This window comes from Streptococcus oralis, from assembly GCF_021497885.1.
Taxonomy (GTDB): domain Bacteria; phylum Bacillota; class Bacilli; order Lactobacillales; family Streptococcaceae; genus Streptococcus; species Streptococcus oralis_BQ.
The window spans coordinates 513,529-569,354 of sequence record NZ_CP046523.1 but is presented as its reverse complement, the minus strand read 5'-3'; the positions used below and the strand labels follow the sequence as shown (position 1 = coordinate 569,354).

The following is a 55,826-nucleotide window of genomic DNA, read 5'->3' as shown; positions in this document are numbered from 1 at the left end:
CCTCTTTCAAATAATTGACTTCGTGTTTGAACTTCATCTGGGCTTAAAGCACGATCATAAACAGTTAGGTTTCGTACTTGTAGGTTTGATGACCAAACTGTTTTATTGCCCCGTTTGGTTGCTCCAAGTTGAGCTTGATTAACATCTGGCATATCTTTGATGAAGTTCCCAGATTTTAGACTTGTTCGAGATAAGACACCGTTCACATAGAGACGAACTCGACCATGAGGTAACTCTGCTGTCGGTTGTTCGACAGTAAAAGTCACGGAATTCCATTGTCCTGGGCGAACTTTCAAAGGAGCATCTGTATACTTATCATAGAACTGTTCCCCGTTAGCGCCACGCCCTTCAATAAGAGCTGTATTATCAAGGACGGACATAGTAAAGTACTCATTTTCCTTGGTGTCACTGGATACAGAGAAGAGATTGTAAAAGCGTGGAGCTGATGCATCTGGTTTGAACTCCATGTGAACTGTAGCATTTTGAAGTTTCTTTAGTTTATCTAGTTCACTTGATAAATCAACTCTCTGACCATTTGCTGCATTGGTTTCAAAATCTTCTTTTTCAAGGACAGGATTAGCATTTTTTAAATCTCTTGAGTAATAGTCACGAGGAATAGCCCCCTGATCCTCTGATTCCTCTTCCTTATTTGCTTCTTCTGCAGGGGTTTCCGTAGAGGATGGGGTTTCTGACTCTGCACTCTCATTTTTTTTCAAATGATCTTGGTCCACCTCAACGCCGTTGTCTTGAGCTGCTGCCAATTTACCAGCCAAATCCTTATCCAAATGAGCAAGATCTCCCGAGGACACTTTTTTTGGCAATTCTGATAAACCTTGACCAGGTTCGACAGTTTCTGTATTGGCCCCTGCTGAATTGGCTTGTTCTTGAGCTAATACTGGATTTGCTCCAAATACTACTGTACCAATCACTACAGATGCCGCCCCAACCGCAAATTTCCGAATTCCGTATCGCTGTTTCCGATCTAAAGATTTGTAATTCATGTTTGTCCTTTCGTTTTTTATAAAATAAAGCGCTTTCTTTTTTTTCTTAAAATTTTTAATTCCTCCAACTAAACAAGTAAAAAGAAAGTAACCGACTGAATGAGACCTCCCATTCTTCAAACGTCCACTGCTCTTACTCTTTGACCAAACAGCGGAAAGTTCCCTCCTTTCGCATAATGTCTTTCCCTTATTATACAATAAACTCTGAACTTTATAGCTAAATGATATAGAATAGATTCCACTTTTAAAACTATTTTAATGTTTCAAGTTTCCTGAAAGTACTTTTCGATTTTGGAAAACAAAAAGGGAGCTCAAGGCTCTCTTAAACTTATTTTTTTACATAGGAGAAAGGAATCTCACTACCACAGAGCCAGTTGTATACTTGGTCATTGACAAAGACATTCATGGCTTCGTGGGCATACTCAGGCATGATTCGATAGGTCTTGTCGCAGGTCAGACGGTTGTATATCGCAAACTGGGTAATGGGATAGCAAACATCGTCGTCCAAGCCCGTAATCATCTTGACCTCACCTTTAATACGATGGGCAAGATTTTTCACATCGATATAGGCAAGAGTCGCCATGATTTCCTCCTCTGTTTCATGGAAGGGATCGTGAAACTTGAAATATCGGAAAAGTTCATCATAGGCTTCACTGGTATTGCCAATCTCAAGCACTCGCCTAAAGTCAGACAAGAAGGGATAGATGGCAACTGTTTGCTGAATCCGAGGATTGAGCGCTGCTGCAACCAGAGCTAAGGCCCCTCCTTGTGAGGCACCATAGCTAGAAAGTCTTTCCTCATCTACCTGAGGCAGACTGGCAACAATTTCAACCAACTGGTAAATATCCAGATAAACATCCTTATAAAAGAGATGCTCACGACCTTCCACAGCACCACGGATGATATGTCCCTTCACCGTATTTCCTAGTGGAGAACGCAAACCGTCTTGCGAATAGCCCGACTGGCCTCGAACGTCCATGGAAACAACACCGTAACCAGCCACAGTATAGGCCAGCATGTCGGCCCAGTCCCAACCACGTCCCATATAGCCGTGAAAATGGAAAATTAGGGGAACTTTCTCATCACTCTTTGGAAGGACGATGCGTGCATAGACCTTGCCTTCATTAGTTCCCTCAAAAGTGAGCTCATAGCACTTGACTTGGGGAATATGGAAATCTCTTTCCTCCAACTGGTAGGCTGGAATAGGGGAAACTTTTTTTATTTCCTCATCCCAGAAAGCATCAAAGTCTTCTGGAACCTCATCCCGTCCTTTATAAGTCTTAATTTCTTCTAACAAAGCTGGATTTTTCATAGCATGCTCCTTTAGTTTTGTAATCGCTATCACAACTGTAGCATATCTAGGAAAGCAATGCAAGAAAGAATGCTAAATAGAAAGTGATTTTAGATTCTCTTTCCTCAAACCTATCGTCTGAAAGTAGTTTTAAAAATAAAGAGAGCGTTTCCGCTCTCTGTGTATCAATAGGTGCTAGCTCCTTTCTCTAGTTTGACGGTTTGGAATTTCTTTTGGTAGGTTACTTTAATAGTCATGTGAGAGTCCTCGTTTCTTTTTGATGACTCTAGTATAAACCCCAAACCTAAAAGCTAGCTTAAGTTTTTCTTAGAGAAAGCTTATACTCAATGAAAATCAAAGAGCAAACTAGGAAACTAGCCGCAGGCTGTACTTGAGTACGGCAAGGCGACGTTGACGTGGTTTGAATTTGATTTTCGAAGAGTATTAATCCAGATGTTCTCTCTTCTCTAGGTGTAGAGCAATCATGCGCCATTCTGGATCCTCTTGCCAACCTTCTATCGAACTAATGTAGCTGGCAACCTTTCTGGCCTCTTCTAAAATCGGAAAATCTTCGATAATATCAGCCACTTGAAACTCTGGAAGTCCTGACTGTCTGGTTCCAAAAATCTCTCCAGAACCACGCATTTTCAAATCTTCCTCCGCAAGGATAAAACCATTAGTCGTTTCTGTCATGATGCGCATGCGGTCTTTCCCAGAATCCGTCTTGGGATTGGCAACGAGAACAGCATAGGACTGCTTGTCACCCCGACCAACACGACCTCTGAGCTGGTGAAGCTGGCTGAGACCGAAGCGATCAGCATCCATGATAATCATGACGGTCGCATTGGGGACATTAACCCCAACCTCGATAACAGTTGTAGATACTAGAATATCTGTTTTTCTCTCTTTGAAATCCTGCATGATCTGGTCTTTTTCGTCACTCTTCATCTTACCATGTAGAAGAGCCACCTCTGCCTTGCCTGCAAAATGAGCCGTCAATTCCTCAGATAAGGCAATGGCATTTTTCAGATCCAGAGCTTCTGATTCTTCAATCAAGGGAGAGATGACGTAGGCTTGCGAACCTTTTTGAATTTCTCCCTCTAACCAAGTCAAGACCTGAGGCAGCTGCTCATGCTTAATCCAACGAGTCACAATAGGCTTCCGCCCTGCTGGCATCTGGTCGATAATGGAAACATCCATATCCCCAAAGGCCGTGATAGCCAGCGTCCGGGGAATGGGTGTCGCCGTCATCATGAGAACGTCAGGATTGTCGCCTTTTTCTCTCAGAATACGCCTTTGCCCCACACCAAAACGGTGCTGCTCATCAATGATAATCAAGCCAAGACGAGCATAATCCACTCCATCCTGAATCAGAGCATGAGTCCCGATAATAAAGTCAGCCTCACCCTTGGCAATGGTCTCCAAGACTTCTCTTTTTTCTGTAGCTTTCAAGGAACCCGTCAAAAGAGCGAGTTTCAAGTCCGGAAAAAGACTCTTCAAACTCTCAAAATGCTGCTCTGCTAGAATCTCTGTTGGCACCATGAGGGCCGCCTGGTAGCCAGCCGTCACCGCCGCAAACATGGCCAAACCCGCAACCACCGTCTTTCCACTCCCCACATCCCCTTGTAAGAGACGATTCATGTGGTGGTCGGACTTCATGTCAGCCAAAATTTCCCGCAAACTCTTTTCCTGAGCTGGGGTCAGAGAAAAAGGCAGATTTTCTTTAGCAGCTGTCACCTTTTCCTTAGACCAATTCAGAACCAGACCACTTCCCTGAACTCTATTTTCAGACTTGAGGGTCTGTAGCTGCATTTGAAAGTAGAAAAGTTCTTCAAACTTGATACGGCGAAGGGTCTGCTTGTATTCTGCTAAATCCTTGGGAAAATGCATGGCACGGACAGCCTGACAACGGGACATGAGTTTGTATTTATCAAGTAAAGACTGGGGAAGATTTTCCTCAATCAAGAGGTCCAACCCCTGATCAAAGGCTGTCTTAATGACCTTGACCAGACTGGCCTGACTGATTCCCTGAGCCAGACGATAGACCGGCTGGAGGTCATCTTCCACTTGAGCTAGAACCTTCATCCCAGTCAAACTGGCCTTGGCACGGTCCCATTTTCCAAAGACAGCAAGAGTTGCACCCAACTCTATCTTATCAGCCAGATAGGGCTGGTTAAAGAAATTCACCGCAAAAACGACTTCTCCCTGCTTGAGGCTAAAGCGCAGACGATTGCGCTTGAAACCATAATACTGGACACTAGCGGGGGTCACGACTTGACCAGACAGAACAGCCTTTTCACCGTCCTCCAGCTCCATCACTTGCTTAGTTTTGAAATCTTCATAACGGAAAGGAAAGTAGAGCAAGAGGTCTTGCAAGTTTTCAATTCCTAGTTTGGCGTACTTCTCTGCTGACTTTGGTCCCACACCAGGCAAGACATGCAAGGGTTGATGTAGGTTCATGCTCCACTCCTTTCTTTTTAATAATATTCTCTCGGAATGCGGTCGCTGAGGAGGCAAACCACCTCATAGTTAATGGTTCCACGGTAGGTCGCTACCTGAGTTGCTGTGATTTCCTTGTCACCGTTTGTGCCGATCAGGGTTACTTTTGTTCCTAGCGGGTAAACCTTAGGCAGACGAATGGTAATTTGGTCCATAGATACTCGTCCGACGATTGGGCAAGCTTGGCCATCTACCAAGACGGAGAAATTCTGCATGTCTCGTGTCCAACCATCCGCATAGCCGATTGGCACCGTCGCAATGACTTGCTCGTTATCCGCCTGATAGGTGGCTCCATAGCCCATACGAGCTCCAGCTGGAACTGTCTTGACATGAACTAGAGCAGACTCCAAACTCAAGGCTGGTGTCAAGGCATAAGGTAAGTCTAAGACATCTCCGCTAGGATTGAGACCATACATGGCATCTCCCATACGGACTGCATTGAAAATAGTCTCTGCGTGCCAGAGGGTCGTTGCCGAGTTGCTGGCATGAACCAGCTCTGGGACTTCCTTCATACTTGCCAAAATAGCTTTAAATCGTTCTAACTGCTGATTAAAGTAGGTATCTGATTCCTCATCTGCAGTCGCAAAGTGGGTAAAAATTCCTTCAACGCGAGCGCCATGTTGCTTGAGCAAGTCTTGAGCCAGATCAGCTTCACTGGCATCTCTAAAACCAATCCGTCCCATTCCTGAGTCAATCTTGAGTTGGACAGTCAAGCCAGTTAAATCTGCTTCCTTGTCTAACAGCGCTTGAATCCACTCCAATCCTGACACTGTCAAGGTGATATCGTATTCTTTAGCAAGAGCAACAGCTTCTAGCTCAGAAACTCCTAAGATGAGAATTTTCTTGTTTATACCTGCTTGACGCAACTCGATAGCTTCATCGATATTGGAAACGCAAAATCCATCGACATCATCTTGGATAGCTGTGGCAACAGCTACTGCCCCATGCCCGTAGGCATTGGCCTTGACCACTGCCCACTTGAGCGTTCCTTCAGGGATATGAGCCCCCATTTGCTGAATGTTTTGTCGAATGGCTCCCAGATATATCAGAGCCTTGGTTGGTCTATGTGGACTAGCTTTCATGATTTTCCTCCAAAATGACACTTGCTGTCACAAACTGATCTGTGTGGCTGATCGATAGCCAAATCTTTCCTAAAAATGGCGCCTGACTAAAATAGGGAGCCCCGCGTTCATTGTTCAAAATTTCCAAATCCTGAAAGGTCAGTTTTCCAATACCAGTTCCCATAGCCTTGGAAAAGGCCTCCTTAGCCGACCAGCGACCAGCCAAGTATTCGATTTGTCTGCGCCCTTTGAGACTGGCAAAACGCTCCATTTCTTTAGGGGTCAGCACGCGCTTGGCAAAGCCCTCACGTCGTGTAACTGCGTTTTCTATCGAAGCCAATTCTTCGATGTCAATTCCGTGTCCAACTATCATACTCACAAAAGGAGTTGAGATTCCCCCAACTCCATCCTTTTCACTTATTTTGTTAAGGTAGTATAAATTTCTTCTACCAAAGCTACTGTATTTTCCCAACCTAGACAAGGGTCAGTTATGGAGCAACCAAAGATCTCTGGTTGATTTTGGCGGCCATCTGCTAGGTAAGATTCAATCATAAAGCCTCGAACCGTCTTTTTAATCTTTTCATTCCAATCACGATTCAGCAAGGCTTGGCGAACAATGCGGATTTGTTCCATATACTGCTTGCCTGAATTGTCATGATTGGTATCGATGATAATGAAGGGATTTTCAAGTCCCATAGTCTCATAGCGATTGATGGCATTTAAGAGGGTTTCATAGTAGAAGTTGGGTTCATTTTTTCCATATTCATTCATGGCACCACGAAGGATAACGTGGGCCAAGGGATTTCCTGAAGTTTCTACTTCTTGGCCATGATAAAGGAAGGTTTGCTTGTTTTGAGCCGCATAGATAGCATTAAACATAACTCCAAGATTCCCAGATGTCGGATTTTTCATCCCAACCGGAGCATCAATCCCAGAGGCTACAAAGCGGTGTTCCTGGTCTTCCACTGAACGAGCTCCTACAGCGTGGTAGCTGACTAGATCATCGACCAAAACGAGATTTGACGGATAGAGCATCTCATCAGCCGTCGTCAAGCCCGTTTCAGTAATCACACGGTAGTGAAGCTGACGAACAGCCTGTAAACCATTGATGAGACTAGGCGCTTCGCTGGTATTTGGTTGATGAATCATGCCCTTATAGCCATCTCCATTAGTACGAGGTTTAGCCGTATAGACACGCATCACTATAAAGATTTTATCCGCAACTTTTTTCTGCAAGTCTGCTAAGCGATGAGCATATTCCAACACAGCTTCTTCATTGTCTGAAGAGCACGGCCCCATCACCAAAAGAATTCGGTCGTCCTCACCTGAGATAATGGCTGCCAACTCTCGATCACGGGCTTCTTTTTTTCGCAAGGCTTCACCTGACAACTGAGTCGCAGCCTTGATTGCTTCAATATCTATTTCTTGACCTTTTTCGATAAATGCCATCTTATTCTCCTAGTGTTTGGTAGATTTCGCGAACAAGTGCTTCTGTGTTATCCCATCCTAGACATGGATCTGTAATGGACTTACCAAAAACTTCTGGCTCATTTTGACGTCCATCTTCTAGATAGGACTCAATCATAAAACCACGAACATATTTCTTGATTTTCTCATTCCAGTCACGGTTGATCAAGGTCTGGCGAACGATACGGATTTGCTCCATGTACTGTTTGCCAGAATTGTCATGATTGGTATCGATGATGATAAAGGGATTTTCCAAGCCCATCTTTTCATACTGGGCAATGGTATCCATCAAATTGTCATAGTAGTAGTTGGGAATATTTTTCCCATATTCATTCAAGGCACCACGAAGAATGGCGTGGGACAATGGATTCCCAGTCGTTTCCACCTCTTTGCCGAGGAAGAGGAAACTCTGTTTATTTTGCGCTGCGTAAATCCCGTTAAACATGACATTGAGATTTCCAGATGTTGGATTTTTAAATCCTGTTGAAAAGTCTGCTCCGCTCGCTACAAAACGGTGCTGTTGATCCTCTACAGAACGAGCTCCAACAGCCATATAAGAAATCAAATCATCCACCAGCGGAAGATTTTCAGGATAAAGCATCTCATCAGCTGTTGTCATACCAGTCTCGGTAATCACACGGTAGTGGAGCTGACGAACAGCCTTGATCCCATTGATCAAGCTAGGAGCTTCTGTCGCATTTGGTTGATGAATCAAGCCCTTATAGCCATCCCCATTGGTACGAGGTTTAGCTGTATAGACACGCATGACCATAAAAATACGGTCTTTGACCTCTTCTTGCAAAGCAGATAGACGCTTGGCATACTCGAGAACCGCCTCTTCATTATCAGATGAACATGGTCCAATCACCAAGAGAATACGCTGGTCTTCCCCACGAATGATGGCTTCCAATTCCTGATCACGTCGGTTTTTTCTCGCAAGAGCCGCTCCTTCTAATTTAGACAAGGCACGAACTTCTTCAATGTTAATTTTAGGACTTTTAGCTGTAAATACCATGATTCATCTCCTTATAAAGCAAACGGACACCAAGCAAAAAATGATTTTTACCAGGTATCCGCCTGTATCTTATCTCATATTATTGTCTCTTACCATGACAGTTCTTGAATTTCTTACCAGATCCACATGGACATTGGTCATTTCGTCCGATTTGGCTCAAGTCCACACCTTCCGGAAGATGAGTCTGCTGTGCTGCAATATTACGAGTCGCAGTTGTACTGATATTGTGTTCCGTTTGCGGACGTTCTTGTTCGTGGATTTGTGCTTTCATCATCAATCGGGTTACATCGAACTCAATCGATCCGATCATGTCGTTAAACATGCGGAAACCTTCTGCTTGATATTCTACAACCGGGTTGTTTTGAGCATAGCCACGAAGACCGACAGCATTTCGCAACTGGTCAAGAGCATCGATATGGTCTGTCCACTTGTTGTCTACAACACGTAGGATCAAGACCTTCTGGAATTCTTTCACTGCATCTTCATCACGAAGTTTAGCAACTTGGCTATCGTAAACCTTCAATGCACGTTGATACAGCTCATCTTTGATGGCCTGATCTGACAGATCGGCAAGATCTGAACGGCTGATTGAATCTTCTGGAAGTAAGTTGTACTTAGCAAAGTTCAAGATTGCTTCCAATTTTTCATCTTCTTTCGAACGAGCATGTGCATCCACGATACGTCCAATGGTACGACGGATCATAGCATGAATCTCAGGTGCCAAATCACGGTCGGCAGTAATGACATCATAACGTTGTGCATAGATGATTTCACGTTGTTCACGCATAACATCATCGTATTGAAGGACTTGTTTACGAGTGTCGTAGTTGTTTCCTTCGACACGTTTTTGAGCTGCTTCAACTTGACGCGTTAACATGCGAGATTCGATGGCTTCGTCAGACATATTGAGACGTTCAAAAACACCTTTCAAACGTTCTGAACCGAAACGTTTCATCAAATCATCTTCAAGAGACAAGTAGAACTGCGACTCACCTGGGTCTCCTTGACGTCCTGAACGTCCACGAAGCTGATTATCAATACGGCGACTTTCGTGACGTTCTGTACCAATGACGCAAAGTCCACCAAGCTCACGAACGCCTTCACCAAGCTTAATGTCGGTACCACGACCGGCCATATTGGTTGCGATGGTAATCGCACCACGCTGACCAGCATTCATGATGATTTGAGCTTCTCTGTAGTGGTTTTTCGCATTCAAGACTTCGTGAGGAACACCTGCTTCGACCAATTTCTTAGAAAGGAAGTCACTCGTTTCAACGGCAACAGTACCTACCAAGACTGGCTGACCCTTTTGATAACGTGCCTTCACATCTTCAACCACGGCCTTGAATTTTGCATCAAGACTAGCATAGAGAAGGTCTGAGTGGTCGATACGTTGGATTGGACGGTTAGTTGGGATTGGGATAACACGAATGTTGTAGATTTCGCGGAATTCTTCTTCTTCTGTTTTACCAGTACCTGTCATACCTGCCAATTTCTTATACATACGGAAGAGGTTTTGGTAGGTAATAGAAGCTGAAGTCTTAGTCTCGTCTTGGATTGGCACACCTTCTTTTGCTTCAATCGCTTGGTGTAAACCATCAGAGTAACGACGACCTTCCATAGTACGACCTGTAAATTGGTCGACAATCAAGATTTCCTGTTCTTCACTAACCACATAGTCGATATCGAGAATCATGATATAGTTGGCACGGAGGGCATTGTCGATAAAGTGAGTAAGAGCCACATTTTCAATATCGTAGAGATTTTCTAGTTTGAAGTAGCTTTCAGCCTTGTCAATCCCTGAATCAGACAAACCAATAGTCTTAGACTGGATGTCAATGATATAGTCATCTTTGTCCAAAGATTTGACAAAGTGATCCGCCATATGATACAGCTGACTAGTTTCTACAGCATTGGCTCCTGAAACGATCAAAGGAGTACGAGCTTCGTCGATCAAAATAGAGTCAACCTCATCGACCAAAGCATAGTTGAGCGGACGCTGTACCATGTTCTCTGCCCGAACAACCATGTTGTCACGAAGGTAGTCGAAACCAATTTCTGAGTTGGTTGAGTAGGTAATATCACAGAGATAGGCTTCTTTCTTCTCCATTGGTGACTTAGCAGCCAAATTAATTCCTACTGACAAACCAAGCCATGAGTACAATTCACCCATCTCAGTCGCATCACGTTCCGTTAGATACTCGTTGACCGTTACTACGTGAACCCCTTCACCTGCAAGGGCATTGAGGTATACAGGCATGGTCGCAGTCAAGGTTTTCCCTTCACCAGTACGCATTTCTGGCACATCTCCATGGTGGAGGACAATCCCACCCATGACCTGAACTTTATATGGGAAAAGTCCAAGAACACGCTTGGCAGCTTCACGTACTACCGCAAAAGCCTCATAGAGCAATGAATCCAGTGATTCACCCTTATTGTAACGTTCCTTAAATTCATCTGTTTTTGCTTTTAGCTGGTCATCCGTCAAGGCTGCCATCTGATCTTCATATTTGAGAACCTTGTCTGCCATCTTTTCCAGACGACGAAGTTCTCCTTTATCATTTTCGATAATCGTTTTTAAAATATTAGCCATTATTTTCCTTACTTTAGATTCTGAATATTTTAGAATGTTCTTTTAATTCTAGCACATTTGCTCTTAATTTTCAAGAAAGAATCCGCGTTTCAACAGGGAAAAGAGGCTGACTTCTAGGTCAGCCTCTTAGCTTTTTATGGACTACATTTCATACAAATATTTAATTGCCAAGCAGAGCTGGCAAAATTCCAAAAATCAGAAAGAGATTGATCCAGAAGGCCATACAAAAGATCACTCCAAAGAGGAAGAGACTGATCTTTTTAATCAGTATGGAGTATAGAATGGATAAAACACCAAAGACCACGAAGAGTTTTTTCATAATGAAGAAATAAACCGAAACTCCTCCTATTTGCCAATCCCATGGAAGACAAAAGACCAGCAGCCATAGCAAACAAATCGTAAGAATGTAGGTTTTGTAGTGTCGATCAATGAACTGCTTTATTTTGAACATCGGAACCTCCTCTAAACTTTAGCTATTGATGGATGTCCTCGTTTTTTCTCCTGTTTCAGCTTGAACATTCTCTTTAGACAGGCATATATTTTCCAGTCATTCACAAGAGACAAAAAAACTAAAAGAAACCATATCCCCCAAATTATTAAATCAGCAGGATTTTTCAAGACAATATTGAAAATTAAGAATGAAAAAATTGTAAAAGCTATACTGAACAAAGCCCACAAGGGAAGATAAATCCAGTAAGAGTAATAGAAAAACGCGAAATATTTACTATCTTTGTCCGCCTTCTCAATCCAATGAAAAAAGTAAAAGTAGGGTGATAAAACCACTAGTTGCAGAAGCCTTTCTAGCATAGCTTTCTCCAAGATTTATTTTTATTTTATTATACCAAAAAAACCTGAAAAAGACTTTCCAGGCTTGAGTTTGAAATCACTAGTCATACTAGAGAAATCCCTCTATTCATAGTCTGACTCACTTTATTGACTTGATGAAGATGTTCCAAAATCGACCTTAGGAACTATCTTGGCTTCTTCTGTTTCTTTGAAGGTTTCAGCTTCTTTAAAGTTCATCATATTCGCAAAAAGCACGGTTGGAAAACTTCTCAACTTTTGATTGTACTCGGCTGCGACTTTATTATAATCCTTGCGTGCTACAAAGATACGATTTTCACTTCCCTCAAGTTCCACCATTAGTTGCTCAACATTTTGATTGCTCTTGAGTTCTGGATAATTCTCCGTCAAGGAAATCAAGCGGGAAAGAGCAGAGCTCAATTCTCCCTGAGCCTTTTGGTTTTCTTCCGAAGTTACTGAGCTACTACCGATTTTAGCTCTAGCATCAGCAATCTTGGTAAAGACTTCGGTTTCATGATTCATTTGTCCTTTAACAGACTCCACCAAGTTACCAATCAAGTCCGAACGACGTTGGAGGGCTGTCGATACATCGGCCTGAGCCTGCTCCACCTTAGTCTGTTCACCAACCAGACCATTATAGGTCGTCACTGCGGAACAACTTCCCAGAACTAGTAGTCCAAAGAAGATCGCCACTATTGAGAGAATTACTTTATTTTGTTTCATATTAAAACCTTAACACTTTCTTTTATCAACTTTTCTGAGAAAATACTCAGATTTTAAATCAATTTCCCAAATTTTGTTTTTATTTTTAATTAAGGAGTGAACTGTTGCAAAGGGGGTCACCTTACTGTATGGAAAAATCAGTTTGTATTCTATAAACAATCACTCACCAGTCATCAGACGAACCGCCACCATCGAAGCCACCGCCGTCCCAGCCACCAGATGAGTCGGAGCCTGAATCAGACAAAGAGGATCCTGAATCTGATGAGTCACCGCCCCACCAGCCACCGCCAAAATCATCGCCACGTGAACCGCCACCACGGCCCCCAAATATAAATCTAATAATCATCACGATGAAGTAAATGAGAACTCCAAATCCGAGGACTCCGTCATCGAAGCTACTTTTTCGATTCCGTCTCGAAGAACTCCTCTCACCAGCATACTTTTCAATTTCTCTTAAGCGACTAGAATTGGTCGCATAGTCGTAACTACTTTTAGAACTTGAAGAAGGTGTACTAGATCCACTATAGAACATATAGTTGAGATTGTTTACTATAGAGAGAACTCCATTGCTGTAGTCTCCCTTTTGAAAGTAAGGTCGTGCTGTTTTTAAAAATCTATTGGTCTGATAGTCTGTGATCTTACTGGCCACATTATTGCTTGTTTCAATCCGTGATTTTCTATCCTGGACTGCAAGAACAATCAAGGCTCCGTTATTGTCTCCCGAGTAGCCAATCTTCCAAGCTCTAGCTGTTTCGTTGGCGACTGTTTCAATTGTTTCTCCATCTAGGCTTTTCACAACGTAAACGCCCATTTGGAATTTTTCTGCTTTTTGACTATTTACCTTGTTCAATCCCCGAATCAGACGAATAGTCTCATCCGTTAAATAATGATTCGGGTCATAGATCCCGTACTCAGATTTTTCAGGTGCTGTGAATGCTGACAAGAAGAGAAAGACCATCAGCAATCCAAGCAAGCGAACCAACAAACTATGTTTAAATAATCTGCTTCTTTTCATAATAACCTCCCTGATAAAGGAAAATTGATTTAAGGAATTATAGCATTTTGATTTTTACAAAGAAAGTACATTTTCATTACAAAACTGTGACGGCAACCCTGAAATTGATGTTAATTTGGTGACAAGTCTTCCAAAACTCGACCCCAATAAGAAAAAGAAGACCTTGTGTTTTCTTTTTCTTATTGAACTTACTTTTCTATTAAGATTTTAACTGGTAATTTAAAATATCTTTTTCTAATTTTTTGATTGGGTAATACCCACTTACTTTAATTATTTCATTGTTACATCCAGCGTATCCTTGCACGATATCCACTTGCGGAATGACCACCCAGTCTCCAAGAACTTCGTGCGCGCCTTCTTTGTTTTCATCCAAAATGCACACGAAGCGGTATTCTCTCTCGTGTTGCCACTCTTTAAATTTTGCAAAGGTCGCTTTAATATAGAAGTTTAGATTCGAATAAGAAAATTGATTGCTATTGCTTCTCGTATTAGGTCGTTTATCAATATACTCCACCGCTCCGTATACACAAAGTCCATCTACCTTTAAGGAATGAATTTTATCTAACAGACTCGCATACGAATACTTGAGCGCGTAGCCTGTGTGACTATTGGCGTAATAAGACCACATTAAAATATTATCTGTAGCGTGTGTAAGGCAGAAGACTCGAAAGAAATCCATCATTGAATGGCCGTTCGCATAGTAGCAATTACAGTCAAACGGGTCGTTGAAATGCTTCGGATGACTAAACGACACATTCCCTTCCACTACCTGATAAGGATTCTTCTCAATCGTTTCCTTGGCATAGTACTTCACAAAAAATTGTCGCTCAGCTTGAATCGTTGCTTCTGCCTTTTTAAAATACGTCTCAAGATCTTCTTTAAACATCCCTTGAAACTGCTTGACTAACCTATCTGGCTCTAAAAATCCCAGTCTGATATTCTCTGCCAGCCGGTCATTAAAATCTTTCTCCGCCTTCTCTATTTCAAAGCCTTCAGGAATCCTAGTATTCCTGGTTTGAATAAACATAACCTTCTTACACTCTACCTCTACCGTTTTCCTAGTCGGTTGTTTAAAGAGCGCCACAAACACTTTCTCTTCTGTTGCCCGGTTGGCAATTAAAAAACAATTACTATCGAGATAGGACTCCACCAATTGGTATTCTTTATGCGTCTGTAAGAATGTTACCTTTGCAATCAAATAACGATATAGTTCAATGTCCTCTTTTAGAATGATTTTCAATAAAGTCACCACCTCTATAAAAATTTAAAAATTGTTTAAATACTCAATATTGTTTAGTAAAAAAGAGCAATCATATACAATTACTCTTTCATCACTGATTACTAGGACTTAATCCTTTTTATCATTTTATTTCCGTTTTCTCGCAATCAAGTGAATCGGTGTTCCCTCAAAGACAAAGGCCTTGCGGATTTGATTTTCCAAGAAACGCAAGTAAGAGAAATGCATGAGTTCTTCTTCGTTGACAAAAATGACAAAGGTTGGTGGCTTGGTTGCCACTTGGGTAGCGTAGAAAATCTTGAGGCGTTTTCCTTTGTCTGTCGGTGTTGGGTTGATAGCAATGGCATCCATGATAACATCGTTCAAGACAGCTGATGGGATACGGGTATTTTGGCTTTCACTGATTTGCTTGATCATCTCAGGCAGTTTGTGAAGACGTTGCTTGGTAAGAGCGGATACAAAGACAATCGGTGCATAAGGCAGATATTGGAACTGCTCACGGATATCCTCTTCCCATTTTTTCATGGTGTGATTATCTTTTTCAAGGGTATCCCACTTGTTGACCACGATAATCATTCCTTTACCTGCTTCGTGGGCGAAACCTGCGATACGCTTGTCATACTCACGGATGCCTTCTTCCGCATTGAGGACCATCAAGACCACGTCAGAACGGTCAATGGCACGCATGGCACGCATGACAGAGTATTTCTCCGTATTTTCATAGACTTTACCAGACTTACGCATACCAGCTGTATCAATCATGGTAAACTCTTGGCCATCCGCATCTGTAAAATGGGTATCAATAGCATCACGCGTTGTTCCAGCTACTGGACTAGCAATCACACGATCTTCTCCCAAGATAGCATTGATCAAACTTGATTTTCCAACGTTTGGACGACCAATCAAGCTAAATTTAATCACGTCTGGATTTTCTTCTTCAACTTCGTGTGGTAGATTTTCCACAATGGCATCCAGCACATCACCGGTACCAATACCGTGGACAGACGAAATTGGTAGTGGTTCCCCCAATCCTAGCGCATAGAAATCATAGATGTCATTTCGCATCTCAGGATTGTCAACCTTGTTAACGGCAAGGATAACAGGTTTATGGGTTTTATAGAGTTTGCGAGCTACGTACTCGTCCGCATCCGTGATTCCTTCTTTCCCAGACACCACAAAAACGATAACATCTGCTTCTTCCATGGCAATTTCTGCTTGGTGCTTGATTTGTTCCATGAAGGGAGCATCGACATCGTCAATTCCTCCTGTATCAATCATACTAAAGGAACGATTGAGCCACTCACCCGTTGCATAGATACGGTCACGTGTCACACCCTCGACATCTTCTACGATTGAGATCCGCTCACCAGCGATCCGATTAAATAGGGTTGATTTCCCAACATTGGGACGTCCCACAATGGCAATAGTTGGTAAGGCCATGTTTTCTCACTTTCTACAATAATTTTTTCTGTTCTATATTCTTCCGAGTTGAACTAGGTTCGGCTTGGCCAAACTGCTCTGCCAAACGCTGACTCCAAGAGGTCGTCGCACGCGCACCAGCATAGTCCGCCTGTACTTGGTCATAGTCCAAAATCGCTTCAACTGGCTGTTCTTGGTATTCTTCCTCAAAAACCACTTGTTTCAAAGGCAGTCTTGGTTTGACCTCATGTTGTTGGTTTGGCACACCAAGGGCAATCCCAAAAACAGGGTAGGTATAGTCAGGCAAGTTAAAAAGCGCTGCCACTTCTTCTGACTTGTAACGGACCAAACCGATGATAACACCACCATATCCCAGACTCTCCGCTGCAAGCAAGGTATTTTGCCCTGCAAGCGCAGCGTCCACAGACGTGATAAGGAGACCTTCCACTCCTTGAGGTTGGAAAGTGTCCGTATGAAGGCTTGCTCCCTTTTCAGCTCGGTTCAAGTCACCGACAAAGATCAAAAAGGCTGCTGACTGGCGAATGGCTTCCTGGGGAACCAATTCATAAAGAGCATCTTTCTTCTCCTGACTGCGCACAAGGATCACAGAGTAGGATTGGAAATTTTTCCAAGATGACGCCATTTGTCCAGCAGTCAAAATCTCGTCCAAGTCTGCTTGAGGAATTTCTTGCTCCTTAAAACGACGAACTGAAGTATGAGCTTTCATCAGTTTAATGGTTTCTGTCATCGGCGATTTTCTCCTTCTAGTCTCGTTTCCTCTGCTAAATAACGGATTCGTTCCATGACCCGTCTAGCTTCCCAAGTCTCGTCATTTCCATTCTTTCCTTTGGCAAAATGTTTTTCCAAATCTTGGAAATTAAAGTTGGAAGTAAAGAAGGTCGGCAAATCTTCCTGCATGCGGTACTGGAGAATAACTTGGAGAATCTCATCACGTACCCAAGGAGTCGACTGCTCTGCACCAATATCATCCAAGACCAAGACCTCTGCTAATTTGATCTCATCCACCAAGGTCTTCACAGTTCCTTCACCGATAGCATTTTTCACATCAATGACAAAACTTGGATAATGGAGAATCGTCGTTGATGCTCCACGTTTTTCAGATAGGTCATGAGCTAATGCGGCCATCATGAAACTCTTACCAACACCAAAATCTCCGTAAAGATAGAGGCCTTTTCGGATGCTTGGGTAAAGGTCAACAAAGGAATAGAGTCTCTCAAAAATTGGCAACCGTCCTAGATCATCCAGATCAATCTGAGCCAACTTCGCTTTCTTGAGACTTGCTGGTAGATTGATCAACTTGAGACGATTCTTTATAGCTGCCTCTTTTTCAGCCGCGATTAGTTCTGGTGTTTCTTCATAAGACACATCCGCATAACCGTGATTCATGACCAAGATAGGCCTGTAACCACGTGCTATATAGTCCGCATCCCCACGAAGAAACTTATCCCGTTCTGTAATATATTGGTTAAACTTGGAGATGCTACGATTTAACTCCTCTTGACTGAGGGATTCTTTCTGGATAAAAGCAGCTACATCTGGGTCTTTCATAATCTGCTGGACTAGGTCCTGATACTGAAAACGACTTGTCTGACGTTTGATAACGTCACCCACACTTTCCATCTAGTCTCCTCCTTCTTCTAATCGGGCTAACATTTCTTGTTTTTTGCGTTCTAGTTCCAGACGAGTTTCCTCACTGGTTTGATTTTTATATTCTGGATTGCTCCACTTGGGAACATTGGTCTTAGTTGAGCTAGTTTTTGATTTTTGGTCTTCTTGGCCTTTTTGCTGACGTTCTCGAATCCGAAGCACAGCCTCTTCTGCTGTCCGAATTTTTTGATAAGCATAGTCATTTGCGACCTTCATGGCATATTTTTCATTGACATTTGCCGAATCAACCTTGTTAAAAGTTAGAAGTAAGACGATATTGATGACTTCGTCCAACAAGCCTAAAGACGCCATCTGGTGAAGAAGTTCTCTTTCACTTTGGGTGATGTTCCCCTTACGCGTTTGCTTGATTTCCGCTAAAAATTGTAGGGGAGTTTTATTTTTGGCTTCCCTGATAATGGTCATTTCTTTGGGGCTAAAGTCCGAAGATACCTGCTTTTGTGCTATCTTTTCACGCATGCGTTTGACTGAAATAACCTGAGCCACAGCTGTCGCCTTGGCTAATTGATAGGTTTCAAACCAGGTCCATTTTTTTTCATCTGCGATGGCAAACAATTCCAAAACATCTGCCTGCTCGTTTTCAAAACGCAAACCATCTCGAGCCATCAGCCGCTGAAAATGCTCTAAATCAAAATCATTTTTCATCTTGATTTTTGACTCGATTGGTGTCACTTCTTCGGTCAGGGTTGGAAAGACTTGACTCAAAGAAACCGAGAGTACTTCTCCCTCACTTGGAGCCTGCTTCATGGCAGAAACAGCTGTATCACCTATCTTTTTCTCCAAAAGTCTACTATAGACAGAATGACTTAGGAATTCCTGACTGGAAAGGGGAGAATGAAGCTGCAATTCATAGACTTCCCCCTTCTGGTAAAGAGTCAGCAAGTCCACAGCAGATAAGATTTTAAAAGACTGGAGGAGCGTATTCATCCCGAAGTTCAAATGATTAAGAATATTAGCAAAGAGGTGCTCCTTTTGCCCACCATCCCAAAAAGTAATAGCATATAGATAGAGGCTCAGTGCCTCCTGACCGATAATCGGGAGGTAGCACTGCACCAGAGAAGAGGTATCTTGCGACACCCGATTATTCTTTAGAAAAGAAAAACGGTCATTTGGCTTCATTTACTTTTCCTTTTTCTTCTTAGAGGACTGAGTGATCTGCTGGAGCAGACTCTCCAACTCACTCACATCCTTAAAGCTACGATAAACACTGGCAAAACGAACATAGGTAATCTCATCCAGTTCTGCCAATTCCTCCATGACTAAGGCTCCAATGTATTCACTTTGAATCTCATTCTCACTGCGACTACGGAGTTTTTGCTCGATACGATTGACCACCATGTTGATTTCATCACTTGAAACAGGGCGTTTCTGGGCTGAGCGGATAATCCCATTAAAGATTTTATCTCTTGAAAACTGCTCTCGCGTACCGTCTTTTTTGACGACAACCAGCGTTCGCTCTTCTACTCGTTCATAGGTTGTAAAACGATGCTGACACTCGTCGCACTCACGTCTTCGGCGGATGGTATTTCCTTCTTCGGCTTGTCGACTATCAACAACACTAGACTTGGTAGCCCCACATTTTGGACAACGCATGCATTTCCCTCCTTGTCGTTTTCTTTTCATTATACCATTTTTTGAGCAATTCCCAAAACAATTCTTATTTTTACTTGACAAGTTTTTTGTTTTATTGTATTATTTAATTAGAACAATAAAGAAAAAGAAAGGAGACTATGATGTCCTGGTCATTTGATAATACAAAACCCATTTATTTGCAGATTATGGAAAAAATCAAATTACAGATTGTTTCCCATGAACTGGAACCCAACCAACAGCTCCCAACCGTAAGGGAACTAGCGAGCGAGGCTGGGGTCAATCCCAACACAATTCAGCGTGCCTTGTCTGATCTTGAGCGCGAGGGCTTCGTTTATAGCAAGCGGACTACTGGTCGTTTTGTCACTGAGGACTTAGATCTCATCGTTCAGTCCCGCAAACAGCTTTCTGAGGAGCAACTGAAAAACTTTGTAACGGGCATGCTTCAATTCGGCTATCAAAAAGAAGAACTGCCAAGTGTGCTTAGCGAATACATCAAAGGAGTGTAAAATTATGACATTACTAGCATTTGAAAATGTATCCAAATCCTATGGGGCTACGGCAGCCCTTAACAATGTTTCCCTTGAGATTCCCGCTGGAAAAATCGTCGGGCTTCTCGGTCCAAACGGATCTGGAAAAACAACCCTGATCAAGCTGATCAACGGACTTCTCCAACCAGATCAAGGCCGTGTCCTCATTAACAACATGGACCCAAGTCCTGCTACCAAAGCCATTGTCTCTTATCTACCAGACACGACTTATCTGAATGAACAGATGAAAATCAAAGAAGCACTGACCTACTTTAAAACTTTCTACCAAGATTTCAATCTTGAGCGGGCTCAGCACCTTTTAGCAGATCTTGGCATTGATGAAAACAGTCGCCTCAAGAAATTGTCAAAAGGGAACAAGGAAAAGGTTCAGCTCATCCTCGTTATGAGCCGTGAAGCTCGTCTCTACGTTCTCGACGAACCGATTGGTGGTGTGGATCCGGCTGCCCGTGATTATATCCTCAATACCATCATCAACAACTACTCACCAACTTCAACTGTCTTGATTTCTACCCACTTGATTTCAGATATTGAGCCGATCTTGGACGAAATCATCTTCCTAAATAACGGAAAAGTTGTTCGGCAAGGAAATGTAGATGATATTCGTTACGAGTCAGGTGAGTCGATTGACCAGCTCTTCCGCCAAGAGTTCAAGGCTTAGACAAAGGAGATTATTATGTTTTGGAATTTAGTTCGTTATGAATTTAAAAATGTTAACAAATGGTATCTAGCTCTCTACGGTGCTGTGCTTGCAATTTCGGTTTTGATTGGTGCATCCATTTCTGGTATTAGTCAGACCTACACTAGCTATGGTAATGATCCCTACTATCTGTTAGGCTTTCTGATCTTAGTTTTTGGTGGGCTCAGCGTTACTCTCTGGATCGCGACGATCTTTCTAATCGTTCGACGCTTCAAGGGAAGTGTTTACGATCGTCAGGGCTATCTGACATTGACTCTGCCCGTCTCTGAACACCAGATCATCACCGCCAAATTACTGGGTGCTCTCATTTGGTCAATCATAAGCTATATTGTATTTATCTTGAGTATCATTATTATCTTCTCACTCACCCCTGTAGTGAAAGATTTGCCACTCCTCTATCGATTTATCTCTCCTTATCTCGGCTACGGTTGGCTCTATGCCCTCTCTCTTCTGGTGGGTTCAATTACTTGGATTTTATCTATTTACCTTTGCATCTCAATTGGTCAACTATTTAACGAGTATCGTACCGCTATGGGAATTTTAGCCTATATCGTGATTAACATCGTGATTGGCTATATTTCTATCTTCTTCCGAATGGATTATGATTTTAACCTCCTAATTAGCGTTGATATCCTCAAAGATTTCATTCTAGCAATTATCTACTACCTCGGTACCTACTATATTTTGAAAAATAAGGTTAACTTGCAATAAAAAACGCCCAGCTTACAAGAGCTGGGTTTTGCTTTAACTCAATATCAAACTGGCTACAATGGGACTAACAAAGACGTAGAGAATACCAGTGACACCGATCGCCAAGCCACCCATGGCGCCTGCTACAGAGCCGTATCGAAAGGCCGTTCCCGTTCCGACAGCATGCCCTGTTCCTCCAAGAGAAAGTCCCACTGCAACTGGATCGTCAATTTTCAACCACTTCAAAAGTGTTGGTCCGATAACACTAGTCAAGATCCCAGTCGCCACTACGACAACCAAGGTTACAGTCGTCAAACCTTGCAATTTTTCTGTGATTCCCACTGCCATGGCGGTTGTTACTGACTTGGGAAAGAGAGAAATGGCTAGGAAAAAGTCCATACCAAAGATTTTCGCTACTATGGCAGTGAAGCTAGTATTGACAACTACTGCTAACAGACTACCAAAGAGAATACTCCGAGCATGGTGCTTCATCAAGTGAAAACTCTTATAAAGCGGAATCCCTAGAGCCACGGTTGAAGGGACAATCAAGTTGTTCAGATAAACCCCACCTTGGTAATAATCTTGGTAAGAAATACCCGTCACCTTAAGAAGGATGATAATGAAAATTGCCGACAAAAGCAAAGGCGTTGTCAATGGATGGGGAAAACGTCTGTAAATCAGCATTCCTACTAGATAAGCAAGGATAGACAGGGCAAGCCCAAACAGGGGATTGGAAACAAATTCGCTCATTTGGCATCTCCTTTCTCATAATCTCCCTCAAATCGTCTCTTGATAAACTGAACCACTAGGGCAATAAGGATAATGTTGATGACGGCCGCAAAAAAGACAATCAAGACGATGGGCAAGAGATAGGGGGCAATCACATCAAACTTTTCCATGATTCCCACTGCTGGTGGCAAAAAGAGAATGGTCATATTAGCCAGCAGAAAATTCCCCACCATATTGACATGCCTGGTCCTTAGCCACTTGAACTGTAAAGCTAGAAATAGAATAATCAAACCGATAATACTGCCTGGGATGGGCAGATGAAAGAAACTAGAGATTCCCTCACCGATCAATGAAATCACAAAGAGAATCATTAATTGAACATATAACTTCATCCTAAACTCCTTGAAATAGAATTCTTGCATACCAGTTTACTCTTTTTTCAGAAAATTTCAAGGAAATATCGAATTTTTTCTTTCTTGCAAGGATTGATTAAAAGTAGTATAATCATTGCATGCGCAATCATCTTGTGTTGCAAAGACAGTTAGTTATGACTTTGTGATTTTAACTTTTAAAGGAAAGGAGAAAGCAATGACCTATTTGGAAAAGTGGTTTGACTACAACCGCCGTCAAAAGGAAATGGAAGCCATGTTAGAAGAAACCATCGCCCAGCAGAGTGAACAAAGGCTGAACTTGAAAGAGTTTTATCTGCTCTACTATCTGAATCTAGCTGGTGAAAAGTCCTTACGGCAGATTGACCTGCCAGATAAACTCCATCTCAGCCCAAGTGCTGTTTCTCGAATGGTGGCTCGACTAGAAGAGAAAAACTGCGGTTTGCTTAGTCGCAGATGTTGCGATCAGGATAGACGGGCTAGTTTTATCTGTCTGACTGACGAGGGACAAACAACCCTAGCTTACCTGCAAAAAGCCGTCGAAGAAAGACTGGAAATTAGTCTTGATTTCATTTCTTAATCAGATTTTTTAAAAAGTTGCGTGCGCAATCATTTTTCTTGACATTCCTCTTTTCAAGGAGTAAAATAAAGTCAAGATCGAACAAAGGAGTTTTATATGATCGAAATTACCTACCTAGACGCCAGCAAGCAAGAGAGAACCATGACTTTCGAGTCTTACCAAGACTTTGAACGTTCACAACAAGCTTGCCTTATCGGTATCGCAGACTACTACCCTGTCCAAAAATTAACTTACAATGGTCATGACTTGGACTACCATGGGACTTACGGAGATGTCTTCTTCTATCTCATGAAACAAGATTTAAGCCAATATAATTAAAAAGGAGAAATACAATGGCAAAAGCAATTACAGATGCAACATTTGAACAAGAAACAAAAGACGGTTTGGTCTTGGTAGACTTCTGGGCAACTTGGTGTGGTCCATGTCGTATGCAAGGTCCTATCTTGGACAAATTGTCCGAAGAACTTTCAGAAGATGTCTTGAAAATCGTTAAAATGGACGTAGATGAAAATCCAAACACAGCTCGTGCATTTGGAATCATGTCTATCCCAACTCTTCTCTTCAAAAAAGACGGCCAAGTGGTGAAACAAGTTGCTGGTGTGCACACAGCAGAACAAATCAAGGCCATCGTTGCTGAATTGAGTTAATCACACTAGAGACCAAGTGCTTTATTTGGTCTCTTTTTTCTTGCCCTTTGCCATTTTTCAAAAAATATGCTAGACTGTAGGTAGAATATTACGATGTTTGGGACATGCCATCGCTAAAAAAAACCTCTACTTGGTATTTTTTAGCTCCCCTCAAGGGAGCTTTTTGCGTGCTCTGAACATTTCCCACTTTGGAAGGAGTACTATGAAACGTCAATCAGCCTTGGTCGTCTTTAGTGGCGGTCAAGATTCCACAACCTGCCTCTTTTGGGCTAAAGAACACTATGAAACAGTCGAAGCCGTCACCTTTGCCTACGGCCAACGCCATCATCTCGAAATTCAAGTTGCTGAAGAAATCGCTAAGGAACAAGGCATTCATCATCACATACTCGATATGTCTCTGCTAGGACAAATCACTGAAAATGCCTTGACTTCTGATCTGGAAATCGATCAAAAAGAGGGAGAGGTTCCCAATACCCTTGTTGACGGTCGCAACCACCTCTTTCTATCCTTTGCAGCAGTTCTTGCCAAGCAACGAGGCATTCAAGATATCGTGACAGGTGTCTGCGAGACAGATTTCTCAGGCTACCCTGACTGCCGAGATGTTTTTGTCAAATCTCTCAATGTTACTCTCAATCTTGCCATGGATTACGACTTTGTTATCCAAACGCCTCTCATGTGGCTAGACAAGGCTGAAACTTGGGAATTAGCCGACCAACTCGGTGCCTTTGACTATGTTCGTGAGAAGACCTTGACCTGCTACAATGGGATTATCGGAAGTGGCTGTGGAGATTGCCCATCCTGCCACCTACGCCAGCATGGACTAGATGTTTATCTCTCACAGAAAGGAGAGGCCTGATGTTTTATGCACCTAAAGAAATCAAACAGGAAACTGGGGAGTCTCTTGTCTACAATCCTCACAGAACCTTGGTATCAAAAGAGTTTACTTTCGATGCTGCCCACCACCTCTTTCACTATGAGGGAAAATGCAAATCCCTGCACGGCCACACTTATCATCTGCAGATTGCTGTTAGTGGATTTTTAGATGAACGTGGCATGACCTACGATTTTGGAGACATCAAAGCTATCTACAAGGACTACTTAGAGCCCCACTTGGATCATCGCTATCTCAATGAAACCCTGCCTTATATGAACACGACTGCTGAAAATATGGTTTACTGGATTTTTCAAACCATGAGCCAAGAGTTACCAGATGAGCGCGGTCTCCGTTTGGAATACGTTCGCCTCTATGAAACTCCGACTGCCTTTGCAGAGTTTAGACGGGAGTGGTTAGATGACTAAGGAACGTGTCCTCAAACTACCTATTCTGGAAATTTTTGGCCCTACCTTTCAAGGTGAAGGTCGTGCTATCGGGCAGAAAACCATGTTTGTCCGCACTGCTGGTTGTGACTATCACTGCGACTGGTGCGACTCTGCCTTTACTTGGGATGGTTCTGAAAAACCAACTCGCATGACCGCTGATGAAGTCATTGCTGCCTTAGATAAGCTAGGAAGCTACGACTACGTCACCCTGTCTGGGGGAAATCCTGCTATCCTAGCAGCCAACATGGCTCAACTCGTCACCAAGCTCAAGGAACGCGGTGTCACTCTGGCTGTTGAGACTCAAGGTTCTCGCTGGCAAAATTGGTTAAAAGACATCGACCAGGTCACCCTGAGCCCCAAACCTCCTTCCTCCAAGATGGAAGTCAACTTTGAGACCTTGGACTTTATCGTTTCCCAACTGGACCCAGACAAGGTCACCTTTAAAATCCCTGTCTTTGATGATGCCGATTTGGCCTTTGCTAAAGGGATTCAAGAACGCTACCAACCAGATGTTCTCTTCTTATCAGCAGGAAATCCCGAGCCCAAGGCTACAGGCAATATTGTCCAAGACCAACTAGACCGCCTCAAAGAACTCTGGGAACGCGTCGCTGCTGACGATAGCTGGGGCAATGTCCGCGTCCTTCCTCAACTTCATACCCTCCTCTACGACAACCAACGTGGTGTTTAAAATTAGAAAGAAAAAATCATGTCACAACAGGAAGAAATGAAAAACCTAAGCCTACTAGGCAATAAAGAAACCAACTACATTTTCAAGTATCAACCAGAAGTCCTCGAATCCTTTGACAATCGTCATGTGGAAAATGACTACTTCATCAAATTCAACTGTCCTGAATTTACCTCGCTTTGCCCAATCACTGCTCAGCCAGACTTTGCGACGATTTATATTTCCTACATTCCTGACAAGCTCTGCGTCGAGTCGAAATCCCTCAAACTCTACCTCTTTAGCTACCGAAATCATGGGGATTTCCACGAAAACTGTATCAACACCATCGGGAAAGACTTGGTCAACTTGCTAGACCCTCGCTATTTAGAAGTCTGGGGAAAATTCACTCCGCGCGGTGGTATTTCAATCGACCCCTATTACAACTACGGTAGGCCTGGAACCAAGTATGAAGGTTTGGCAGAACAACGCCTCTTCCAACATGACCTCTACCCAGAGAAAATTGACAACCGCTAAACAGATACGAAAAAGCCCTGTTCCTCAAACTGAGGAGCAAGGCTTTTTGAGTTTCAATTATTCTTCTGTTCCAAGGAAGTTTTTAGCAACAAGAGCTGCAAGAACGCCACCAACGATTGGCGCAAGGATGAAAATCCATACTTGTTGAAGGGCTGCGCCACCTACCAAGACGGCTGGTGCCAAGCTACGAGCTGGGTTTACTGAAAGTCCAGTGATGTTCAAGCCTACAAGGATCAAGGCTGTCAATGACAAACCAATGACCAAACCAGCAATCGCGCCATTTCCCTTGCTTGCTGAAGTCACGGTCATGATAACCAAGACAAACAAGAAAGTTGCGATGACTTCAAACAAGAAACCACCAAAGACAGTGACACCGTTTGCCAAGGCATTCTCACCAAGACTAGCAGTTGACATGCCTGAGTTAGACAAGAGGAAGAATACCGCAGCTGACGCAAGGAAAGCTCCAACCACTTGTCCAAGGATGTAGTTAACAAGATCCTTTGATGACAAGCGTTTGTTTACAAACATAGCGATAGAAACAGCTGGATTCAAGTGAGCCCCTGAAACAGTTCCGATTGAGTAAGCTGCAACTACAATTGCCAAACCAAAGGCAAAAGCAATTCCAAGGTGTCCAAGACCTTCAACACCATTTCCAAAAACAACAGCTCCTGTTCCAATGAACACAAGCATAAATGTACCGATTAATTCAGCAACAAATTTTTTCATGATAAGTCTCCTTTTTTCAAAACTATGTACCAGTCTATCAAAAGAAGGAAAGGGTTTCAAGAAAATTGACTGGAAAGTTTTTTGAAAATCATAAAATGACCAGCTAATCTCTAGTATTGAAAAGATTGAATAGCTTCTTTCAACTCATCTTGTAAAAGTTTATGACAGTCTAGTTGAAGGTAAATTTCCAGCAAACAAGATCTGAAATTGGAAAATTTATGGAAATCATTTGCTTCTTTCAGGGGAAATTCGACTGTTTGCAACCAAGCAGTGAGGAGAGACGGTTCGATTTTCCCTCGTAAGATTGGTTCATAAAATGCTCTGGCTAACCGCCAATCTTCATCATTTGTAAAACGAATCTCAACACGTTTAAAGATTTTCCCAATGATTTCAAATGCTTCGGCTATATTTGACTTTGGAAAGCTAGGATGACATATAACTTCCGTCAAGAGATCACCCCCATGCGCAAATGCGTGGATCCACCCAAACTGATGAGAGTAGCCCGTCGTCTCTTTTTCCTTTGTAAGATAGTGTAAGCCTTGATTTAGCATGGTAGCCCTGATAGGAGAAGGCAACTGCTGGTAATAAAGTGATTCCTTAGCACCATCACAGGACAGTAGATTGGCATAAATAAGTGCCCTAAAAGAACGTTTAAGAGCTGAAACTCCTCTACCATCAATCTCTTTGTATAGACCTTCATCAGAGGAGACTTCTTCTGCGATAAAATGAAACTGCTCAAGGGTAAACAACTCTTCTTGAATACCTCTAGCTAAACTCGTAAAAACAAGTTCGTCTCGAATTTCTGGAGAGGGATCTCCCAAGTGCTCAAGCAACCACTGGATTTCTTCTTGGCTATAGCTTGGTTTTTCTTCTATCACTTTTCTTTGTAATTTTTTACGCATCTCAAGTACCTATATATTTCTAGCAACTGTTCAAAAAACCAGCCCAAGATAACTTTCTGTCTTATTCTGTTTTCGATGGACGTTTTCCTGATGCAATCGCATCTGCTTCTGTCATCTCAACAACGTTAGCTTTATTAGTTTTTGGAGGCATTCTATCCTTACTATACCAATAAACTTCTGATTTTCCATGGTTTGCAACATAGACAATTCTATCTTGGTGTTGAGCTTTGGTTTCAGCTTCCCGTGCAATTCTTTTCTCTTCTTCTTTTTGAGAAATTAACGACTCAACTGCACCTATTCTATCAAGCAACTCTGTCTTTTTATCATTATTTTCAATCTGATTAACTATTTCTTTAGCAGACTTCACTTGATTCGCATCTTGGTTTTCTTCCAATTGTTTGACTAAGGTTTCACCTTTTTCTTGCAACTCCTTTGCAGCTTTTTCTTTAGCAATTCTCTCTTCTTCTGCTTTTTCTTTTGCTTTTTTCTCTTCTTCGATTCGTTTTGCCTCCTCTATGCTAGATGAAGTATCGGTTGTTGAATCTGCTTTAGCAGTAGATGCCGCAGTCTTCTTAGTTTCTGATTGAGAAGATGAAATTTTCTTTGTGACTGTCGGAGTTTGGAGAGAGACTACAGCAATACTGACAACGAAAAGTCCAATCATTAGATTTCTTTTTCGAATATCTGGCGCTTTCTTTACAAAATACCAAATACCAAATACCAAACCCACTCAAAACAAGATAGAGAGTAGGCAAAGCAATCAATAAAATGATGCCCAAAAAGACTAGGCCTATTTTGATAAAGAGCATTCTTTGGGGATTTTGTTCCAGCCATTTTTTGATTCTATTCATATCATTCTCCTAGAAATCTGTCTAAGCCCTACTCCCCCAACTCAGCACTGTAGGCGATAATCTGGTCAACTGTATCAGACAAGAACTGGATGGTATCACGGAGTGGTTTGTCTGTTGAGATATCGGCTCCGATAATCATGGCTGACTCAAGCGGTGTCTTGCTGCCACCTGATTTGAGGAGATTGAGCCAGTCTCTAGCTCCAGTCTCAGAGTTTTTTAGATGGAGATAGCCAGCTGTCGAGATAACAAGTCCAGCTGAGTAGGTGTAGCTATACAAACCCATGTAGTAGTGAGCTTGGCGCATCCAAGTCAGAGCCGCATCGTCATCAATCTCAATAGCATCTCCCCAGAAATCTGTCAAGACTTCCTTCATAATGCTGTTTAGTTTGCTTGCTCCAAAGGTCTCCCCTTCTTCAATCAATGTATAAACCTTGCGCTGGAAGGCTGCTTCCAAGAGATGGGTAATGAAATTATGGAAGTAGGTATCTGTCAAGCGGTGAGCAAGGGCAAAGCGTTTTTGACGCGGATCATCAGATTGGTGCTCCAAGTAGTCACTAAGAAGCAATTCATTGAAGGTTGATGGCGCTTCGACATAGTAGGTCGACATATGAGCGTTAAAGTGACTTTGGTGATTATCTGAAAAGATGAATTGACCAGAATGACCAATTTCATGAATCAAGGTATAGACATCGCTCAAACGACCTGTCCAGCTCATGAGGACATAAGGGTGCACGCGATATGGATCCGCCGCATAACCGCCAGAATCCTTGCCACTATTAGCAGCAAAGTCTACCCAGCGCTCTTCTTGGTAACGGGCAATTTCTTGAGTGTATTCTTGACCCAATGGTGCGACTGACTTCATAACCAAATCATAGGCATCGTCAATAGTCACTTCAGGATTCAGGGCGCTATCCAAGTCCAATTTCCAGTCTGCAAATGTCATCTTTTCAAGACCATTGACCTTGGCAACATGCTTGAGGTATCTCTGGGCAACTGGTGCAAAGTCCTTCATGATGAGGTCAATCTGGCGGTCAAACATAGCACGGTCCACTTCTTGCTCAGCCAGAAGATAATCAAAAACTGAGTCGTAGCCCTTCATATCTGCCAATAGTTTTTCAGACTTGACTTGGGCTAAGTAGACTGCCGCAGCTGTATTTTGGTGCTTACGAAGTCCCTCTGAGAAGGAGCGGAAAGATTTCTCACGAACCTCCGCATCCTCGTGGTTTTGGTAGAAATTTTCATAGGTTACAAAGCTGTTTTTGTAGGTTTTGCCATGGGCTTCAAAGTCAGCCATTTCAAAATCCCCAGCACGCATCTTAGTATAAATGTCCTGTGGACTATAGAAAACTTCACCAAGATTGGTCAATGCCTTCTCCACATCAGCCCCAAGATAGTGGGCTTTTTTGATTTTAGCCTGACGAATGGCTGCCGTCAAGTGAGGCAATTCACCCAAACGATTCAAAACTTCTTCATCTGCCGCCACCAAAGCGTCGTCAAAGAAGGTCAAGGCTACACTAGCATCTGTCTCAAATTCCATCCCAGCTTGGGCGATATTGGCGAACTCTTCATTGCTATAGTCTGTCGTCTGAGGCATAAAGGCGTAATTGCCGATATGGCTCATCTGAATATAAATTTGTTCCAATACCGCAAAGGCCTTCTCAAAATCCTCAAAAGTATGAAGATTGCCCTTGTAGTCCCGGCTAAATTGGTTGATGTCTTCGCGAGCTTTCTCGATTGCACGCAAGAAATCCTCACGGTCTTGGTATAGGGCAGTTAGGTCCCAAAGTTCCTTTTCTGGAAATTCTGAACGGTGTTTTTGTTCCATTTTCTTCCTCTTATTTCTCTAATTCTACTAAAACACTAAGGGCTGATAAGGCGTAAAGTGGGGCTGTTTCCGCTCGCAAAATGCGAGGGCCAAGACCTGCCAAGACAGCTCCTTTAGCTTCAAAACTTTCGATTTCTGCAGGTGAGAGACCCCCTTCTGGACCAAAGATAAAGAGCAATTTACCTCCTTTTTCAAGACCTGCGACCGCTTGTAGGAGAGCAGCGGCTTCTCCTTCTTTAGCCGACTCTTCGTAGGCTACGATGATAGAGTCAAACTGGTCTAGTTGCTCTAGAAAATCTGCTTTTTTCTCGAAAAGCTGGATACTTGGGACCAGATTACGCTTGCTTTGTTCTGCCGCTCCAAGGGCGATTTTTTCTAGTTTTTCAACCTTTTTACCCAATTTCTTGCCATCCCACTTAGCAACCGACCAGTCTGCAGGGAAGGCCCAAATCTGACTAGCACCGAGTTCGGTTACTTTTTGAGTGATAAACTCCAGCTTGTCTCCCTTGGGAAAGCCTGATGCTATGGTCACTTGGACTGGCAGTTCCACATTGTCAGCTAACTCTTGGACCAACTCAAACTGACGATTTTCCACATCCAGCACACGCGCCAAATGCTTGATTCCATCATCAAAGACTAAGGTCACCTCATCATCTTCCTTCAGGCGCATGACCTGAAACATATGCTTGCTGGTTTCCTTGTCCTCAATGGTGACAGGAGAGATAGCACTACCTTTGACAAAATACTGCTGCATGCTAGCCTCCAATCACACCTGAAATATCCTTGGTTTTCTTAAAGACACAGGCATTCCATTCTCCTTGAATCATGTGGGTTTCAAGGAAAAATCCAGCTGACTCAGCTGACTCGCGCACCATGTCCCACTTGTCCTTGATAATGCCACTCATGATCAGGTAGCCTTCGTCCTTAACCAAACGATAAGCATCCTCTGTCAGATGAATGAGGATATCCGCCAAGATATTAGCCACAATCACATCTGCCTTAATCTCAACCCCCTTAAGCAAATCTCCTGCCGCTACATGGATATTTTCCATGCCAGGGTTGAGCTCGATATTTTCCTGAGCCACCCGAACCGCCACATCATCCAGGTCATAGGCGAAAATTTCCTTAGCGCCAAGAAGTGAGCTGGCAATAGAAAGGACACCTGAACCAGTCCCCACATCTAGCACCGTTTCGCCACCACGAAGAACCTGCTCCAAGGCAAAGAGGCTCATCTTAGTGGTTGGATGCGTCCCAGTCCCAAAGGCCATGCCAGGGTCCAGCTTGATAATCTTTTCTCCCGCAGTCGCCTCATAGTCCGTCCAAGACGGCACGATGGTCAAGTCATGAGTGATGCGAGCTGGCTCATAGTATTTCTTCCAGTTGTCTGCCCAGTCTTCCTCAGCCAAGGCAGTCGTCCCCATCTTGACCTCTCCAAGATCCATAAAGTCTGTCAATTCTGCCAGACGAGCCTGCAAGTCCGCCTCAACTAAAGCTACATCAACTGTATCAGGGTAGTAGGCTGTCACTATGATTTCTTCTTGTTGCTCGACCTCTGGGAAAATCTCGCCAAAACGGTCGACATTCCCCACATAGTCCATACTATCTTCGATCGCAACACCTTGGGCGCCCAACTCAATCAAGAGATTGGAGACCAGCTCCTCTCCCTCACGCTTCACTGTAACTTTTAACTCTTGCCATGTTTCCATAATTAAGATACCAAGCCCGTAAAACACAAAGCCAAAATAGGAAACTCTCTGAAGACGCTTGTGTCTAAGAGAAGTTTATCTTTTTGGCACAGTGTTTAGGGCGGGTTCAGTTTAGAAATTTAACTGAACCATCCTTTCTATTTGTCAATCAATTTTTTCATGTAAACCATATCCATACCTTCTTTTTCAGGCTCGATATGAGTTTGACGGTAGCCATTTTTCTCATAAAAAGCGACCATACCCGCATCCTGTAATACCGTACACAAATCCCACTGTTTAATCGTCGGAAATTCCTTTTCCAGCAATCTCAGTCCCTCAGAACCATAACCTTTTCCTTGATACTGGGGTAAAATCGCTGCCGTTCCCAACCAAGCCTCCGTCAACTCTTCATTGGTCTGAACTCGTGAAAATCCGATATTTTCTTCCTTTTCTTTCACAAAGTAGTAATAGCTATTGGGACGCTCAACCAATTTCCACTTGATTCGTTCACGATCCTCGAGATAGGGATCATACTCATCTTGATATTTTTCATAGACAGCCTTAAAGCTAGCTCTTTGAATGGCAATAATGGTTTCTAAATCTTCTGCTCCTGCTCGTTCAAGTCTAATCATAGTCTCTCTCCACATATTCCCTCACCCTATCCTGCAACTGGGGTACAACCTTATCTGAGCCAAGAAACTCCTCAACGCTCATCAGTTTGTAGCCCTGCCCTTCATCACCAAAGACAATCTTGTCAAACTGTTCCTGAGCCAATTTTCCAACTAGAAAGACGGATTCCTTCCCCTCAAAAAGCATACTTGGGTACACCTTGCTACAAAGCAGGCAATCTTCAGTCAGATGAATCCCCAGTTCTTCATAAACTTCACGCGCCACGCACTCAAAAGGACTTTCATCACCCTCTCGTCCGCCACCTGGCAATTCCCAGGTATTAGGGTATGGAATGTTTGATTTGTCATCACGTAAGATAGTTAAGAGCTTATCACCACAAAAGAGGGCAATCTTGCAACCTGTAAAATCAGAAATTTCTATTCCCATATTAGACTCCTAGTATCTCGGATAAGGGTAAAACTCTCCCTCTTCCAAGCCAACTTTCCCTTCTTCAAAGACTTCTTGGTTCCATTCCATGACGAATTCCTCTGCTTCTGGATCTTCTAAAAAGTCCATAAGGGCATCTAGTCCAACCTCGGCAGTATCTTTAAGGAAAAGCGCAAAATAAGCTAAAAACTCGCGAGAAAATCCTTTTTTAGGCAGATAAGGAATGACCGTTAAATAGTCTTCTTCATTGACGGTTGACTTGGCAGGATTGTAAAAGAGTACCGCTTCCTCAAATAGGATATCGTCTGACGAAACCTCTCCGTCTTCATCCACCATCTCCACACCTGCAGCATTTTGTGCCTCTAGTAGAAAACTCACTTCTACCGCATGGTTGCGCTTGTCCCAACTAATCTCAAAGTCAAAGGGAAAGTTCTTCTCCAACTCTTCCTCTAAAACATCTAAAAATCCGTATGTTGCCATTTTGTCCTCTTTCTATGCGACTCTTTAATCGCCCCGATTGCTCGGAAATATGCTAAAATAGATACTACCATCTTACCACATATACATCAGAAAATCCATGTTAGAAAGGACTGCTATGCCAGACAATCTCGCGCTTCGCATGCGCCCAAAAACCATCGACCAGGTCATCGGTCAGAAGCATCTGGTCGGACAAGGAAAAATTATCCGTCGCATGGTGGAAGCCAATCGTCTGTCCTCCATGATTCTCTACGGACCTCCAGGAATCGGAAAGACCAGTATCGCCTCAGCCATCGCTGGAACGACCAAGTATGCCTTCCGGACCTTTAATGCGACAGTTGATAGTAAGAAGCGACTGCAAGAAATCGCTGAAGAAGCTAAATTTTCTGGAGGACTGGTTCTGCTACTGGACGAGATTCACCGACTAGACAAAACCAAGCAAGACTTTCTACTTCCCCTCTTGGAAAGTGGACTCATCATCATGATTGGGGCTACGACTGAAAATCCTTTCTTTTCTGTCACTCCAGCCATTCGCAGTCGTGTTCAGATTTTTGAGTTAGAACCCTTGTCCAATCAAGACGTCAAAGAGGCGATTCTGATAGCTCTAACTGACCCTGAGCGTGGTTTTGATTTCCCAGTTGAGCTAGATGAGGATGCGCTGAATTTTATCGCGACCTCTACAAATGGAGACCTGCGTTCTGCCTTTAACTCGCTGGATCTGGCTGTTCTCTCTACTCCCGAAAATGACAAGGGCATCCGCCATATCACACTGGATATCATGGAAAACAGCCTGCAGAGAAGTTACATTACCATGGATAAGGATGGGGACGGTCACTACGATGTCCTCTCAGCCCTGCAAAAGTCCATCCGTGGCTCGGATGTCGATGCCAGTCTCCACTATGCTGCCCGCTTGATTGAGGCTGGAGATCTTCCTAGTCTCGCTCGTCGCTTGACTGTTATCGCCTATGAAGATATCGGTTTGGCCAATCCTGAGGCCCAGATCCATACCGTAACTGCTCTAGATGCTGCTCAAAAGATTGGTTTCCCAGAAGCTCGCATCCTCATTGCCAATGTCGTGATTGATTTGGCCCTCTCTCCAAAATCCAACTCAGCCTACGTCGCTATGGACAAGGCCCTTGCTGATCTCAAAACATCAGGGCATTTGCCTATCCCTCGACACCTGCGCGATGGCCACTACAGCGGAAGCAAGGAACTAGGCAACGCCCAAGATTATCTCTATCCGCACAACTATCCTGGAAATTGGGTCAAGCAAGACTATCTGCCAGAAAAAATTAAAAGCCAGCACTATTTCACTCCAGAGGATACTGGCAAATACGAACGGGCCTTGGCGCAACGCAAGGAAACCATTGATAAATTACGAAACTTGTGAAATCCTTTTCAAATAATTGCATTTTCCTCTTGATTTTTTTTGAAAAAGTGGTATCATATAAACATAGAAACGCTGTGGTGTACGACTTCACACTTAAGTGTTGACCGACTATTTTTTGTATTATTAGGGAAACAAAAGTCTTCTAACAGCATGTAGGCCGTCTCACACGGAAACAGCTTCAGTTAGAGCGAGTTGCCCACCTGCTTAATTGCGCGGGTTCAATACAAACCGTGAAGTTTCGGCACCAATACAGCTTTTTCTTTGCCTCCTTAGCTCAGTTGGTAGAGCAGTAGACTCTTAATCTATGGGTCGCAGGTTCGAGCCCTGCAGGGGGCATCTAAACAACAGGAAAAAGCCTTGGTTTCAAGGCTTTTTTGATAGTTCTATCTTTATAAATAAGTTTAAAAAATGGAACATCTTAAAATCTAATTTATTTCCAATAAAGGAGTTAGAAATATGAAACATATTATTATCATTGGGCACCCTAAACGAGAAAAGAAAACTCTATCTATCGAAAATTATGAAAGAAAAAGGCGATTCTTTCAAACCGTACTATTTCGATGAGAATATTGCTAATAAAATTCTGAGTTTAATAACTGTTGAAGACAATCAGGCTTACTATGTCGCCAAAGAAACATCTCCTAGACTTCAAAATAATGAATCAAAGAAAATGTTTAAAGAAATATCAAAGAAAATTGTTGATATTATAACAAGATGTAAGCAGGATAAAATCCTTCGATTAACTGGTAAACAATTAAACGAACTAGATGGGGAATATAGAAAAAATAATTAATCTATTAGGGCAGATAAAAATCTTAAAATCATAAAAACGCATAATGTCAGATGTTCAAAAAATTTAATATTATGCGTTTTTATTATGGAAAGATTTACTAGATTTTGTACTCAAGCTGAGTTTTCCCTATCCTCTTTATCTTCTATCTCCCCTTTTTCATGATGTATTTTCGTATAGGTACTTCAACCATTTGAACGATTTCAAATCCTGCTTTTTGGTAAAGATTGTAAGCTGTTTGATTTGCCTCGTAGACATTTAGAGAAATAGTATCTATGTCTTCATTTTCAAAGGCCAAACTAATAAATTTCCTTAAAGCCTGGCTACCTAAGCCTTGCCCCTGCTTCTGAGGGTTGATAAAAAATCTCCCGATATGAAGATTCCTGTCTTCTAGCCTGATTTTCTGGATAAGCCCCACAAACTCTTGTCCATCAAAGATTGAAAAGATTCCTTCCAAATCTTGCAAGATTTGAATTGTTAAGGGAAAAGGAATCATTGTTCCCATCCATTGTTCCTGAAAGGATTTGCCAAGGGAGTTGGACCATTGGCATAAGAGCTGAGCGTTTTCTATGCTCACATTTTCTTCAAAACGAATCATCATCTTGACCTCACCACCTTATCTATGTTTCTCCATTATACCACTTCTCCTATTTTTTACGAATAGATAAGTATGATTGATCTTTATTTTTTTCTTGTCGGGACCATTCTCGCTTCCTTTCTTGGTTTGGTTATTGACCGTTTTCCTGAGCAATCCATTATCAGTCCAGCTAGTCACTGCGATTCCTGTCAGACTCGCTTGCGTCCGTTGGATTTGATTCCTATCCTCTCGCAGGTCTTTAATCGCTTTCGCTGTCGCTACTGCAAGACTCGCTATCCTGTCTGGTATGCTCTCTTTGAATTTGGGTTAGGATTCCTCTTTCTAGCTTGGTCTTGGGGCTGGATTTCCATAGGACAAGTCATCCTCATAACTGCTGGCTTGACCTTGGGAATCTATGACTTTCGCCATCAGGAATATCCCTTACTAGTCTGGCTGACTTTCCACCTAATCCTCATGGCCTGCTCTGGTTGGAATCTGGTTATGGTCTTCTTTCTTGCCCTTGGAATCATAGCTCATTTTATTGATATCCGCATGGGCGCAGGAGATTTCCTCTTTCTAGCTTCTTGTGCCCTCGTCTTTAGCACGACAGAATTACTCATCTTGATCCAGTTTGCTTCTGCGGCGGGCATCCTGGCCTTTCTCCTGCAAAAGAAAAAGGAAAGACTTCCTTTTGTGCCTTTCCTCTTACTTGCTGCGACTATAATAATTTTCTATCAGTTCTTATTAGTTTGTTGAATTGGGAACCCAAAGCTCAACTTCTGCATCCATGGGATTACCGTTTAAAAGTATTTCTAAGATAATTCCATCATTGTAAAGCGAGCTATATTCTCCCTCAAAAAAGTTATCCTCCAATTTATCAAACAAGAGTCTTGATTTATCACCACTGGCTGAGCTTACTAAATAATCTTTCTCTGGGACAAGAATGCTTTCGTAACCTGCCACAGCATTATTTGCCGCAACTCCTGCGTAGTATTGTATACCATCTTCATGAGGAACTATCAAAGCATAGCCTCTTTTATCTATGGAATGGGGCATCAATTTTCCTAGCATTCCTTCTTTAAATAACTGAGTATAGAATGCCGTTTTCTCTTTAGAATAGTGATGTTCATGAACTGTAGTTCCTTCTATCAAAATACTCTTGCCAACTAAGGTAAACGATGGTTTAGTTTGATGTTTCATTATATGAACTCCTTTCTTTATGGTATAATCATAACAAAGGTAATATGACAACTATCTGTCATATTTAAGGAGAAAATTATGAAAATCGACCGTCAAATGGGGATTATTTCTCATTTAGTAAATAAACGAAAAACAACAGCTAAAGAATTATCAGAACTTTTTAAAGTCAGCACACGAACTATTATGAGAGATATTGATGATTTATCTCTTGCAGGCATTCCTCTCTATGTAATGAAAGGAAAAAATGGAGGCATTTTTCTTATGGAAGACTTCCAAACTGACAAACCTCCCCTGACCCAATCCGAACGGCTTTCGATCGAATCCGGTTTAAAAAGTCGCTATCAAGTATTGGAAGATACCTCTACTTTCAATGCTATATTGAAATTAAATGCTACCAATACATACTCTGATTTCGAAATTGATTTGTCTCTATCTCAAGGGAACTTGGAAATACGAACTTTGATTTTTAAGTTATTGGAAGCTATCAGAGGTAGAGTAAAAATAAAATTTTCCTATATTAATTCACAAGGACTGGTGAGTCAAAAAAATTGTGAGCCTTACCGTATTGTCTATAAGGACCGAAGTTGGTATATGGATGCCTACGATACTGATAAAGCGCGTTTTTCTGTTTTTAAAGTTGCTAGAATTAGTGAACTTACTCTCTCTGATACTTTTTCAAAAAGACATTTTACACCACTTCCCTATGATGGTGGTACATGGATGAATGAAAACAAAGTACCTGTCATCCTGCATGTCCAGAAAATTGTTCTTGATCGATTTGTGGAACTCTTAGGCTATAATGCCATAAAACCTATTAATAGCGATATTTACGAGATTATTTATCCGTTAAACGACAATGATTGGGGATACAATACCTTGCTTGCTTTTGGAAAATACATCACTGTTATATCTCCTAAGCATTTCCTGAAACATTTCACCAACTATATAGATACCATTCATAAGCAATACCCAAACTAATATTCAACTGTCATTCATGAACTTATACCCTCAAAAGAAAAAGGAAAGACTTCCTTTTGTGCCTTTCCTCTTACTTGCTGCTTGTTTGATTATTTTTGGTAAGCTACTGCTTGTTTGATAAAGTCCTGAATCGGCTCTCCTTGGTGGAGAGCTTTTACAATTTTCGAACCAACGATAACACCATCTGACACCGCATTGAAGCGTTCTACATCTGCTTGACTAGATACGCCAAAACCTGTCAAGACTGGGATGTCAGCTACTTGATGCAATTGCGCCAGGTGCTTGTCCAAGTCTGCACGGTAATTTCCTGATTTTCCTGTTACCCCATTGATAGCAACGGCATAGACGAAGCCCTCAGCTCCCTGGATTAACTCTTTTTGGCGCTCGAGTCCTGTGGTCAAACTAACTAGGGGAATCAAGGCGATATCTGTGTCTGCCAAAAAGGGCTCTACAAAGTTGGCATGCTCATGAGGCAGGTCTGGGATAATCAAGCCCTTAACTGCTGTATCTGCCAGATCTTTGACAAATTTCTCCACACCGTACTGAAAGAGGGGGTTGAAGTAGGTCATGATGACAAGCGGAACTTCTGTCTGAATGGTTTTCAAGGTTTCAACCAAAGCCTGAGTAGAAGTCCCGTGAGCTAGACTGCGCAATCCTGCTTCTTCGATCACAGGTCCATCTGCAACAGGGTCTGAAAAGGGAATACCCACTTCAATGGCTGAAACACCCAAATCTTCTAAAAAGTGGATTGTTTCATCGAGACCATCCAAACCTTTCTCATGGTCTCCAGCCATGATATAGGGAACAAAAATTCCTTTTCCTGCTGCTTTGATAGCATTCAATTTTTCTGTTAAAGTCTTAGGCATGGGCTTCTCCCTTCTTTGCTGCATCTGCTTCCAAGCGGTCTTTGACTTGAACTACATCCTTGTCCCCACGACCGGATAGGCAGACAATCATTGACTTGTCTGGACCAAGTTCTTTGGCCAATTTCACTGCGAAAGCAATGGCATGGCTAGATTCCAAGGCTGGAATAATCCCTTCCACGCGAGACAAGAGTTGGAATCCTTCCAAGGCTTCCTCGTCCGTCACAGGAACATAGCTGGCACGTTTGATATCGTGGTAGTGAGAATGTTCTGGGCCAATACCAGGATAGTCCAAACCGGCTGAGATAGAAAAGGCTTCTAAGATTTGTCCATGTGCATCTTGGAGCACATCCATAAGCGAACCGTGGAGAACACCTGGACGACCCTTGATCAAGGTAGCTGCGTGGTGCTCCGTATCCACACCTAGTCCTGCTGCTTCAGCCCCATACATAGCTACAGACTCATCTTCTACAAATGGATGGAAGAGACCGATAGCATTAGAACCACCACCAACACAGGCTACTAGGGCATCTGGCAAATCTTGACCTGTCAAGTCACGGTACTGTTGTTTGGCTTCTCGACCGATGACACTTTGGAAGTCACGAACGATTTCTGGGAATGGATGAGGTCCTAAGGCAGAACCAAGGATATAGTGGGTATCGTCGATATTTGCCACCCATGAACGGAGGGCTGCATTGACCGCATCCTTGAGCACGCGCGAACCATCTGTTACTGCCTCAACCTTGGCTCCCAAAAGCTCCATACGGAAGACATTGAGGGCTTGTCGTTTGACATCTTCCTCACCCATGTAAATGGTACATTCCATGTTAAAGAGGGCTGCAGCTGTTGCAGTTGCTACACCGTGCTGACCAGCACCTGTTTCAGCGATAATTTTCTTTTTGCCCATGCGCTTAGCCAGAAGAACTTGGCCCAAGGCATTGTTAATCTTGTGGGCCCCTGTGTGATTGAGGTCTTCCCGTTTGAGATAAATCTTAGCTCCACCGATATGCTGGGTCAAGTTTTTTGCGTAGTAAAGGGGAGTTTCACGTCCTACATACTGGCGTAAGAGCTGGTTTAATTCCTCTTGGAAACTTGGGTCCGCCTGACTTTCACGATAAGCTTTTTCCAACTCCAAAACTGCTGTCATCAATGTTTCTGGGACAAAACGTCCGCCGAATTTTCCGTAAAATCCATCTTTATTTGGTTCTTGATATGCCATTCTTTGCCCTCTCTATAAATCTTCTAATCTTTTCATGATCTTTTTGTCCATCTGTCTCCACTCCACTTGATACATCGACTGCATAGGGAGTAAAGTGTCGAATTGCTTTTACTACATTGTCTTCCTTAAGCCCACCTGCGATAAAGAAAGGCTGAGCTAGTTCTGCCGTATCCAGTTGGCCCCAGTCAAAGATCTGGCCACTCCCTGCCACAGGGGCATCAAAGAGTAGATAATCTGCCCGAGAATTGGGCACATGCCCCTCTCCATCCACCTGCACAGCCTGAATGCTGGCACAAGGTGAATCCTCAAACAAATCATCTGCTACCTGACCATGAACTTGAACCAAGTCCAAGCCAACTTTTTTAATTGCTTCTAGTAGTTCTGTCCTACTTGGTGAAACAAATACGCCAACCTTTTTTACATCGGAAGGAATGTGCTTTGCGAGCTCAGCAGCCTCTTCCAAGCTCACCTGTCTTTTACTAAGCGCAAAGACAAAACCAATGTAGTCTGCCCCTGCTGATACGGCTGTCTCTACCGCTTCTTTGGTCGATAATCCACAAATCTTAACCTTTGTCAATCTGCAACTCCTTGATTCTTTGAGCCACATCCTCTGCCTGCATGAGAGCTGTTCCCACCAAAATTCCGTTAAAGGATGATGCTACTCGTTCCGCATCCTGTCCTGTGAAAATGGCAGATTCAGAAATGTAATAGTGACCTTTCTTAAAGTGCTGAGCCAAGTCTACACTGGTCTGCAAGTCGACTTCAAAGGTGGTCAAGTTACGGTTGTTAACCCCAATAATCTCAGCACCCAGTCTGTGGGCCACCTCTAGTTCAGCAAGATTGTGAGTCTCCACCAAAACTTCTAGACCAAGCTCTGTCGCATAGTCGTAAAGTTCCTTAAGGCGTTCTTCTGACAAGGCTGCCACAATGAGCAAGATGACTGTCGCACCCGCATTGCGAGCACGGATGATTTGCTTTTCATCGATGATAAAGTCCTTATTAAGCGTCGGAATGTTTACCTGACTGGAAATCTCACGCAAATAATCCAAATGCCCTTTAAAGAAAACTTCATCTGTCAAAACCGAAATCATCACTGCTCCGTTCGCTTCATAAGTCTGGGCCTGTTGCACAATATCCACATCGAGATTGATATCTCCCAGACTAGGGCTAGCCTTCTTGACCTCAGCGATTACCTGCAAACGGTCTTGATGTTGTTTTAAATAGTCAGCCAAGCGATAGGTCTGGCGCAAGGGCTGGATTTCCTCCAGCTCCATTTGCTCGACTTCACGCGCCTTCTGTTCTAAGATTCGTGATAAAAATTCCTGACTCATTTTTGGTACTCCTGTAACAGTCTGAGTTTTTCAAGGGCCTTGCCACTAGCAATCACTTGACGAGCCAAGGCAACTCCTTCCTTGATACTAGCTACCTTACCATTAGCATAGAAACCAAGACCAGCATTCAAGACTGTCGTTTCCAAGAATGGACTTGGTTCGTTTTGAAGAACGCTGAGCAAAATTTCTGCATTTTCCTGAGCATTGCCACCACGGATATCTTCGATAGCGTAGCGTTCCATCCCCAAATCCTCTGGAGTGAAGCTTGACAAGGTGATTTCGCCATTTTCAAGAAGAGCAATATTGGTTGTTCCGTTCAAGCCAGCTTCATCCAGCCCTTCTGGTCCAGCAACCACGATGGCACGCTTGCGGCCCATATTTTTCAAAACCTGAGCGGTACTTTCTAGCAGTTCTGGACGACTAATCCCAAGAAGCTGTGTTTCCAAGGCCATTGGGTGAATCAGTGGACCAGTCAAGTTCATGATTGTTGGAATTCCCAATTCCAAACGTGCTGGCATGATGTATTTCATAGCTGGGTGCATATTTTTAGCAAAGAGAAAGACGATGCCAGTTTTATCAAAAACCTTACCTAGTTCAGCTGGTTTGAGGTCAAGATTGATGCCCAATGCTTGAAGGACATCTGCAGAACCCGATTTAGAAGAAATCGAACGGTTACCGTGCTTAGCCATATGAATGCCGCCACCAGCCAAGACAAAGGCTGCAGTTGTGGAAATGTTAAAGCTGAAAGACTTGTCCCCACCTGTACCACAGTTGTCCATGGCATCATGTATCTCAGTTGGAATGTGTTGGGCATGGCCTCTCATGACTTGTGCAATGGCTGTGCGTTCTTCAGGTGTTTCCCCCTTCATCTTAAGGGCCAAGAGAAGAGAAGCAATCTGAGCTTCGGTTACACGCCCAGTTACGATACGCTCAATGACATCCGTCATTTCCACACCTGATAAATTTTCAAATTTCGCTAGTTTTTCAATAATTTCTTTCATCCTAGTTTCCTCACTTTACAACCTTCTCGATAAAATTTCGAATAGAAGACAAGCCATCTGGCGTTCCGATACTTTCTGGATGGTACTGGAAGCCATAAATCGGCAGGGTTTTGTGTTGAATTCCCATAATGGCCTGGTCATCAGTCGAACGAGCTGTCACTTCAAAGCCTTCTGGCATTTCTTCAATCAAAATGCTGTGATAGCGCATGACTGGACGACCATCCTCAATGCCTTGATAGAGAACAGATGGCGCTTCAAAGCTGATATGGCTCTGTTTCCCATGCATGACTTTTGGAGCCAAACCTAGCTTCCCACCAAAGACTTCTGCGATGGCTTGGTGACCCAAACAAATCCCTAGAATCGGCTTCTTGCCGGCAAAGTCACGAATCATGTCTTCCATCTTTCCAGCATCAACTGGCCAACCGGGACCAGGAGAAAAGACCAGACCATCTGCTTTTTCAGCTTCTTCATACAGCTTGGGATCATCATTTCTCAAGACCTGCACTTCTGCAAAACTCCCAATGTACTGGGCCAAGTTATAGGTAAAAGAATCATAGTTGTCAATCAATAAAATCATGGTCTTAGTTCTCCAATTCTAGTCATAGATTTAGCCTTGTTAATGGTTTCTTGATATTCGTTTTGAGCAATAGAGTCATAGACAATCCCTGCCCCAGCCTGAACATAGGCTTTTTGATTTTTGAGAATCATAGTTCGGATGGCGATGGCGAAGTCCATATCACCCGTCGCAGACAAGTAGCCGATTGCTCCTGCATATACGCCCCGTTTTTCCGTTTCCAGTTCATAGATGCGTCTCATGGCCCGAATCTTTGGTGCTCCTGAAACTGTCCCAGCTGGAAGTGTAGCTTTCAAAGCATCCATGGCAGTGAGTTCGGGAAGCAAACGCCCTTTCACCACGCTGGTCAAATGCATGACATAGCGGAAGAGCTCCACTTCCATATACTTGGTGACTTGGACACTGGCTGTTTCAGAGATGCGACCAATATCGTTACGCCCCAAGTCTACCAACATCCGATGCTCTGCTGTTTCCTTCTCATCAGAAAGCAGGTCTGTCGCCAAGGCCTTGTCCTCTTCATCCGCTGTGCCTCTTGGTCGCGTACCTGCAATCGGATTGGTTGTCACGATACCGTTTTTGACAGAAACCAAACTTTCAGGACTGGCACCGATGATTTGATAATCCCCAAAATCATAGAAATAGAGGTAATTAGATGGATTGGTCACTCGAAGATTCCTATAGAAATCAAATGGATTTCCAGTAACTTCTGCTGAGAAACGCTGACTGAGCACACATTGGAACATATCCCCGTTACGAATCAAGTCACGAGCTGTTTCGACCATTTGCTCAAACTTCTGAGGAGCGATATGCGGTTTGAAGTCGAGCGGAGATAAATCCAAATCTTCAAATTCATTTGGAGCAGGGATGCGTAATTCCACAAGCACTTGGTTCAAGGATTCTTTCAAGTCTTCTTGACTGCGCTCGCTATAGAGAGCATCCTCTATGACATGAATTTTTTCCTTCTTGTGGTCAAAGACCATATAGCTCTCATAGACAAAGAAATGCATGTCTGGCGTCCCAATGGTATCCTCAGGGATTTGTCCAATTTCTTCATAAAGAGAAATCATATCGTACCCCACAAAGCCAATAGCTCCCCCACCAAAAGGTAGGTCTGAATGGTGCTGGCTCTTATGAGTCACTTCATAAAGGAAATCCAAAGGATCCCGATCAATCACTTGACCATTTTGATAAAGGACTCCATTTTCAAACTGAATCTCAAAAACTGGATTATAGGCTAGGATAGAAAAACGAGCGGTTTCCTTGTCTCTCGGAATACTCTCTAAGATAACCTTGTGTTGCCCCTTTAGACGCATATAAGCCAATATTGGTGATAAGACATCTCCATGAATGATTCGTTCCATTGTAATTTCCCTTTCAGTTCTAATTCTAGTCCGTGGCGACTGTATGAAAAATCCCCACGCAAAATAACTTGCGTGAGGACGAAATTCGCGGTGCCACCTCAATTATAGGATTTCTCCTATCTCTCATTCCTGTCTTAGAAAGATTCTGTAACAGGCTGTGCGATAAAGGGCACTCCCTTGAGAATTATGTTTTCTTCTCTCGTTTCAGATGGACCCAACCTTACAGTTTTCTCTGCTTGTTTCCAGCAACCACAAGCTCTCTGGGAGAGAAAAGACTGTAATTTTTCCATCTCTTATTTTTTAGCTTCTAGGTAGTCTGCAATCGCAGCTACGTCCTTGTCTCCACGCCCAGAGACATTGATGATGATAATCTCATCTTTACTTAGTTTCGGTGCACGTTTAACTGCTTCTGCGATCGCGTGCGAACTTTCAATCGCTGGGATAATCCCTTCTGTCTTACTAAGAAGGAGCAAGGCTTGAACCGCTTCTTCATCTGTCGCTGCCACATATTCTACGCGGCCAGAATCTTTAAAGTAGGCGTGTTCTGGACCAACCCCTGGATAGTCCAAACCAGCTGAGATAGAGTAAACTGGCGCCAGCTCTCCATCTTCCTTAAAGACTGCATAAGTCTTCATACCGTCGACAATTCCGACACTACCTTTTGTCATAGTGGCTGCGTGCTTGTCTGTGTCAAGTCCGTGACCAGCGGCTTCTACCCCAATCAATTTGACTTCTTCATCAGCTACATACTGTGAAAAAGCACCGATGGCATTGGAACCACCACCTACACAGGCAATGACGTAGTCTGGTAAACGGCCTTCTTTTTCTAAGATTTGACGACGAGATTCTTCACTGATGACCTTTTGGAATTCATGAACAATTGTAGGATAAGGATGAGGACCTACAGCAGATCCCAAAACGTAGAAGGCTTCAAGATCATTCATCCATGCTCCAAAGGCTGCATCAACCGCGTCCTTGAGAGTTCGAGTTCCCGTTTCAACCGCGTGAACAGTTGCTCCCATCATCTCCATGCGGAAAACATTGAGGCGTTGACGTTCCACATCTTCTGCCCCCATGTAGACATCACAGGCCATACCAAACTTGGCTGCAGCCGCTGCTGTCGCAACACCGTGTTGACCAGCTCCTGTTTCCGCGATCACTCGTTTTTTGCCCATACGTTTGGCAAGAAGAATTTGCCCTAAAACGTTGTTGAGTTTGTGAGAACCAAGGTGGTTAAGATCTTCACGTTTGAGATAAATCTTAGCTCCACCTAGGTGTTCTGTTAAGCTCTCTGCATAATATAGAGGTGTCTCACGACCTGAATAATCCTTCAAGTAATGGCGAAATTCTGCCAAAAATTCTGGATCATCCTTGTATTTGTCAAATGTCACTTCCAACTCATCCAACAAAGCCTGAATCGGCTCCGGTACAAAACTACCACCAAATTGTCCAAAATATCCTTTAGTTGTCATAAAATTTTCCTCTTTCAGTATTAATTTAAAGATATGAAAAAAGCCCACACACAGAATCTACTTCCGTGTGAGGGCGTTGGTAACGCGGTGCCACCTCAATTATAAAGGGACTATCCCCCCTTACATCTCTGCCTTGTCTAACAACAAGTTGCACTGTAAGGTGTGCGCACCGAATTTTCATTGTTTCAAATTCATTTTTAAAATCAGCCCACTTTCACTACTTCCAACCACCTGTTCACAATCACCACAGGCTCCCTGAAGATCAAACATAGTTACTTTTCTGATTTATTGAGAATATTATATGTTATTGTTCTATCTTTGTCAAGATTTTTTTATGATTTTTTTCCAGAACCGAGGATTTCTTCGGAAATTCTCACCAAAGTCTTAACGATATAGTCGACTTCATCATCGCTTAATTTTGTATGAAGAGGGAGCGTAATTTCATTTTCAAAGAAGGCATAGGCTCTTGGATAATCTGCCATATCGAAGCCAAGATTCTTATAGGCTGTCAAGAGAGGAAGTGGTTTGTAATGTACGTTACTTGCAATTCCTGCTTTAGCCAATTCTTGGATGATGAGGTTGCGTTCTTCTAAGCTTGCTCCTTCTACATGGGTGATGTAGAGGTGACGACAAGATTCGACAGTATCAGTCTTGTGTGCCAATGGGTGAATACGAGTACCCGCAAAACCACGATCATAGCGGTCCACGATGTCCTTACGACGTTGCAACAAACCAGGGTAACGATCCAATTGTACCAAACCTATCGAAGCCATGATATCCGTCATGTTGCACTTGTAGGCCGGTGTTACGATATCGTACTCCCATGAACCCAATTGCATCTTAGCAAGAGCATCCTTAGTCTGACCATGAAGGGAAAGGATTTGGAATTCCTTGTACATCTCTTCGTCATCAATCGCTGGATTGGCCTTCCAAGTCGCACTTCCTCCCTCAGCCGTTGTAAAGTTTTTAACAGCATGGAATGAGAAGGAAGTAAAGTCAGCGATAGAGCCAGCGGGGTGTCCTTTATAAGTTGATCCCAAAGCATGGGCACTATCAGAGACAATCACAATACGGTTAAAGACCTTTTGCCACTTGCTTGAAGCAGTAAAGAGGTCGCGTTTCTTCTCCACAATTTGGAACAAACGGTCATAGTTGCAAACAATCCCTGCAAGGTCTACTGGGATGATCACCTTAGTCTTTTCAGTGATGGCTTGCTCAAGAAGGTCATAGTCCATCTCAAACGTATCTGCTTGAATATCCACCATGACAGGTGTCGCTCCTACGTGTGTGATGACACTACATGAAGCTGTATAGGTCATGGCTGGAACGATGACTTCATCACCAGGGCCCACTTCCAAAACACGCAAAATCAACTCAAGAGCGGCTGTCGCAGAGTTGAGGCAGACAGTCTTAGATGTCTGTGTGTATTGGGACAAGCGACGCTCCAGTTCTTTTGTCTTCGGACCTGTTGTGATCCAACCAGAACGAAGGGTATCCGCTACTTCAGCAATTTCAGCTTCGGTAATATCGGGTGGTGAAAATGGAATATTGTAATTTGGCATTGATTTGCTCCTTTTATCTGTACTCATTTTCTCATGACTACTTTATTTTAGTACCTCAAACACGGTTTGAAACATGATTTTGATGTCTCCAAGGAAACTAAACTCTCGGAGATAGGCGAGGTTATAGCGCATCTTTTCAGGAAGGACGTGTTCGACATAGGCCTGTTCAACTGACAGACCTTTCTCCGTCATTTGACTGATGATCGTATCCTCATCCTTGTAGTTGATGCTGGCTGGAGAGGTGATTCCTGCTGGCAAGAGCAAGGTCGCCATCATTTCAGGACTATACTGCTCCGTGTAGCGTGGCACCTCAGGTCGTGTCCCAACAAAGGACATCTCGCCTTTAAGGACATTGACTAGCTGAGGTAGTTCGTCCAAACGCACACGGCGAATGAAATTTCCCACTTTGGTAATACGGCTATCGTTAGCAGAAGTCACTAGGCTTCCTTTTTTATCCGCATCCGTCACCATAGTACGGAACTTCCAAATCTTGAACGGACGGTTGTACTGGGTCACGCGCTCTTGCTTGTAAATGACAGGTCCCTTGCTATCCAACTTGATCCAAATACTCAAGATGAGAAAGATTGGGGAAGTCAAAATCAGTAAAACCAAGGCCAGAACCCAATCCAGGCAACGCTTGAAAATCAGCGAACCCTTCCTTTTAGAGACAAGCTGGTAGTAAGACTCAACCTCGCTTGATTGCATTTCCACGGGCAAGTCTTCCCATTTCAGCATGCTGTTTCTCCTTTGTTTTTATTATACTATTTGTCAACATTTTTCATTATACCACAAAATGGAAAAGGCGGTGCAAGAAATCTGTAATTTAGAGGAATTCTTCTTTAGGTAAGAGCCCCTGCCTGCAAACTATACATCTTGTGATAGGTTCCTCCCAAGGCCAAGAGTTCCTCATGGGTTCCACTCTCAATGATGCGTCCCTTGTCCAAAACATAAATGCAGTTGGCGTCCTGGATGGTCGAAAGGCGGTGGGCGATGGCAATGGTCGTCCGCCCCTGTCTCATCTTGGCTAGGGAATCTTGAACCAAACTTTCTGTTTCAGAGTCAATATTGGCTGTCGCTTCATCCAAAATCAAGATTTTAGGCTGACTAGCAACTGTTCTAGCAAAGGCAAGAAGCTGACGCTGGCCAGTAGAAAAGCTCGAACCACGCTCGGAAACGGGGGCATCATAACCCAGCGGAAGATCCTGAATAAAGGAATCTGCATCAACAAAGGCAGCCGCAGCCTGGACCTCTTCATCACTAATGTCTTGATACATGGCAATATTGGACTTGATGGTTCCATGATAGAGGAAGGGATCCTGTAAGACTAGACCGATGTTCTTTCTCAGCTCTTCCTGACTGTAGTTCCTGATATCCACACCACCCAAGAGAACGCGGCCTGACTGAAATTCATAAAAGCGCATGAGGACATTGATGATAGAGGATTTCCCTGAACCTGTATGCCCTACAAAGGCAATGGTTTCACCCTTCTTAACTGAAAAGGAAATATCATCCAGGATCGGATGTTTACCATCATATGAGAAACACACATGTTCAAAACGGATATTGCCTTCTTGGACTTTGGCTGGTCCATTTTCTTGAAGAGGCTCATAGGTCTTCTCGTCAATCAAGGCAAAGACACGGCCTGCAGACACCATGGACGTTTGAAGAGTTGAAAAGTTTTGCGTCACCTCAATCAAGGGATCAAAGAGACGGTTGATGTACTGGATAAAGGCATACATGGTTCCGGCCGTTATCCCAATAGAAAGACCACGGTAACCAAAGTAGGCCATCAAAACTGTGTAGCCTAGGAGTTTCAGCAAACTCATGGCAGGTCTTAAAAAGAGGGCATCCAAGGCTACAGAACGGTTGGCATAGACCAAGTGTTCTTGGTTAATCTCATCAAATTCTGCTTGCAGGCGCTTCTCTTGATTAAAGGCCTGGATAATCCTGATTCCCTCGATATTCTCTGCCAGCTTACTATTGATATCCGACAAGAGACTTCTGGTTTTTTCGATGATTTTCACTGATTTTTTCCGATAGAGATTGACCAAAAGGAAAATCAAGGGAAGAAAGAGCAAGACTAAAGCTGTCAAACGAAAATCCAGCATCAACATGGTATACAGGGTTGTCAGAAAGATGAAAACTGCTGAGATAAAGCTGGATAGAATCCCTGAAAACATATCACTGATGGTCTCGGTATCATTGGTCAAACGAGAGACGATGGAACCTGCTGGCGTCTTGTCAAAATAAGACATGCCCAGTTTCTCCATATTAGCAAAGGTATCGCGACGAATATCTCTGACAATACTGTAGGACACCCGCGCAAAGAGAAGATTTCCGACATACTGGACCAGAGTTTGTAGGATATAGAGGCCATAGTAGGCCAGCAAAACGGTCACGGCCAGTTGGTTAAGATTGCTGAGGTACTGGTCGATAAAGTGGGAAGCTACAAGGGGAATGACACTTTTAATTACCGTCGTCGCTAGGAGAAAACTGAGTGCCAAAAAGGTCAGGAGTCCATAGGGCTTGAGATAGGACGTCAAGCGCTTCAATACAGCCCATTGTTCTTTCTTATTCTGCATCTTCTTCTCCTTTCATTTCCAACTGCTGAGACTGGTAGGTTTGGGCATACCAGCCACCCAGGGCTAGCAAGTCATCGTGCGTGCCCCGTTCGATAATTTGACCATTTTGTAGAACCAAGATCAAATCTGCATGGACAACTGCGCTGAGGCGATGGGCTGTGATGATGGTTGTCTTGTCTTTACGCGTTTCCTTAAGATTGTCAATGATAGCGTACTCTGTCTTGGCATCCACGGCTGATAAGGAATCATCTAAAATTAAGATATCAGGGTCTAAAATCATAGCCCGACTCATAGCTAGACGTTGCTTTTGACCACCAGAAAGACTGACTCCCTTTTCACCGATTAGCGTATCAAATCCTTGGGGCATATCCACAATATCATGATAAACTTGGGCTAGCTTAGTCGCTTCCTCAACTGCTGCAAGCGACAAATTAGGATTACCAAAGCGGATATTGTCTAAGATCGAAGTCGCAAAGAGGAACTGATCCTGAGGGACATAGCCCATGAGACTGCGAAGGTCTGTCAGGCGATAGTCCCGAATATCGTGACCGTTTAGGTAAATGGCTCCCTTGTCCACATCGTATTCACGCAAGAGGAGCTTGATCAAGGACGTTTTCCCAGAACCTGTCTGTCCGACCAAACCCAGAGTTTGCCCTTTTTCCAAACTGAAGTGAATATCCGTCAGTGTTTCCTCATTTTCAAAAGCAAAGCTGTCAATGGCATACTCCAAGCGCCCATTTTCAATACCGTCCAGAGGAAACTCAGGGTCATGTACAGATGATTTCTGAGACAAGAGGTCCTCAATCCGCTGATAGGACACCTTCCCTCTCTGAGTGATATTAAAGAGGAAACCGATGGCCATAAGAGGCCAGACCAGCATATCCAAGTAGCTGATAAAGGTAACCAGATTTCCAACTGTAATCTGCCCCTCTTGAACCATCAAGGAACCGACCAAAAGGGTTAAAACATAGGAGGAACCAACAAACAAGAGAACCATGGGATCAAAGAGGCTATCGTATTTCATTGTTTGCAGGTTCTTTTGGAAGGTCAATTCATTGACTGCCTGAAAGGACTCCAGCTCGTCCGCTTGATAACCGAAAGACTTGGTCACTTTAATACCTGATACAGACTCCTGTACCTTGTTATTAAGTTCGGAAAAGGCAGCTTGGGATTCGCCAAAGGCCTTGTGGGTCTTTCTCCCTAGACGACTGGTCGCATAAGCCATGAAAGGTAAGGGTAAAATGGCAACTAGGGTCATTTGCCATGAAATACTAAAAAGCATGGTCAGCAAAGTCACCAAAGCCGTGATAGAGGCATCCACCGCAGACATAACACCACCCCCTGCGAGACGCGTCAAGGCATTGATATCATTTGTAGCGTGTGCCATCAGGTCCCCTGTACGATAGGTCTGATAAAAGGCTGGAGGCATTTTTGTGAAATGCTCAAACAAGCGAGACCGCATAATCTGTCCCAGACGATAAGAAGTCCCAAGGATATACATACGCCAAACATAGCGCAGATAGTACATCCCAAAGGCTGCAAGAAGCAAGTAAAATAGGTCAAGAAGGAGGTCCTGCTGGGTTAATTGCCCCGATGTAATAGCATCAATAACCCGCCCCATAACCATAGGTGGAATGAGGTTGAGGACGGAAACCAAGATCAGGGCCACGATTCCGACTAGATAACGGCGTTTTTCTAACTTGAAAAACCACCAAAGTTTTTGAATAATGGACATAACATCCCTTTCTGATTGCAAATAGAAACCTGAGGCCAAGACCCCAGGTTTTTCTTATTCATAGGTTACGACTGTGACCGCACCCTTGTCATACTCAGCGATAAAGATATTGGCTACATTGTCATGCCCTTGCTTGCTGAGATTGTCAAGCAACCACTCTTCGTTACGACCAATCGACTCCAAAACATCGACTTGGATCACACCGTCAGTCACAACTGGATACTTAGGATTTTCATCTCCTATTTGGACCACGATGAGTTGGCCATTTTGCTCCTGCACAGCGCATTTGACCTGTTTCATCTGGAAAATCCCTTGGCTACGAAGTTTGAGAGCAACTTCTGCTGCAGACAAACCAACTGAACGACAGGCTTCTGGGTCAATCTGCCCATTTTTGATAAGGAGAGTTGGTTTTCCATCAATCAAGCGTTTGACAAAACGAACATTGTTATTGAGCCACTTGAGGGTCAAGACCAAAATCGTCCACATCATCAAAATCACTGCGTACTGCAGAATGCTGATTGAACTATTGTAAATCACCCCACCGATGATACCACCAAGAACATAGTTCTGAATTTGGTCTGTAGCAGAGTTAGGTGCTAGATTCCCCTTTCCTGTCACATTAATAACAAAAACAAGAGAGAAAAGACCCAAGGCCAGTTTGATTAAAATTTCCATATAATTGAGTGTCATTTGTTTACCTCCACCAATTCAATAGCGTCTGTTTGATTCAATTCTAATTTCTCTAAAAGATACTTGTCTGGTTGGCTCCCGTTCATGGCGCGGTAGAAATTTGGACCTACCTTGACAAGCGCTCCATCAGTGGCTGCAGAAGTATTGACATAAACTTCTGATTTATCCACTCCCAAATCTTTGGAAACAACCTCTATGAAATGAAGGGAGGTTTGAAATTGGTTGTTAGAGGCTTGATTGGTCTGGTATTTTGAGATTGTCACCAAAAGCATGGCCACCAAGGTCAAGGCCAAAATCATGACCAATTCCCGAAACTTAGTCCCCTTTTTATCTCGATAGGCTTTAAAAGCAAAAAATCCTGTGATAGCTAGGAGAACAATTCCAAAGCCAATCATGATGCCATTTTGCTGACTGATTTGGCTAAGTACATAGTCATATGAGTAAAATTTCATTTATTTTCACTCCCTTTCATAAAATCATTCTTAATTATAAACGAAAGAGAGTGATTTTTCAAGCCATACGTTGGGGAAATGGACCTTTTTTTGGTATAATAAAATCTATAATCTGAATGAAAAAGGTAACTTTATGAAACTCATCTCATGGAATATTGATTCCCTCAATGCTGCCCTAACTAGTGACTCAGCTCGTGCCAAATTGTCCCAAGAAGTACTACAAACCTTGGTCGCTGAAAATGCTGATATCATCGCTATCCAAGAAACCAAGCTTTCTGCCAAGGGTCCTACTAAAAAACACTTGGAAATTTTAGCTGAACTCTTTCCAAACTACGAAAACACGTGGCGTTCTTCTCAAGAACCTGCCCGCAAAGGCTATGCTGGAACCATGTTCCTTTATAAGAAAGAACTCACACCCACTGTCACTTTTCCAGAAATCGGTGCCCCTTCTACCATGGACTTAGAAGGTCGCATCATCACTCTAGAATTTGATGAATTTTTCGTGACCCAAGTTTACACTCCAAACGCTGGCGACGGTCTCAAACGTTTGGAAGAGCGTCAAGTCTGGGATGTGAAATATGCTGAGTATCTAGCTGAGTTAGACAAACATAAACCAGTCCTTGCGACGGGTGACTACAATGTAGCCCACAAGGAAATCGACCTTGCAAACCCTGCCAGCAACCGCCGTTCACCTGGATTTACAGACGAAGAACGTGCTGGATTTACCAACCTCTTGGCAACTGGATTTACAGACACCTTCCGTCATGTTCACGGCGATGTCCCAGAACGCTACACTTGGTGGGCGCAACGCAGCAAGACTTCTAAAATCAACAATACAGGCTGGAGAATCGACTACTGGCTGACTAGCAACCGCGTGGCTGACAAGGTGACCAAGTCTGACATGATTGACTCAGGTGCGCGTCAAGACCATACACCGATTGTATTGGAAATTGAACTCTAAGGAGAAAGCTAATGGACTATCAAGCTGTCATTCCTGAATTTGTAGTATCTGACCTCGAAAAGTCACGCCACTTCTACTGCGACTTGCTGGGATTTTCTGTCGAATACGAGCGTCCAGAGGAGAAATTTCTCTTCCTCTCGTTTGAAGACTGCCAACTTATGCTAGAAGAAGGCAGCACAGAAGAATTAGCCCAACTAACCTATCCTTTCGGGCGCGGTGTCAATATTTCCTTTGGCATTGAAGATGTCCCTCAGCTCCACCAAAAACTGCTGGAGGCCAACTATCCTATTTATCGTCCTTTGACTAAGAGAACATTTCGTGTTGGGGATCACTACATCTATCCTCACGAATTTGCAGTCTTGGATCCAGATGGCTATTTTTTAAGATTTAGCGAATAGAAGAATAAAAGGCTACAATACTATCTAGCATTGCAGCCTTTTATTCGTTCGCTTTTATGATCTATTTGCTAACAAAACATTTGATTTATAAAGCTAATTGGTGTAAAATAAAAATATTGGCAGTAGCCTATTTAAAATTGAATATCATTTTACTTGTTTATGTCGTGAATTGGCACGACGTTTCTACAAGGTGCCGGAACACCTAACAATGAGTATGTCAGCTGAAGGTATGGTTTTGGCCATGCCTATTTTGGGGACTTACTTAGGGGATTAAGTAGGTCCTTTTTCTATTTCTTGCTAGAAACTCTAAACAAGCAAATGAAGCATCTTTTAGACTTTAGGAGGTCTTATGAAATTATTAGAAGAGCGCATCCTTGAGGATGGGCATATCTTGGGGAACAACATCCTCAAGGTGGATTCCTTTCTAACCCACCAAGTTGACTATCGCTTGATGCGAGAGATTGGTAAGGTATTTGCGGACAAATTCGCTTCTGCTGGCATTACCAAGGTCGTAACCATTGAAGCTTCAGGCATTGCCCCAGCCATTTTTACTGCCGAAGCCTTAGATGTCCCCATGATTTTCGCCAAGAAAGCTAAAAACATCACCATGAACGAAGGTATCTTAACTGCAGAAGTCTACTCCTTTACCAAGCAGGTGACCAGCACCGTTTCCATCGCTGGAAAATTCCTCTCACCAGAGGACAAGGTCTTGATTATTGACGATTTCCTTGCTAATGGCCAAGCTGCCAAAGGCTTGATACAAATCATCGAACAAGCTGGAGCAAAAGTTGAAGCGATTGGTATCGTGATTGAAAAATCTTTCCAAGATGGTCGTGATTTGCTTGAAAAAGCAGGCTACCCTGTCCTATCACTGGCTCGCTTGGATCGTTTCGAAAATGGTCAGATCGTATTTAAGGAGGCAGATCTCTAATGCAAAAACAAGAAAAACACTCGCAAGCAGCCGTT

62 protein-coding genes, 1 tRNA gene, 1 pseudogene, 1 riboswitch and 1 other annotated feature (2 of these 66 only partly in view) are annotated in these 55,826 nt (G+C 43.1%); of the genes and pseudogenes, 20 read left to right on the top strand and 44 right to left on the bottom strand.

Annotated features, from left to right (window positions below; translation table 11 throughout):
- The 17 genes from GOM48_RS02840 to nrdR form a co-directional block, all read right to left on the bottom strand.
- Nucleotides 1–1,001, bottom strand: partial view of an SIALI-17 repeat-containing surface protein gene (locus tag GOM48_RS02840; RefSeq protein ID WP_235098240.1) — the start only. It extends 2,497 nt beyond the left edge of the window; 1,001 of the gene's 3,498 nt are visible here — the first part of the coding sequence; the start codon lies at nt 999–1,001; its stop codon lies off the left edge, out of view.
- Nucleotides 1,002–1,329: 328 nt separating this feature from the next.
- Entirely contained in the window at nt 1,330–2,313 is a 984-nt protein-coding gene (locus GOM48_RS02835) for an acetylxylan esterase (RefSeq protein WP_235098238.1), read from the bottom strand.
- A gap of 423 nt (nt 2,314–2,736) precedes the next feature.
- Nucleotides 2,737–4,752: an ATP-dependent DNA helicase RecG gene (recG, locus tag GOM48_RS02830; protein ID WP_235098236.1), complete on the bottom strand. Its 2,016-nt coding sequence runs from the start codon at nt 4,750–4,752 to the stop codon at nt 2,737–2,739.
- A 17-nt stretch (nt 4,753–4,769) separates the two neighbouring features.
- Entirely contained in the window at nt 4,770–5,873 is a 1,104-nt protein-coding gene (gene alr, locus GOM48_RS02825; RefSeq protein WP_235098234.1) for an alanine racemase, read from the bottom strand.
- On the bottom strand, nt 5,863–6,225 hold the full coding sequence (gene acpS / locus GOM48_RS02820; RefSeq protein ID WP_235098726.1) for a holo-ACP synthase: 363 nt from the start codon (nt 6,223–6,225) through the stop codon (nt 5,863–5,865). Before acpS ends, alr begins: the two co-directional genes overlap by 11 nt.
- Nucleotides 6,226–6,269: 44 nt before the next feature.
- Nucleotides 6,270–7,301, bottom strand: coding sequence for a 3-deoxy-7-phosphoheptulonate synthase (locus GOM48_RS02815; protein ID WP_235098232.1), 1,032 nt, complete (start codon nt 7,299–7,301; stop codon nt 6,270–6,272).
- A 1-nt stretch (nt 7,302) separates the two neighbouring features.
- Entirely contained in the window at nt 7,303–8,334 is a 1,032-nt protein-coding gene (locus GOM48_RS02810; RefSeq protein WP_235098229.1) for a 3-deoxy-7-phosphoheptulonate synthase, read from the bottom strand.
- Between the two features lie 79 nt (nt 8,335–8,413).
- On the bottom strand, nt 8,414–10,927 hold the full coding sequence (gene secA, locus GOM48_RS02805) for a preprotein translocase subunit SecA (RefSeq protein ID WP_235098228.1): 2,514 nt from the start codon (nt 10,925–10,927) through the stop codon (nt 8,414–8,416).
- Between the two features lie 160 nt (nt 10,928–11,087).
- Nucleotides 11,088–11,378, bottom strand: coding sequence for a hypothetical protein (locus tag GOM48_RS02800; RefSeq protein WP_235098227.1), 291 nt, complete (start codon nt 11,376–11,378; stop codon nt 11,088–11,090).
- 479 nt (nt 11,379–11,857) lie between these two features.
- On the bottom strand, nt 11,858–12,454 hold the full coding sequence (locus tag GOM48_RS02790; protein ID WP_235098223.1) for a LemA family protein: 597 nt from the start codon (nt 12,452–12,454) through the stop codon (nt 11,858–11,860).
- A 163-nt stretch (nt 12,455–12,617) separates the two neighbouring features.
- Nucleotides 12,618–13,469, bottom strand: coding sequence for a TPM domain-containing protein (locus GOM48_RS02785; protein ID WP_235098221.1), 852 nt, complete (start codon nt 13,467–13,469; stop codon nt 12,618–12,620).
- A 199-nt stretch (nt 13,470–13,668) separates the two neighbouring features.
- Nucleotides 13,669–14,718 (bottom strand): DUF2971 domain-containing protein, encoded by a 1,050-nt coding sequence (locus tag GOM48_RS02780; protein ID WP_235098219.1) that lies wholly within the window; start codon nt 14,716–14,718, stop codon nt 13,669–13,671.
- A gap of 117 nt (nt 14,719–14,835) precedes the next feature.
- Entirely contained in the window at nt 14,836–16,146 is a 1,311-nt protein-coding gene (gene der / locus GOM48_RS02775) for a ribosome biogenesis GTPase Der (RefSeq protein WP_001207692.1), read from the bottom strand.
- Between the two features lie 13 nt (nt 16,147–16,159).
- Nucleotides 16,160–16,873 carry an NADPH-dependent oxidoreductase gene (locus tag GOM48_RS02770; protein WP_235098217.1) on the bottom strand — a complete coding sequence of 238 codons (714 nt, stop codon included), beginning with the start codon at nt 16,871–16,873 and terminating at the stop codon, nt 16,160–16,162.
- Nucleotides 16,870–17,766 carry a primosomal protein DnaI gene (dnaI, locus tag GOM48_RS02765; RefSeq protein WP_235098215.1) on the bottom strand — a complete coding sequence of 299 codons (897 nt, stop codon included), beginning with the start codon at nt 17,764–17,766 and terminating at the stop codon, nt 16,870–16,872. Before dnaI ends, GOM48_RS02770 begins: the two co-directional genes overlap by 4 nt.
- Nucleotides 17,767–18,930 (bottom strand): DnaD domain protein, encoded by a 1,164-nt coding sequence (locus GOM48_RS02760; protein ID WP_235098213.1) that lies wholly within the window; start codon nt 18,928–18,930, stop codon nt 17,767–17,769.
- Nucleotides 18,931–19,404: a transcriptional regulator NrdR gene (gene nrdR / locus GOM48_RS02755; protein WP_001203677.1), complete on the bottom strand. Its 474-nt coding sequence runs from the start codon at nt 19,402–19,404 to the stop codon at nt 18,931–18,933.
- A gap of 140 nt (nt 19,405–19,544) precedes the next feature.
- Between nrdR and GOM48_RS02750 the strand changes: the two genes are divergently transcribed.
- From GOM48_RS02750 to GOM48_RS02740, 3 genes are read left to right on the top strand one after another with little or no spacing between them, the layout of a single operon-like run.
- Complete coding sequence (locus GOM48_RS02750; protein WP_000119121.1) at nt 19,545–19,910, top strand: GntR family transcriptional regulator; 366 nt, start codon at nt 19,545–19,547, stop codon at nt 19,908–19,910.
- A 4-nt stretch (nt 19,911–19,914) separates the two neighbouring features.
- Nucleotides 19,915–20,610, top strand: a complete 696-nt coding sequence (locus tag GOM48_RS02745; protein WP_084946298.1) for an ABC transporter ATP-binding protein — start codon at nt 19,915–19,917, stop codon at nt 20,608–20,610.
- Between the two features lie 15 nt (nt 20,611–20,625).
- Nucleotides 20,626–21,360 (top strand): hypothetical protein, encoded by a 735-nt coding sequence (locus tag GOM48_RS02740; RefSeq protein WP_084946299.1) that lies wholly within the window; start codon nt 20,626–20,628, stop codon nt 21,358–21,360.
- Nucleotides 21,361–21,393: 33 nt separating this feature from the next.
- Here the strand turns inward: GOM48_RS02740 and GOM48_RS02735 are convergent, their stop codons facing one another.
- Together GOM48_RS02735 and GOM48_RS02730 are read right to left on the bottom strand one after the other, a co-directional pair.
- The gene (locus GOM48_RS02735; protein ID WP_235098211.1) at nt 21,394–22,089 is read right to left on the bottom strand and encodes an LrgB family protein; all 696 of its coding nucleotides are present in this window, start codon (nt 22,087–22,089) and stop codon (nt 21,394–21,396) included.
- Complete coding sequence (locus GOM48_RS02730; protein ID WP_000781325.1) at nt 22,086–22,460, bottom strand: CidA/LrgA family protein; 375 nt, start codon at nt 22,458–22,460, stop codon at nt 22,086–22,088. The genes GOM48_RS02735 and GOM48_RS02730 overlap by 4 nt, the downstream gene beginning before the upstream one ends.
- Nucleotides 22,461–22,656: 196 nt before the next feature.
- Here GOM48_RS02730 and GOM48_RS02725 point away from each other — a divergent pair, with 196 nt between their 5' ends.
- The 7 genes from GOM48_RS02725 to queF all read left to right on the top strand — a co-directional run bounded on the left by GOM48_RS02725 (nt 22,657) and on the right by queF (nt 26,202).
- Nucleotides 22,657–23,037, top strand: coding sequence for a MarR family winged helix-turn-helix transcriptional regulator (locus GOM48_RS02725; protein WP_235098210.1), 381 nt, complete (start codon nt 22,657–22,659; stop codon nt 23,035–23,037).
- Nucleotides 23,038–23,133: 96 nt separating this feature from the next.
- Nucleotides 23,134–23,355 carry a DUF4649 family protein gene (locus GOM48_RS02720; protein WP_235098208.1) on the top strand — a complete coding sequence of 74 codons (222 nt, stop codon included), beginning with the start codon at nt 23,134–23,136 and terminating at the stop codon, nt 23,353–23,355.
- Nucleotides 23,356–23,369: 14 nt separating this feature from the next.
- Complete coding sequence (gene trxA / locus GOM48_RS02715) at nt 23,370–23,684, top strand: thioredoxin (protein ID WP_001029581.1); 315 nt, start codon at nt 23,370–23,372, stop codon at nt 23,682–23,684.
- A 202-nt stretch (nt 23,685–23,886) separates the two neighbouring features.
- Nucleotides 23,887–24,540 (top strand): 7-cyano-7-deazaguanine synthase QueC, encoded by a 654-nt coding sequence (gene queC, locus GOM48_RS02710; protein ID WP_235098205.1) that lies wholly within the window; start codon nt 23,887–23,889, stop codon nt 24,538–24,540.
- Nucleotides 24,540–24,983, top strand: coding sequence for a 6-carboxytetrahydropterin synthase QueD (gene queD / locus GOM48_RS02705; RefSeq protein ID WP_235098203.1), 444 nt, complete (start codon nt 24,540–24,542; stop codon nt 24,981–24,983). Before queC ends, queD begins: the two co-directional genes overlap by 1 nt.
- Nucleotides 24,976–25,692 (top strand): 7-carboxy-7-deazaguanine synthase QueE, encoded by a 717-nt coding sequence (gene queE, locus GOM48_RS02700; RefSeq protein ID WP_235098201.1) that lies wholly within the window; start codon nt 24,976–24,978, stop codon nt 25,690–25,692. Before queD ends, queE begins: the two co-directional genes overlap by 8 nt.
- A gap of 18 nt (nt 25,693–25,710) precedes the next feature.
- Nucleotides 25,711–26,202: a preQ(1) synthase gene (gene queF / locus GOM48_RS02695; protein WP_235098200.1), complete on the top strand. Its 492-nt coding sequence runs from the start codon at nt 25,711–25,713 to the stop codon at nt 26,200–26,202.
- Between the two features lie 57 nt (nt 26,203–26,259).
- Here the strand turns inward: queF and GOM48_RS02690 are convergent, their stop codons facing one another.
- From GOM48_RS02690 to GOM48_RS02650, 9 genes are all read right to left on the bottom strand, one after another.
- The gene (locus GOM48_RS02690; RefSeq protein ID WP_235098197.1) at nt 26,260–26,928 is read right to left on the bottom strand and encodes an MIP/aquaporin family protein; all 669 of its coding nucleotides are present in this window, start codon (nt 26,926–26,928) and stop codon (nt 26,260–26,262) included.
- A 110-nt stretch (nt 26,929–27,038) separates the two neighbouring features.
- Nucleotides 27,039–27,830, bottom strand: coding sequence for a DUF2785 domain-containing protein (locus GOM48_RS02685; protein ID WP_084948999.1), 792 nt, complete (start codon nt 27,828–27,830; stop codon nt 27,039–27,041).
- A 61-nt stretch (nt 27,831–27,891) separates the two neighbouring features.
- Nucleotides 27,892–28,554, bottom strand: a complete 663-nt coding sequence (locus GOM48_RS02680) for a deoxyribonuclease (RefSeq protein WP_235098194.1) — start codon at nt 28,552–28,554, stop codon at nt 27,892–27,894.
- Between the two features lie 155 nt (nt 28,555–28,709).
- Nucleotides 28,710–30,506 (bottom strand): oligoendopeptidase F, encoded by a 1,797-nt coding sequence (pepF, locus tag GOM48_RS02675; RefSeq protein ID WP_084949002.1) that lies wholly within the window; start codon nt 30,504–30,506, stop codon nt 28,710–28,712.
- A gap of 10 nt (nt 30,507–30,516) precedes the next feature.
- Complete coding sequence (locus tag GOM48_RS02670) at nt 30,517–31,260, bottom strand: 16S rRNA (uracil(1498)-N(3))-methyltransferase (protein ID WP_235098192.1); 744 nt, start codon at nt 31,258–31,260, stop codon at nt 30,517–30,519.
- A gap of 1 nt (nt 31,261) precedes the next feature.
- Entirely contained in the window at nt 31,262–32,212 is a 951-nt protein-coding gene (prmA, locus tag GOM48_RS02665) for a 50S ribosomal protein L11 methyltransferase (protein ID WP_235098190.1), read from the bottom strand.
- 137 nt (nt 32,213–32,349) lie between these two features.
- Complete coding sequence (locus tag GOM48_RS02660) at nt 32,350–32,823, bottom strand: GNAT family N-acetyltransferase (protein WP_235098188.1); 474 nt, start codon at nt 32,821–32,823, stop codon at nt 32,350–32,352.
- Nucleotides 32,816–33,247, bottom strand: coding sequence for an NUDIX hydrolase (locus GOM48_RS02655; protein WP_235098186.1), 432 nt, complete (start codon nt 33,245–33,247; stop codon nt 32,816–32,818). The genes GOM48_RS02660 and GOM48_RS02655 overlap by 8 nt, the downstream gene beginning before the upstream one ends.
- Nucleotides 33,248–33,256: 9 nt before the next feature.
- Nucleotides 33,257–33,727 (bottom strand): DUF3013 family protein, encoded by a 471-nt coding sequence (locus GOM48_RS02650; protein WP_000257122.1) that lies wholly within the window; start codon nt 33,725–33,727, stop codon nt 33,257–33,259.
- Between the two features lie 115 nt (nt 33,728–33,842).
- Between GOM48_RS02650 and GOM48_RS02645 the strand changes: the two genes are divergently transcribed.
- The 3 genes from GOM48_RS02645 to GOM48_RS02635 all read left to right on the top strand — a co-directional run bounded on the left by GOM48_RS02645 (nt 33,843) and on the right by GOM48_RS02635 (nt 35,907).
- The gene (locus tag GOM48_RS02645) at nt 33,843–35,114 is read left to right on the top strand and encodes a replication-associated recombination protein A (RefSeq protein ID WP_235098184.1); all 1,272 of its coding nucleotides are present in this window, start codon (nt 33,843–33,845) and stop codon (nt 35,112–35,114) included.
- 263 nt (nt 35,115–35,377) lie between these two features.
- Nucleotides 35,378–35,450: transfer RNA gene (locus GOM48_RS02640), tRNA-Lys, on the top strand.
- Between the two features lie 184 nt (nt 35,451–35,634).
- On the top strand, nt 35,635–35,907 hold the full coding sequence (locus GOM48_RS02635) for a hypothetical protein (RefSeq protein WP_235098182.1): 273 nt from the start codon (nt 35,635–35,637) through the stop codon (nt 35,905–35,907).
- A gap of 142 nt (nt 35,908–36,049) precedes the next feature.
- Here the strand turns inward: GOM48_RS02635 and GOM48_RS02630 are convergent, their stop codons facing one another.
- On the bottom strand, nt 36,050–36,505 hold the full coding sequence (locus GOM48_RS02630; protein ID WP_235098180.1) for a GNAT family N-acetyltransferase: 456 nt from the start codon (nt 36,503–36,505) through the stop codon (nt 36,050–36,052).
- A gap of 69 nt (nt 36,506–36,574) precedes the next feature.
- Here GOM48_RS02630 and GOM48_RS02625 point away from each other — a divergent pair, with 69 nt between their 5' ends.
- Nucleotides 36,575–37,237, top strand: coding sequence for a prepilin peptidase (locus GOM48_RS02625; protein WP_235098178.1), 663 nt, complete (start codon nt 36,575–36,577; stop codon nt 37,235–37,237).
- Here the strand turns inward: GOM48_RS02625 and GOM48_RS02620 are convergent.
- On the bottom strand, nt 37,226–37,681 hold the full coding sequence (locus GOM48_RS02620) for an effector binding domain-containing protein (RefSeq protein WP_125828075.1): 456 nt from the start codon (nt 37,679–37,681) through the stop codon (nt 37,226–37,228). The genes GOM48_RS02625 and GOM48_RS02620 overlap by 12 nt on opposite strands.
- Nucleotides 37,682–37,759: 78 nt before the next feature.
- On the opposite strand from GOM48_RS02620, the gene GOM48_RS02615 reads away from it, so the two are divergent.
- On the top strand, nt 37,760–38,659 hold the full coding sequence (locus GOM48_RS02615; RefSeq protein WP_125413602.1) for a helix-turn-helix transcriptional regulator: 900 nt from the start codon (nt 37,760–37,762) through the stop codon (nt 38,657–38,659).
- 31 nt (nt 38,660–38,690) lie between these two features.
- A pseudogene (locus GOM48_RS09900) lies at nt 38,691–38,777 on the top strand (prepilin peptidase); the annotation flags it as partial.
- Here GOM48_RS09900 and trpA read toward each other — a convergent pair.
- The 14 genes from trpA to GOM48_RS02545 form a co-directional block, all read right to left on the bottom strand.
- Nucleotides 38,749–39,525 carry a tryptophan synthase subunit alpha gene (gene trpA / locus GOM48_RS02610; RefSeq protein ID WP_235098176.1) on the bottom strand — a complete coding sequence of 259 codons (777 nt, stop codon included), beginning with the start codon at nt 39,523–39,525 and terminating at the stop codon, nt 38,749–38,751. The pseudogene GOM48_RS09900 and the gene trpA sit on opposite strands and share 29 nt — an antisense overlap.
- A complete protein-coding gene (trpB, locus tag GOM48_RS02605) occupies nt 39,518–40,741 on the bottom strand; it encodes a tryptophan synthase subunit beta (protein WP_000331263.1) in 1,224 nt (407 codons plus the stop codon). Before trpB (GOM48_RS02605) ends, trpA begins: the two co-directional genes overlap by 8 nt.
- Nucleotides 40,719–41,318 carry a phosphoribosylanthranilate isomerase gene (locus GOM48_RS02600; protein ID WP_038804946.1) on the bottom strand — a complete coding sequence of 200 codons (600 nt, stop codon included), beginning with the start codon at nt 41,316–41,318 and terminating at the stop codon, nt 40,719–40,721. Before GOM48_RS02600 ends, trpB (GOM48_RS02605) begins: the two co-directional genes overlap by 23 nt.
- Nucleotides 41,305–42,072: an indole-3-glycerol phosphate synthase TrpC gene (gene trpC / locus GOM48_RS02595; protein WP_038804945.1), complete on the bottom strand. Its 768-nt coding sequence runs from the start codon at nt 42,070–42,072 to the stop codon at nt 41,305–41,307. Before trpC ends, GOM48_RS02600 begins: the two co-directional genes overlap by 14 nt.
- On the bottom strand, nt 42,069–43,073 hold the full coding sequence (gene trpD, locus GOM48_RS02590) for an anthranilate phosphoribosyltransferase (protein WP_038804944.1): 1,005 nt from the start codon (nt 43,071–43,073) through the stop codon (nt 42,069–42,071). The genes trpC and trpD overlap by 4 nt, the downstream gene beginning before the upstream one ends.
- 10 nt (nt 43,074–43,083) lie before the next feature.
- On the bottom strand, nt 43,084–43,650 hold the full coding sequence (locus tag GOM48_RS02585) for an aminodeoxychorismate/anthranilate synthase component II (RefSeq protein WP_038804943.1): 567 nt from the start codon (nt 43,648–43,650) through the stop codon (nt 43,084–43,086).
- Nucleotides 43,647–45,008, bottom strand: a complete 1,362-nt coding sequence (trpE, locus tag GOM48_RS02580; protein ID WP_038804942.1) for an anthranilate synthase component I — start codon at nt 45,006–45,008, stop codon at nt 43,647–43,649. The genes GOM48_RS02585 and trpE overlap by 4 nt, the downstream gene beginning before the upstream one ends.
- A 71-nt stretch (nt 45,009–45,079) precedes the next feature.
- Nucleotides 45,080–45,311: a binding site (T-box leader), on the bottom strand.
- Nucleotides 45,302–46,480, bottom strand: a complete 1,179-nt coding sequence (gene trpB, locus GOM48_RS02575) for a tryptophan synthase subunit beta (protein ID WP_235098174.1) — start codon at nt 46,478–46,480, stop codon at nt 45,302–45,304. It overlaps the preceding feature by 10 nt.
- Before the next feature lie 332 nt (nt 46,481–46,812).
- A complete protein-coding gene (locus GOM48_RS02570; RefSeq protein ID WP_185768075.1) occupies nt 46,813–48,042 on the bottom strand; it encodes a DegT/DnrJ/EryC1/StrS family aminotransferase in 1,230 nt (409 codons plus the stop codon).
- Nucleotides 48,043–48,084: 42 nt separating this feature from the next.
- Entirely contained in the window at nt 48,085–48,777 is a 693-nt protein-coding gene (locus GOM48_RS02565) for a sugar transferase (protein ID WP_125841149.1), read from the bottom strand.
- Between the two features lie 104 nt (nt 48,778–48,881).
- Entirely contained in the window at nt 48,882–50,624 is a 1,743-nt protein-coding gene (locus tag GOM48_RS02560) for an ABC transporter ATP-binding protein (RefSeq protein WP_084949035.1), read from the bottom strand.
- The gene (locus GOM48_RS02555) at nt 50,614–52,359 is read right to left on the bottom strand and encodes an ABC transporter ATP-binding protein (protein WP_235098172.1); all 1,746 of its coding nucleotides are present in this window, start codon (nt 52,357–52,359) and stop codon (nt 50,614–50,616) included. The genes GOM48_RS02560 and GOM48_RS02555 overlap by 11 nt, the downstream gene beginning before the upstream one ends.
- A 54-nt stretch (nt 52,360–52,413) precedes the next feature.
- Nucleotides 52,414–53,049, bottom strand: coding sequence for a DUF421 domain-containing protein (locus tag GOM48_RS02550; protein ID WP_084926236.1), 636 nt, complete (start codon nt 53,047–53,049; stop codon nt 52,414–52,416).
- A complete protein-coding gene (locus GOM48_RS02545; protein ID WP_000675332.1) occupies nt 53,046–53,501 on the bottom strand; it encodes a DUF3290 family protein in 456 nt (151 codons plus the stop codon). Before GOM48_RS02545 ends, GOM48_RS02550 begins: the two co-directional genes overlap by 4 nt.
- 133 nt (nt 53,502–53,634) lie before the next feature.
- On the opposite strand from GOM48_RS02545, the gene GOM48_RS02540 reads away from it, so the two are divergent.
- From GOM48_RS02540 to GOM48_RS02525, 4 genes are all read left to right on the top strand, one after another.
- The gene (locus tag GOM48_RS02540) at nt 53,635–54,462 is read left to right on the top strand and encodes an exodeoxyribonuclease III (protein WP_235098170.1); all 828 of its coding nucleotides are present in this window, start codon (nt 53,635–53,637) and stop codon (nt 54,460–54,462) included.
- Between the two features lie 11 nt (nt 54,463–54,473).
- Nucleotides 54,474–54,860, top strand: coding sequence for a bleomycin resistance protein (locus tag GOM48_RS02535; RefSeq protein WP_235098168.1), 387 nt, complete (start codon nt 54,474–54,476; stop codon nt 54,858–54,860).
- Nucleotides 54,861–54,993: 133 nt separating this feature from the next.
- Nucleotides 54,994–55,089, top strand: a riboswitch (purine riboswitch).
- A gap of 120 nt (nt 55,090–55,209) precedes the next feature.
- A complete protein-coding gene (locus tag GOM48_RS02530) occupies nt 55,210–55,791 on the top strand; it encodes a xanthine phosphoribosyltransferase (protein ID WP_235098166.1) in 582 nt (193 codons plus the stop codon).
- Nucleotides 55,791–55,826, top strand: the 5' portion of a protein-coding gene (locus tag GOM48_RS02525; protein WP_235098164.1) for a nucleobase:cation symporter-2 family protein. 1,227 nt of this gene lie beyond the right edge of the window; 36 of the gene's 1,263 nt are visible here — the first part of the coding sequence; it begins with the start codon at nt 55,791–55,793; its stop codon lies beyond the right edge, outside the window. Before GOM48_RS02530 ends, GOM48_RS02525 begins: the two co-directional genes overlap by 1 nt.

What these genes read in the sequence shown, in the direction of transcription:
- GOM48_RS02790 (WP_235098223.1), bottom strand. Translation starts at nt 12,454, where the DNA reads ATGAAACAAAATAAAGTAATTCTCTCAATAGTGGCGATCTTCTTTGGA.
- recG (WP_235098236.1), bottom strand. Translation starts at nt 4,752, where the DNA reads ATGAACCTACATCAACCCTTGCATGTCTTGCCTGGTGTGGGACCAAAG.
- GOM48_RS02730 (WP_000781325.1), bottom strand. Translation starts at nt 22,460, where the DNA reads ATGAAGTTATATGTTCAATTAATGATTCTCTTTGTGATTTCATTGATC.
- GOM48_RS02685 (WP_084948999.1), bottom strand. Translation starts at nt 27,830, where the DNA reads ATGCGTAAAAAATTACAAAGAAAAGTGATAGAAGAAAAACCAAGCTAT.
- trpB (WP_235098174.1), bottom strand. Translation starts at nt 46,480, where the DNA reads ATGACAACTAAAGGATATTTTGGACAATTTGGTGGTAGTTTTGTACCG.
- GOM48_RS02585 (WP_038804943.1), bottom strand. Translation starts at nt 43,650, where the DNA reads ATGATTTTATTGATTGACAACTATGATTCTTTTACCTATAACTTGGCC.
- alr (WP_235098234.1), bottom strand. Translation starts at nt 5,873, where the DNA reads ATGAAAGCTAGTCCACATAGACCAACCAAGGCTCTGATATATCTGGGA.
- GOM48_RS02740 (WP_084946299.1), top strand. Translation starts at nt 20,626, where the DNA reads ATGTTTTGGAATTTAGTTCGTTATGAATTTAAAAATGTTAACAAATGG.
- queE (WP_235098201.1), top strand. Translation starts at nt 24,976, where the DNA reads ATGACTAAGGAACGTGTCCTCAAACTACCTATTCTGGAAATTTTTGGC.
- der (WP_001207692.1), bottom strand. Translation starts at nt 16,146, where the DNA reads ATGGCCTTACCAACTATTGCCATTGTGGGACGTCCCAATGTTGGGAAA.
- GOM48_RS02735 (WP_235098211.1), bottom strand. Translation starts at nt 22,089, where the DNA reads ATGAGCGAATTTGTTTCCAATCCCCTGTTTGGGCTTGCCCTGTCTATC.
- secA (WP_235098228.1), bottom strand. Translation starts at nt 10,927, where the DNA reads ATGGCTAATATTTTAAAAACGATTATCGAAAATGATAAAGGAGAACTT.
- queC (WP_235098205.1), top strand. Translation starts at nt 23,887, where the DNA reads ATGAAACGTCAATCAGCCTTGGTCGTCTTTAGTGGCGGTCAAGATTCC.
- trpA (WP_235098176.1), bottom strand. Translation starts at nt 39,525, where the DNA reads ATGCCTAAGACTTTAACAGAAAAATTGAATGCTATCAAAGCAGCAGGA.
- GOM48_RS02635 (WP_235098182.1), top strand. Translation starts at nt 35,635, where the DNA reads ATGAAAGAAAAAGGCGATTCTTTCAAACCGTACTATTTCGATGAGAAT.
- GOM48_RS02745 (WP_084946298.1), top strand. Translation starts at nt 19,915, where the DNA reads ATGACATTACTAGCATTTGAAAATGTATCCAAATCCTATGGGGCTACG.
- GOM48_RS02660 (WP_235098188.1), bottom strand. Translation starts at nt 32,823, where the DNA reads ATGATTAGACTTGAACGAGCAGGAGCAGAAGATTTAGAAACCATTATT.
- GOM48_RS02725 (WP_235098210.1), top strand. Translation starts at nt 22,657, where the DNA reads ATGACCTATTTGGAAAAGTGGTTTGACTACAACCGCCGTCAAAAGGAA.
- GOM48_RS02615 (WP_125413602.1), top strand. Translation starts at nt 37,760, where the DNA reads ATGAAAATCGACCGTCAAATGGGGATTATTTCTCATTTAGTAAATAAA.
- GOM48_RS02760 (WP_235098213.1), bottom strand. Translation starts at nt 18,930, where the DNA reads ATGAAGCCAAATGACCGTTTTTCTTTTCTAAAGAATAATCGGGTGTCG.
- GOM48_RS02550 (WP_084926236.1), bottom strand. Translation starts at nt 53,049, where the DNA reads ATGACACTCAATTATATGGAAATTTTAATCAAACTGGCCTTGGGTCTT.
- GOM48_RS02720 (WP_235098208.1), top strand. Translation starts at nt 23,134, where the DNA reads ATGATCGAAATTACCTACCTAGACGCCAGCAAGCAAGAGAGAACCATG.
- GOM48_RS02645 (WP_235098184.1), top strand. Translation starts at nt 33,843, where the DNA reads ATGCCAGACAATCTCGCGCTTCGCATGCGCCCAAAAACCATCGACCAG.
- GOM48_RS02815 (WP_235098232.1), bottom strand. Translation starts at nt 7,301, where the DNA reads ATGGCATTTATCGAAAAAGGTCAAGAAATAGATATTGAAGCAATCAAG.
- trpC (WP_038804945.1), bottom strand. Translation starts at nt 42,072, where the DNA reads ATGAGTCAGGAATTTTTATCACGAATCTTAGAACAGAAGGCGCGTGAA.
- GOM48_RS02565 (WP_125841149.1), bottom strand. Translation starts at nt 48,777, where the DNA reads ATGCTGAAATGGGAAGACTTGCCCGTGGAAATGCAATCAAGCGAGGTT.
- trxA (WP_001029581.1), top strand. Translation starts at nt 23,370, where the DNA reads ATGGCAAAAGCAATTACAGATGCAACATTTGAACAAGAAACAAAAGAC.
- GOM48_RS02620 (WP_125828075.1), bottom strand. Translation starts at nt 37,681, where the DNA reads ATGAAACATCAAACTAAACCATCGTTTACCTTAGTTGGCAAGAGTATT.
- GOM48_RS02540 (WP_235098170.1), top strand. Translation starts at nt 53,635, where the DNA reads ATGAAACTCATCTCATGGAATATTGATTCCCTCAATGCTGCCCTAACT.
- GOM48_RS02785 (WP_235098221.1), bottom strand. Translation starts at nt 13,469, where the DNA reads ATGAAAAGAAGCAGATTATTTAAACATAGTTTGTTGGTTCGCTTGCTT.
- GOM48_RS02655 (WP_235098186.1), bottom strand. Translation starts at nt 33,247, where the DNA reads ATGGGAATAGAAATTTCTGATTTTACAGGTTGCAAGATTGCCCTCTTT.
- GOM48_RS02555 (WP_235098172.1), bottom strand. Translation starts at nt 52,359, where the DNA reads ATGTCCATTATTCAAAAACTTTGGTGGTTTTTCAAGTTAGAAAAACGC.
- GOM48_RS02770 (WP_235098217.1), bottom strand. Translation starts at nt 16,873, where the DNA reads ATGACAGAAACCATTAAACTGATGAAAGCTCATACTTCAGTTCGTCGT.
- acpS (WP_235098726.1), bottom strand. Translation starts at nt 6,225, where the DNA reads ATGATAGTTGGACACGGAATTGACATCGAAGAATTGGCTTCGATAGAA.
- GOM48_RS02560 (WP_084949035.1), bottom strand. Translation starts at nt 50,624, where the DNA reads ATGCAGAATAAGAAAGAACAATGGGCTGTATTGAAGCGCTTGACGTCC.
- queD (WP_235098203.1), top strand. Translation starts at nt 24,540, where the DNA reads ATGTTTTATGCACCTAAAGAAATCAAACAGGAAACTGGGGAGTCTCTT.
- GOM48_RS02835 (WP_235098238.1), bottom strand. Translation starts at nt 2,313, where the DNA reads ATGAAAAATCCAGCTTTGTTAGAAGAAATTAAGACTTATAAAGGACGG.
- nrdR (WP_001203677.1), bottom strand. Translation starts at nt 19,404, where the DNA reads ATGCGTTGTCCAAAATGTGGGGCTACCAAGTCTAGTGTTGTTGATAGT.
- trpD (WP_038804944.1), bottom strand. Translation starts at nt 43,073, where the DNA reads ATGAAAGAAATTATTGAAAAACTAGCGAAATTTGAAAATTTATCAGGT.
- trpE (WP_038804942.1), bottom strand. Translation starts at nt 45,008, where the DNA reads ATGGAACGAATCATTCATGGAGATGTCTTATCACCAATATTGGCTTAT.
- pepF (WP_084949002.1), bottom strand. Translation starts at nt 30,506, where the DNA reads ATGGAACAAAAACACCGTTCAGAATTTCCAGAAAAGGAACTTTGGGAC.
- GOM48_RS02810 (WP_235098229.1), bottom strand. Translation starts at nt 8,334, where the DNA reads ATGGTATTTACAGCTAAAAGTCCTAAAATTAACATTGAAGAAGTTCGT.
- GOM48_RS02690 (WP_235098197.1), bottom strand. Translation starts at nt 26,928, where the DNA reads ATGAAAAAATTTGTTGCTGAATTAATCGGTACATTTATGCTTGTGTTC.
- GOM48_RS02545 (WP_000675332.1), bottom strand. Translation starts at nt 53,501, where the DNA reads ATGAAATTTTACTCATATGACTATGTACTTAGCCAAATCAGTCAGCAA.
- trpB (WP_000331263.1), bottom strand. Translation starts at nt 40,741, where the DNA reads ATGGCATATCAAGAACCAAATAAAGATGGATTTTACGGAAAATTCGGC.
- queF (WP_235098200.1), top strand. Translation starts at nt 25,711, where the DNA reads ATGTCACAACAGGAAGAAATGAAAAACCTAAGCCTACTAGGCAATAAA.
- GOM48_RS02750 (WP_000119121.1), top strand. Translation starts at nt 19,545, where the DNA reads ATGTCCTGGTCATTTGATAATACAAAACCCATTTATTTGCAGATTATG.
- GOM48_RS02535 (WP_235098168.1), top strand. Translation starts at nt 54,474, where the DNA reads ATGGACTATCAAGCTGTCATTCCTGAATTTGTAGTATCTGACCTCGAA.
- GOM48_RS02625 (WP_235098178.1), top strand. Translation starts at nt 36,575, where the DNA reads ATGATTGATCTTTATTTTTTTCTTGTCGGGACCATTCTCGCTTCCTTT.
- GOM48_RS02630 (WP_235098180.1), bottom strand. Translation starts at nt 36,505, where the DNA reads ATGATGATTCGTTTTGAAGAAAATGTGAGCATAGAAAACGCTCAGCTC.
- GOM48_RS02570 (WP_185768075.1), bottom strand. Translation starts at nt 48,042, where the DNA reads ATGCCAAATTACAATATTCCATTTTCACCACCCGATATTACCGAAGCT.
- GOM48_RS02670 (WP_235098192.1), bottom strand. Translation starts at nt 31,260, where the DNA reads ATGCAGCAGTATTTTGTCAAAGGTAGTGCTATCTCTCCTGTCACCATT.
- dnaI (WP_235098215.1), bottom strand. Translation starts at nt 17,766, where the DNA reads ATGGAAAGTGTGGGTGACGTTATCAAACGTCAGACAAGTCGTTTTCAG.
- prmA (WP_235098190.1), bottom strand. Translation starts at nt 32,212, where the DNA reads ATGGAAACATGGCAAGAGTTAAAAGTTACAGTGAAGCGTGAGGGAGAG.
- GOM48_RS02530 (WP_235098166.1), top strand. Translation starts at nt 55,210, where the DNA reads ATGAAATTATTAGAAGAGCGCATCCTTGAGGATGGGCATATCTTGGGG.
- GOM48_RS02800 (WP_235098227.1), bottom strand. Translation starts at nt 11,378, where the DNA reads ATGTTCAAAATAAAGCAGTTCATTGATCGACACTACAAAACCTACATT.
- GOM48_RS02650 (WP_000257122.1), bottom strand. Translation starts at nt 33,727, where the DNA reads ATGGCAACATACGGATTTTTAGATGTTTTAGAGGAAGAGTTGGAGAAG.